This window comes from Priestia sp. AB, from assembly GCF_028369225.1.
GTDB lineage: Bacteria > Bacillota > Bacilli > Bacillales > Bacillaceae_H > Priestia > Priestia megaterium.
Genome location: NZ_JAQMYN010000006.1, coordinates 173,014 through 230,684, shown reverse-complemented (window position 1 = coordinate 230,684; position 57,671 = coordinate 173,014). Strand labels below are relative to the sequence as shown.

The following is a 57,671-nucleotide window of genomic DNA, read 5'->3' as shown; positions in this document are numbered from 1 at the left end:
TGAGGTATTTCATTTAAATGCTTTGAATAGTATCCCCATTCAAAGGATACATAATAAATTCGTGCACAAATAATAGCTATTGGCACAGCAAATAAGATAAGATCAACAAATGTATCTTTTGATAAGCCTCTTCTTACACTTTCTCTTGTCGCAATATAAAGACCTAATAGAACACCTGCACCGATAATTACGCCGTACCAGTAGACCGTTAGAGGGCCAATTTCAAGGAAAACGCGATCTAACGGCTGAATAGTTGCTTCCACAAGTTAACACCCTTTCTTATAAATCTTCACGATCTCCTTCTTCAATTACATCTGTTAGACGTGCAGAAAATTGTTCTGCTGCGTTAATACCCATACGCTTTAAGCGGAAGTTCATTGCTGCCACTTCAATGATAACAGCTAAGTTTCGTCCCGGACGTACTGGCAATGTAATTTTTGTAACGTCTGTATCAATAATTTTCATTTTATCTTCTTCTAAACCAAGGCGATCATAATGTTTCTGCTGATCCCATGTCTCTAACTGAATAACAAGTGAAATTCGCTTATAGCTTCGTACAGCTCCTGCGCCGAATAGCGTCATCACATTGATGATCCCTAGTCCTCGAATTTCAAGCAAATGCTCGATTAAACCAGGGGCATTTCCTACAAGCGTGTCTTGATCTTCTTGACGGATTTCCACACAGTCATCGGCTACTAGACGATGTCCCCTCTTAACAAGCTCTAGAGCTGTTTCACTTTTACCAACGCCGCTTTTTCCCATAATTAATACACCAATTCCGTATATATCAACTAATACGCCGTGCATGGCAGTAGTAGGTGCTAGCCGGCTTTCAAGAAAATTCGTTAAATGGCTGGAAAGTCGCGTTGTTTTAAAGCTTGAACGCAGCACAGGAACTGATTCACGCTCTGAAGCTTCGATAAGTTCTTTCGGTACATCCATTTCGCGCGAAACAATGATAGCCGGCGTGATATCTGTACACATCTTTTCCATTCGAACTTTTTTTTGTTCATCATCTAATTGTTTAAAAAATGATAGTTCTGTTTTACCTAACAGCTGGATACGTTCTGCTGGGTAATATGTAAAATAACCTGCCATTTCAATACCTGGACGTGAAATATCACTTGTTGAAATAGGGCGGTCGATTCCTTCTTCTCCGCTAATAAGCTCTAATTTAAATTTCTCAATGATGTCTTTTGTACGTACTTTAACCACCGTGCATCCTCCTTTTATGAACAGTCATATACCTGTTCATGTCTACAGTATATCCAACTCTCGCTTTTATGTCGCGTTTGGTTCTAGCCATTTTATTTTATCATTAATACGGAAAGAAAAGAAAAAAAGATGGCATAGGCTGCATCACCTTACCATCTTTTTTAGAAAATTAAATATTGCAAGAAAGTTATCTTCTATTTTGAAGCGGTTCAACAATCACTCGTTGAATAAGCGCATTTAAAAGCGACATAATTATTGAGGCTAAAAGCGCTGTACCAAACCCGTCAATATTAAAAGAATCTCCCATAACACTTTGTGTAATCATCAGCGTAATGGCATTAATGACGAATAAAAACAGCCCAAGCGTAAGAAATGTCACCGGCAGGGTAAGTAAAATTAAAATCGGCTTAACAAACACGTTCAAAATAGATAGAATCAAGCTGGCGATAATAGCTGCACTGACTGATTCCAAGTGGAAAGTGTCGATATAACCTGCAATTACGATTAATACGAGGGCATTGATTAAAATACTAATGATTCCACGCAATAACATTTTTAGAAATCTCCTTCTTCATTTGGAACTAAAAACACAAAAATCATATATAAGATGACCGGAGTACCTACTGTAAAAAATAAACTGATGATAAACAATACGCGGAGTAGTGAAGCATCTATTCCGATATACTGAGAAATACCGCCGATAACACCCGCAAGCTTGCGATTTGTTCGCGAACGATACAACTTTCGCACGTTAATCATCTCCTTTGTTTTTTTACTAAAACAAGCGTTTTCTATTTTATAACAATTGAGCCCGTTTTGGATTCAGCTAACAATTTATAGCCTTTCGGCGAAGCGACATTTGCTTTGAAACGAAGTTGTTTCATCACCGTTTCTTTTTTCTCATCTACTATTTCCATCTCAGGAAGTGTACACGTAAAATTCCCAAAGTTAGATTTCAAATCTCCATCAACGGAGAGATGAGGCGGCGTATAGAGCGTAATGCTTCCTGTAGTCGTTTTGAAAAATGCTTTTTCAATGCGCTCTCCTTTTAAATAAGTATCAATATCTCCGTTAAATGTCTGAACATCAATCTTTTTTGTATCTCCATCAAATTTAACCGTTCCATTGATTGTTTCAAGCTCACATTTCGAAGCCAGTATTCGAGAAAGTTCCATGTGCCCGTTTGATGTCTCCATTTCGAGAGAATGGCTGTTCACATCGTAAAAGCGGATGGTACCATTAGCTGTTTTGGCTTTCAGGTCTCGTACGCTTAGTCTTTCCCCATCGATTGAACCATTAAACATACGGAGCTTGACGCGTTCATATTCCATTTCTGGAATATAAATAATCGCTTTCACTTTCATTTGCTTTTGCTGAATTGAAAAGCGCAATTTGCCATTTTCAATGGAAAATGCCGTATGTTGCAAGAAAGTGCGGCGTGCTTCATCCGAATTCTCTACTTTGTAGATAGCAGCTTCACACTCTATTCGTACTTCTGTACTTCCCCAAGGTCGGAGTTGGACGCTTCCATTTGCTAAATCTACGTCAATCTCTTGAATATATGCTTCTGATTGTTGAAAGATGTGCTGAACGTCAATCGAAGGACCAAAGTTAAAATCTAAATCTCCTTCTTTTACTTTTTTTACCGTTTGATCTACAAATGTAAGTAATTTTTCCTTTAAAGAGCTTTGAGATGACTTAGAAGCGTACGTTTTTTTCTGTTTTCCTCCTACATAAGGGGATAGCTCAGCTTTATCAGGCGTAGCATAGGAAGAATCATTAGCTGAGCCTTTTTCCAGTGAGTTTAGCAAAGTTAAAGCCTCATCTACGCTAAGTTTCCCTTCTTCTACCATCTGTAAAATTTGTTTACGCTTTTCACTCATACCTTCCATCTCCTCTTTACGTTTTAGTCATTTAACTTTTATCTGCTTAATATTTGTATCCCTTTTACAATATTCCATACAAACACAACAACATTAACTAAAGAAACAACAACTAAAGCTACAATTAAAAGAATAAATACCGTTCCACTAGAGCCAGTAAGAGCAGGAAGCAAGAAAAATAAGAACAAGATCGCTGTAGCGATAGGTAATAAATGTGACAAAAATGCAGTTTTTGCATGTTTCTTTACTTCTATGTTATGAACAACAAAATAAATAATAATAGGTAATAAAAATGGTGCAAAGAAAACGCTAAAATAATTTAAGGAAGATAGTATGCGATTTCCTTCCATAATAATCAGCTCCTTATATCATGTATTACGGTTTAATGAGTTAAAAAGTTTCATTCTTTATAAAAAAGACACCAATGCTGGTGTCTTTTAACGAGTTAATGCCTCTGCTTTTTCAACTTTTTTCTCCATACGCTTGCGGTCACGTTCTAAAATTGGCTTCAAATAATGACCCGTATAGGATTCTTTTACTTTTGCCACTTCTTCTGGCGTACCCGTAGCCACAATTTGTCCGCCTTTATCTCCGCCTTCAGGCCCTAAATCAAGCAGGTAATCAGCTGCTTTGATGACATCTAAATTATGTTCGATCACTAAAACCGTATCTCCATTTTCAACTAAACGCTGGAGCACTTTTAATAATCGTGCAATATCATCGACATGAAGACCGGTAGTCGGTTCGTCTAAAATGTACAGCGTTCTTCCTGTTGAGCGGCGGTGAAGCTCTGAAGCTAACTTTACACGCTGTGCCTCTCCGCCGGATAAAGTAGTAGCCGGCTGTCCAAGGGTGATATAGCCGAGTCCTACATCGTAAATTGTCTGCAGCTTCCGCTTAATCTTTGGAATGTTTTCAAAGAAGTGAAGCGCGTCTTCAACGGTCATATCCAACACATCTGAAATGTTTTGATCTTTATATTTCACTTCTAAAGTTTCACGGTTATATCGTTTGCCGTGGCAGACTTCACAAGGGACGTATACATCTGGCAAGAAATGCATTTCAATCTTGATAATACCGTCTCCTCGACAAGCTTCACAGCGGCCGCCTTTCACGTTAAAGCTAAAACGGCCTTTTTTATATCCGCGCACTTTTGCTTCGTTTGTTTGGGCAAATACATCTCGGATGTCATCGAATACGCCTGTATAAGTTGCAGGGTTCGAACGAGGCGTACGGCCTATGGGAGACTGATCAATATCGATGACTTTATCTAAGTGTTCAATGCCTTTGATTTCTTTATGTTCTCCTGCTTTGCTTTTTGCTTTATGCAGCTTTTGCGCCAATGATTTATGAAGGATATCATTTACCAGCGTACTCTTACCTGATCCAGATACACCTGTAACAGCCGTGAACATACCTAACGGAAGCTTTGCTTTTACATTTTTTAAATTATTTTCTTTTGCTCCTATAATTTCAATCATCCGATCTTTATCTATTGACCGTCTTTCCGCTGGAAGAGGAATAAACTTCTCTCCTGATAGATATTGACCCGTTAAAGAGTTTTCATCCTTCATCACTTCCTGAGGCGTACCTTGAGAAACAACAGCACCTCCGTGTACGCCGGCTCCTGGTCCGATATCAATTAAATAATCAGCTGCCATCATCGTATCTTCGTCATGTTCTACAACAATCAACGTATTTCCAATATCGCGCATATCTTGCATCGTGCGAATTAAGCGATCATTGTCACGCTGATGAAGACCGATAGAAGGTTCATCTAAAATATAAAGAACCCCCGTCAAGCGAGAACCAATTTGAGTAGCTAAACGGATCCGCTGTGCTTCTCCTCCCGAGAGAGTTCCAGCAGAGCGGTTTAATGTTAGGTAATCAAGCCCCACGTTAATGAGAAAGCTTAGACGTTCACGAATTTCACGCAGTATCATATCCGCAATCTTCATGTCTTTTTCAGATAGGCTGAGACTTTCAAAAAAATCATATGCTTCTTTTACTGAGAAGCGGGTTGTATCTCCTATATGCTTTTCGTCAATAAGCACCGCTAAGCTTTCGCGTTTCAAACGATTTCCTTTACATTTTGGACAAGCTTGCTGAGCCATGTACTTTTCCATTTGCTCACGGATATAATCTGAACTCGTTTCATGATAACGGCGCTCTACATTCCGAAGCACGCCTTCAAATTCGATATGATTTTCTCTTACTTGGCCAAAATCATTTTCATAGCGAAAGTAAATTTTTTCTTTACCGCTGCCATATAACACTTTATCAAATAAATGTTCCGGGATATCTCGCACCGGCACGTCCATATCGATGCCGTAATGTGTACATACGGCTTCAAGCAGCTGCGGATAATATTGAGAACTTGTTGGCTCCCAAGGTGCAATTGCGTGCTGGCGAAGCGTTAAGTCATAGTTAGGAATAACTAAATCTTTGTCCACTTCCAATTTCGTTCCTAACCCGTCACACGTTGGACACGCCCCGTACGGACTATTAAATGAAAACATGCGGGGCTCAAGTTCTCCAATGGAGAAACCACATTTTGGACAAGCATGATGCTCACTAAAAAGCAGTTCTTCTTCACCTATCACATCAATAATTACTTTCCCTTCTCCGAGTCGAAGAGCTGATTCCAAAGAGTCCGACAAACGAGCGGCTACACCTTCTTTTACAACAACGCGATCAATTACTACTTCAATGGAGTGCTTTTTGTTTTTTTCCAGTTCAATTTCTTCTGTTATTTCACGCATTTCTCCGTCTACTCGAATGCGAACGTACCCTTCCTTTTTAATATCTTCTAACACTTTTACGTGGGTGCCTTTTCGGCCAGATACCACAGGTGCCAGTACTTGAAGCTTTGTGCGTTCAGGGTACTCTAAAATTCTATCTACCATTTGCTCAATCGTTTGAGATGTAATTTCAATTCCATGATTAGGACAAATCGGCTTTCCTACACGAGCAAACAAAAGGCGCAAATAGTCATAGATTTCGGTCACAGTTCCGACGGTTGAACGAGGGTTTCGGCTCGTTGTTTTTTGGTCGATTGAAATAGCAGGCGACAATCCTTCGATTGAATCTACATCTGGCTTATCCATTTGACCTAAAAACTGTCTTGCATATGCCGAAAGCGACTCGACATAACGTCTTTGTCCTTCTGCATAGATTGTATCGAAAGCCAAAGAAGATTTACCAGAACCTGATAATCCTGTTAACACCACTAATTTGTCTCGCGGGATTTCAATATCGATATTTTTCAAATTGTGGGCTCGTGCACCTTTTACCACGATTTTTTCCATCGCCATGTTTTATCACCCTTCCGCTTTTAATTCTAGAATCAAGTCACGAAGCTCAGCTGCGCGTTCAAAGTTAAGCGCTTTGGCTGCTTCTTTCATTTCTTGTTCCATTTCTTCTACGAGCTTTGCTTTTTCTTTTTTGTTGAGCTTATCGAATGCCGGTGCTTCTTCATACGTTTCTGTATCTTCTGCTACTACTGTCGCACGAATTGAGCCTCGAACTTCTTTTTGAATCGTTGTCGGTGTAATACCATGCTCTTCATTGTAAGCTTCTTGAATACTTCTACGACGCTTGGTCTCATTGATAGCAATGTCCATGGAGTTTGTGATGCGATCTGCATACATAATGACATGTCCATTAGCATTTCGTGCAGCACGTCCGATGGTTTGAATAAGCGATCGTTCTGAACGCAAGAATCCTTCTTTATCCGCGTCTAATATGGTTACTAACGAAACTTCCGGAATATCTAAACCTTCACGAAGTAAGTTAATTCCTACAAGCACATCGTACTTTCCAAGCCGCAGCTCTCGGATAATTTCAATACGCTCGAGCGTCTTCACTTCAGAGTGAAGATATTGAACTTTAATGCCGATTTCTTTTAAGTAGTTCGTTAAATCCTCGGACATTTTCTTTGTTAACGTCGTAACGAGTACTCGTTCATTTCGCTTAATCCGGTCGTGAATTTCTCCAATTAAATCATCAATCTGCCCTTCAATTGGTCGAACCTCAATATTTGGATCCAATAATCCCGTTGGACGGATAATTTGTTCAATCACATCAGGTGCCTTCTCAAGTTCATAAGGACCTGGTGTTGCGGAAACATGAACAATTTGGTTAATATGCTGTTCAAATTCATCAAATTTAAGCGGGCGGTTATCTAATGCGGAAGGCAAGCGGAAACCATGGTCCACTAACACCTGTTTACGCGCTTGGTCCCCATTGTACATTCCTCTAACTTGAGGAATCGTAACGTGTGATTCATCCACAACAAGAAGGAAATCTTCAGGGAAGAAGTCCAGCAGTGTATAAGGTGTAGAACCAGCGGGACGAAGCGTTAAATGACGAGAGTAGTTCTCGATTCCCGAACAAAAGCCCATTTCTCTCATCATTTCTAGGTCGTAGCGCGTGCGCTGCTCCAAGCGCTGCGCTTCTAAAAGCTTGCCTGCTTCTTTTAGCTTCTCTAGCTGTTCTTCTAGTTCTTTTTCAATATTTTGAATGGCAACACGCATTTTTTCTTCTCTCGTGACAAAGTGAGATGCCGGGAAGATAGCTACATGTTCACGATCACCAATGATTTCTCCTGTTAGAGCGTCAACTTCTCGGATGCGGTCAATTTCATCGCCGAAAAACTCGACGCGAATACAGTGTTCATCTCGAGACACAGGGAAAATCTCCACAACATCACCGCGAACGCGAAACGTTCCGCGCTTAAAGTCAATATCATTTCTTTCATACTGTACATCTACTAGCGTACGAAGCAGCTGATTACGCTCTTTTTCCATTCCTACTCGAAGAGATACGACCATTTCTTTGTATTCTTCCGGAGACCCTAAGCCATAAATACAGGATACGCTGGCAATAATAATGACATCTTTTCGTTCAAAAAGAGAAGAAGTTGCCGAGTGACGAAGTTTATCAATTTCATCATTAATGCTTGCATCTTTTTCAATAAATGTATCTGTTTGAGGTACATAGGCTTCAGGCTGATAGTAATCGTAGTAACTGACAAAGTATTCGACTGCATTATTAGGAAAAAACTCTTTAAACTCACTGTACAATTGACCAGCAAGCGTTTTGTTATGAGCCATAATTAGTGTCGGCTTATTTATTTCCTTAATAACATTAGACATGGTGAAGGTTTTTCCCGTTCCTGTAGCACCTAACAAAACTTGATGCTGCTTACCTTCTTTAATTCCTTTCACGATCTTTTCAATTGCCTTTGGCTGATCACCCTGCGGTTGATATGGGGATACTAATTCAAACTGATCTTTCAAATGAAGGCCTCCGTTTCTATTTTCTTTTTTTATCTATTTTTATTACGATATGTAAAAACCGAAAACACGAACTGATATTCGTATTTTATCACTTTATAATCATAAATGAAACTAATGAGTATTAATCTTATATAGTGTTTGTTTGTTTTTATTTTTTACCCTGTTACTTTATTACCCACTAAATTCTTATACTACCCTTTTCGAAGGGAATACAACTCTTTAGATGAAAGCAATAAAAGAAAGTAAGCTGCGTTATTGTTTGAAAAAGATAGGCTTTTGCGCCAATTTCTAAATTATGATACAGTATAAAAAATATGTACTGAGAGGGGTTTAGTATGGCAAGCGTTGATCAAGTTCTTATAAATAACTCCTTTATAACAGTTGAAGAATCAACTTCTTTAGCTAAAGTGACATCTGAACTTTCAAACTATGACTTCGTCGTAGTCACAGCAAGTACCTTTTATGTAATACAAAAAGATGAACGATACCTGTTAACAGGTCATGACGAGGCATCGTCCATAAAAAAAGTAATAGCGGATACAAATTGGCCTTCATCTTCTACTTCTACGTTAGCCAATTTACAAGCCAACACAAACTGGAACAGACCAGTCCTCATTCAAGCAGAAAACCAAGAAACCACAATAGGACTTGTAACACCTTCGCAGTGGATTACACATTTGCATAGCCAAAATGAGATATTAGCTTCCTATTTTGATACATTGGCAGAAACCATTAATGATGCAGTGACAGCGGTCGATAATGAAGGAAATGTAATCTTGTGGAATACTGCTGCGGAACATACGTATAAGATTCAGAGAGATGATATTATTGGCAGAAAAATCGGAGAGCATTTCAAAGATGAATCCATCATTCTACATACGATTCTAAATGAAGGGCGCCCTGTACGCGGAACGTATCATCGTCCTAATGAACAAACTCACGTGCTCATCAATGCATCTCCTATTATAAGAAACAATCGAGTCATAGGTGGAGTCGCAACTGAACATGACATTACCAATATTGTAAGATTAAATGAAGAAATTGATGTGTCTCTTCTCATTCCAAAAGATAATCCATTTTCTTCTTTCGCGGGTATCAGTCCTGAAATTAAGCAAGCCGTTGACATTGCCAAAAAAGTGGCATCTACAGATATGCCTATTTTATTAACAGGAGAACCTGGTTCTGGGAAAGAAATGCTGGCTCAGGCCATCCACTACGGTGGAGCCAAACATAAAGAACCTTTTTTATCTTTAAATTGCGCCACTATTCCATCGGGACTCCTGGAAATTGAGCTCTTTGGTCATCAAAAAGATGTCTTTTCAGAAGATCCAACAACTATTGCGGGAAAACTGGAGCAGGCTCACAACGGGACGTTATTTATTGAAGAAATTGATAAAATGCCTCTTGAAATTCAAGTTAAGTTTCTGCGTTACTTGGAAGAACGATCCTTTTATCACGTTGGAGGCACGGAAGAAATTCAAGTTCAAACCCGAATTGTAGCCTCTACCACAACGCCTTTGGAAGAGTTGCTAAAAGCCGGTGAATTCCATGAAAATCTTTACTATTTGCTGACCGTCATTAACATTATAATTCCGCCGCTTCGAGACCATAAAGAAGACATCGAAGCATTGACACAGCAATTTGTACAGGAATTCAGCAAGAAGTATAAAAAGAAGGCTCCTTTCATTAGCTCTGAAGTTCTCGAAGCCTTTATGCAATACGATTGGCCAGGCAATATTCGCGAGCTGAGAAATACGATTGAACGAATGATTTTTCTAAGTGATCAGTCGTTGATTACCCTTACGCACCTTCCTGACAATCTGAAGGATGCAAGTTCTTTCACAGAAGTTCAAAAAGAAGAAGATTCTCTTCAAGAAGCTAGGCTAATAGAAGAGACTCTTCAAAAAACCTATGGAAACAAAAGTGCAGCAGCAGATTTGCTTGGCATTTCACGCGGCACCCTTTACAACAAAATTAAAGAATACGGACTAAACTAATCAAAAAATTCGACACGAAGCTCAGGGTACTTGTGTCGAATTTTTTATGTTTCTTTGACTGAACTTATTTGGAGAAATTTTTTAATACGAACCATACATTGGCGGGGCGTTCGGCTAGGCGTCTCATGAAATAACCAAACCAATCAATTCCGTAAGGAACATACACCCTTACTTTATATCCTTCTTTTACTAGACGGTCCTGCAGCTCTACGCAAATTCCATAAAGCATTTGGAACTCAAATTGGTCATTTAAAATACCATTTTCTCTTACTAGTCGTTTTGTGTACTGAATCATTTCTTCATCATGACTTGCTACAGCAGTATAGTGACCATTTAATAAATGCATTTTAATGATTTTTTTATAGTTTTCATCTACGTCTTTCTTTTCTGGAAATGATACTTCTGGTGATTCTTTATAAGCTCCTTTTACTAGACGTAAATTAGCTTGATATTGATGTAAGTCATTCATATCTTGTTCTGTACGATGAAGATACGCTTGAATCACAATTCCAACATTATCAAATTCTTTGCGTAATTCTTTATACATATCAAGGGAGATTTGGCAGTGCAAGTAGTCTTCCATATCAATTCGAACAAAAATATTATTCATTCTGGCCGTGTGTAGAATTCTGCGCATATTTTCCATACAAAGCTCTTTGCTAATATCCAATCCTAAAGAAGTCATCTTTAATGATAAATTTGATTGAACGCCCGATTCTGCAATGGCTTCTAGTGTCTGAATGCACATGGCAGCAGACAACCTGGCTTCCTCTTCTGTAAAAACAAATTCTCCTAAATGATCAAGTGTAACAACTTTTCCACTATTGTTAAGCTCCTTAGATGTTTGAATTGCTGATTCGGTTGAGTCTCCAGCAACAAAACGAGCTGCTCCCATCCTCAATCCATACTTTTTAGCTAATTTGTTTATTGAATGATTTTTGCCAAGCGACTGAAACATCGTTCTCATTAATACTTCCATCAATCCTAAACCTCCTTTTATTTTTTAAAATTAAAAATAAACTAAATTTTCAGATTAATAATTTTATTTTTCTATACCCTCCTCACATTTCTGTACACTTATTTAAATAAATTTATACATAAATGTTTAAAAAATTTAAAAATAAACATATTTGTCTAATTAATTTGATTATACTCGCTCATTAAATGAACCGAAACAATATTGTTATAAGTTCTAACTCACTTTTTCACACACAAAAGCTCTCCACGTTGTGCAGAGAGCTTTTGTGTACAGTTTAATAATAAGCGATTAACTTATCATCAAACCAACAATCTTTATTTTCCAGCTGCTAGCATGCTTTTTGCATATATAAAACCGATGGCTGCTGAAAGTAAATCTATTAAAATAATAAGCGGATAATCTGCGTACCCTTTATATACAGAAACAGCTATCAACAAAAGCGTCAGCGCTGTGGCAACATATAAGTTATATGTTACTCTAGCAAACAGAACAAGCAATATGGCGGGTAGAAAAACTGCGGCAATCGTTTTGACTTCCACAAACATTTCTCCTTTTTATCCGTCTTTTAACCAGCTTGTGAATCACGTTTTGTATAATTGTGTACAAACAAAATACCTAGTTCATGATGTTCGTTGTCATACAATGCTCGCTGAGTAAAGCGAACTTCTCCATTTTCGTCAATAACTTCCAGCTTACAAAAAGCACGGTTATTAACTTGTAATGCTTCATAAAATTTATGGACTTCAGATACAGCGATTCCATTTACCTTAATAATCACTTCTCCTACTTTCAAACCCATTTTCTCTGCCGGAGAATGAGGGATGATTCCTAATACAACCAAACCTTGTGTACGCTTAGTAAACAGTGCGGGCGCTTTTTCATCGCTTCGACGCTGCTGCAAACGAATCCACTCTCTTCCTATGATCGCTAGAATAACAACAGCTACAGCGGCAAGAGGATAAAAAATAGCAGCAATCGTAATGATCGTTAATCCCACGCCTAATGCTAATACACGCTTACCAGTAAATTCAATAGATTTAAACGGCACCATACTTTGAATTCGCTGATAAAAACCGATAGCAAAAGGAACAAAAAACAGGCTAAATGATGTTCCGTCAATAGATAACACAGGCCACCATGGAAACACAGACGTAATGGCGCTGCCTGGAATTAAGACAAAAAGCGGGACAACCCATAATTTTTGAGAGTAATGAGCTCCAATTTCCTGCCCTCTTTTACTTTTCACAATGGCTGGAGACGTACCTTTTGCTCCAAATTTCCAAATTAAATATCCTTCTGCTAATACAAGCAGAGACATTAAAATAGTCAGAGAAGGTAAATCTGCGTTATGAGCTTGCACAGACCACGTTTGAATAAATCCTTCACCAAAACCAGATGCCGGAATAAGCAAGGTTGCAAGCACAGCCAATCCTACGGTGTAAGAAGGAGAAAGCCATTTAAATGTCCAAGGGCCGCTTATAATAAAAGTTAAAACAGCTACAAGTACAATCATTCCTATAGATACATAGACACCTAGCAACACGGTAACAACGGATAAAATCAACCCAATAATGATACCTGGAAAAAATAAATATTTTGCTTCTAAAATAAAATCAAACACGCGAACATGAAAATTCTGACGCTCTCTCTTGACGCGAGAAAGACCTACAAAAAACGAGACGAGCAGAAATAAATAAGTTAACGGATGTAAAAACAAACGCCCGATACCTTTTAAGAGCTCTAATGCAAAATCCATTTTTTCACCACCTGTATTTTTCACATTTTTATTACAACATTTACGATTGATTGTTATGTATCATAGGCTTCTTTATTTTATCAAAATGCATCACTAACCGACAATGTTGTTTTTACTAAAAAAGTTCCGTGCTTTGGAAAAGCACGGAACTTTTTCTACTTCTTATTGACTAGCTAGCTTTAAAGCCGTTTGAAGCTGACGATCTTCATCTTTTGATTTAATTTTTTCTAGAAGTTTTGTTTGTAAAAGCGCTGCTGTATCTTCATCGATTTCACCTGTAGCTTTTTGCTTATTGGCTTTTTGGAATGCAGTTACAGCTGTTTCTGTCTCTTTACTAAAATATCCGTCTGTACGTCCAGGTTCAAAGCCAAGACCTTTTAGCATCACTTGAGCATTCTTCACTTGGTCACCTGTCATATCACGTGTTAATGGCTTTTTATCAACTTGAATTGGATTTGCATAATAATAATCCGGCTGCTTGACTTCTACTGTTGGCTTTATACCTTTTTCGTTAATCCAGTTTCCATCAGGCGTTAGCCATTTATAGAACGTTAATTTTAAATTACTGCCGTCTTCCATTGGAACAGCTTGTTGAACGGTTCCTTTCCCATAGGATTTTTCACCGACTAGCTTGTATCCTCCTGCTTCTTTTAATGCCCCGGCAAGAATTTCAGAAGCGGATGCACTCCCTCCATCAATCAAGGCCACAATTGGATAATCCTTTTGCTTTTTCATTGAAGAAACCACTTTTTGACGTTCACCGTTACGATCTTCAATTTGGATATATGGCTTTTTATTCGTTACTAATTTATCAAGCATTTTTTCAACGCTCGTTAAATAGCCACCAGGATTTCCCCGAACGTCTAGAACTAAGCCATCGATATTTTTATTTTCAAGTTTTTTCAACTGTTTCGTAAATTCGTCTCCCGTTGATTCAGAGAATGACGTAATTTCCATGTAGCCAATTTTTTTATTGTTTACATTTTTAACAGAAGAATAGACGGTTTCAATTGGAATCTCATCTCTTACAACTTTTACTTTCATCGTTTCTTTCACGCCCGGTCGTTGAACATCTAATGTCACGGTAGAGCCTTTTTTACCGCGAATTTTTAATACTGCTTCATTCAATTCCAGACCCGCGATACTTTTACCATCGATCTTTAAAATCTGATCATTTGGTTTTAATCCTGCTTTTTCCGCAGGAGATTGTTTAAACGGAGCTACGATTGTTACTTTTCCATCTGCCATGCTTACTTCAGCGCCAATTCCCTCAAACGATGAATCAAGAGACTGCGTGAATTGCTGGGCCGTTTTCTTATCCATGTAAGATGAGTGAGGGTCTCCTAAGGTTTGTACCATCCCTTGGATTGCGCCATCTAATAATTTTTTGTCATCTACATCTTTGTAATATTTTGAAGATATCAGTTCATAAGCTTGCTTGATTTTGTCTAGCTCTTCCTTTTCCACTTTACTATCATTTGAAGAAGTTGTAAGGGGGGTACTGACCGTTCCAGCATTTGCATACTGAATGCCAAAATATGTACCTGCTGCTCCAACAACTAAGGAGAGTGCCATTAATAGTGCAACGATTTTCCGATTCAAGTTCTTTCATCCTCCTCAACCTTAAGCCATCTCTTCTTATTATAATAGATACAACCAAAACTATGTAATAAAAAGGATGCATGTGTTATTTGTAGCAAAAGGCACCACACAAATCAAGTGCGATGCCTTTTTGTTAAACTATATGTTGAGCTTGTACCACGTATGCTAGGAACTTAAAATTTAATATAACTTTCAGGGTTTACAGCGGAACTTTTGCCTTTCCAATCGCCTTTATGCAATTCAAAATGCAGGTGAGCACCAAACGAACGTCCTGTGTTCCCTATATAACCTAATTGTTGACCTTTATTGATAGATTGACCGCTTGAGACGCTGTAGCTCTCTAAATGAGCATAAACTGTAACCCACGTCTGACCTTCTACATTGTGACGAATAAATACGGCATTACCAAAAGAAGAAGAATGATATGCTCTAATTACCTTTCCGCTTGCTGCGGCTACAACTGGCACACTTTCTCCTCGCTTTCCAATATCAATACCGTAGTGTCCTCTTCCAAACGTTTCTCGATACCCAAAATGAGATGTTACCGGGCCCTTTGCCGGCCTCATAAACGACCCGCTTGTAACAGGGGGTGCCTCCTCTGTTGCCCCGGCTTTTTCAATTTCTTGCTGTTGAGCTTGTGCTGCATTTTTTTGATCAGCTAAAATAGAAGCTTGCTCTTCTAATCCAACGGCTTCTTCATTAAATTCTTTTTCCTGATTTTTGAGCGTTTGCATGAGCTGATTCTTTTCATCCACTTGTCTTTGCAGCTGCGCACGAAGATTTTTAAGTTCTTCAAGCGCTTGGCTTACTTCCGTTAGCTTGTTTTGAACTTTTGTTTCTTTCTCTTCTTTTGCCTTTTTATCGGCTTCATGCTGCATTAACAAATCACGGTCAGCCCCTACAATTGTCGAAACCGCACTCACTCTGCTAATAAAGTCTCCGAAGCTTTCAGAGCCTAGCAGTACATCTATGTAATCCACAGACCCGCCATTTTCTTGTAAAGCACGAGCACGTTTTTTTAATAGCTCATTTCGTTTTTCAATTCGTTTTTTTACAACGTCAATCTCGCTTTTCAGCTTCTCGATGTCTCGCTTTGCTTTTTCTACTTCAGATTCACGGCTGCGGATATCTGCATTCGTTTGTCCGACTTCTGAATCCAAGCGCGCGATCTCAGCTTCTTCGTTTTTTTGCTTTTCTTGAACCTCTTTTAATTTCTCTTTATTTTGATTAATATTTTGGTTCACATCATCACTTTTTTTCTCTAAATCACTGAGTTTAGTAGTGCTGGCACTTTGTGCATAAGCAATTTTTTCATTACCTATCCAAACCGCACTTAGTCCAACTAAAACTGCTGCTGTCATTACTAATGTCTTACGTGTCATTTGTTTCTCCTCATCTGCACATATTTCCCCGTATAAACGGGCATTAGCAAGACCCCCATTAGCACTTTTTTCTATTTTTATGTGTAATTACACAACAACCTCACATTTGATAAACATCAAATGTGAGGTTGTTGTAATCTATTATGTTAAAAATCTATTCTTATTTTCGCAAGAACTTACGGATGGATAATGTACTTCCCCACATCCCAATTAGACCGCCGATCACTAATAATAATAGCGACACTTGAAGCACGAATGGAAAGGCAGGTAAAAGTTCAAAGAATCCATCAAACTTAGGTTGAACTTCATTATATAAAACGCTGTACACACCGATAATAACTGCAATTGGCACAATAGAACCAAGCACTCCTAAAAACAGACCTTCAATAAAGAACGGCCAGCGAATAAAGGAGTTGGTGGCTCCAACTAAGCGCATAATTTCAATCTCTTCACGGCGAGCTACAATCGTAATTTTAATTGTATTTGAAATTAGGAACATTGCTGTAAATAGAAGCCCTAAAATCAGCACTACTCCGATATTACGAGCTACTTTCAGCACTTTAAATAACTTTTCAACTTGATCTTGTCCGTATTGAACTTTTGCTGCATACGGATATTTCTCAATTTGTTTAGCTACTTTTGCGACATCAGTCGGCTCTTTTGTTTTAACAACAAATACATCATTTAATGGGTTTTGCTGTTCAAACGGTTCAAAAGCTTGTCCTTCATCACCCATACTATTAATCAAATCTTTTAACTCTTTATCTTTAGAAGAAAACGTCACCGTATCAACTTGCTTAATTGCATCTAGCTTTTCCTTCATTGCTTTTCGATCATCTGCTGTAGCTGCAGCATCAACGTGAACGCGAATTTCCACATCATTTTCAATCAATTTGGCAATGTGGTTTAAATTCATCATCAACATAAAAAATACGCCTACAAGCAAGAGCGTCACGGTAACAGCACTTGCAGATGCGAATGTCATCCAGCCGTTTCTTCCTAAACTTTTAGATCCTTCACGTAAGTGGCGACCGAATGTCCTAGCCTTCATATCCGTATTCACCTCTTACTTCATCGCGCACAACATTTCCATTTTCAATCGCAATTACGCGCTTTCGAATTGTATTTACAATTTCACGGTTATGCGTTGCCATTAAAATAGTCGTACCGCGTTTATTAATCTCCTCAAAGATATCCATAATTTCCCACGAAGTCTCCGGATCAAGATTCCCTGTCGGTTCGTCGGCGATGACAACCTTAGGACTATTCACAATTGAACGCGCAATAGACACACGCTGCTGCTCTCCTCCAGATAGTTCATCAGGGAAAGAATCCATTTTACCCTTTAACTTAACAAGCTCTAGCACCTCTAGCACTCGCTTTTTAATTTCTTCGGGACTTTGCTCAATTACTTCTAGTGCAAAAGCAATGTTTTCATAGACCGTTAATTTTGGAAGCAGCTTGAAATCCTGAAAGACTACACCAATATGACGTCTAAAGATAGGAACTTTGCTATCTTTTATTTTTGCTACATTTGCACCGTTTACAATGATATTTCCTGAAGAAGGCTTTTCTTCACGATACATCATTTTAATAAAAGTGGATTTTCCTGCTCCACTTGGTCCTACGATATAAGCAAACTCACCTTGATTAATCTTGATGCTAATGCCATTGATTGCTTTTACACCGTTCGGATACGTTTTATATACATTTTGCATTTCAATCATAAGTAATCACCTAATCAAGTGTGTTATTTTAATACTATGTAAAACTTGTCAAAATACGACAAAACTCTACAATTCAAACCAAAAATTCGACTCTTCTCACGCGCTTTCTCATTATAACATCACTCTTCGTGAAAATAAGCCCCAAAAATATTACATTTTTATTTCAAATATGACATAAGTAGGATATTTTTAGCAAGGTATGAGAATTTATCCTTATTTTTAATTCTGTTGTTTTTTGCTGTGCATTTTTTACGAATATCGTTAGACAAAGCACATTCATGTCTACTTTTTTTACAAATAAGGTATGATAAATAAGAAAAACGATGAGGAGAGATAACATGATCACCATTTATGGAAGTTCACGAGAAAACGGAAATACGGAGGAATTAGCTAAAGTAGTGTTAAAAGATATCAATACGGAAGAAGTTTACTTGCGCCGGCATACCATTAACCCTATTACTGATATGCGTCACGATGAACTTGGATTTACCAATCAACAAGATGATTATTATGATATAGCGAAAAAGATGGCAGCGCACGACACTATTTTATTTGTTACGCCTCTTTACTGGTACGGTATGAGCGGATTAATGAAGAACTTTGTGGATCGTTGGTCTGAAAGTCTTAGAGATTCGACAATCAGCTTTAAAGAACAAATGAAAAATAAGCGCGTGTATGTATTAGTAGTAGGGGGCACAGGTGCATCTGTAAAAGCTCTTCCTCTTATTATGCAATTTCAATACATTGTCGATTTTATTGGCTCTTCCTTTAGCGGATACATCATTGGAGAAGCAAATGCACCTGGAGACATAGCAAAAGATGTCAAAGCTCAAAAGCAAGCCATTGTCTTAAACCAAGAATTAAAGCAGCTTTAACACAAAAATAAGACGGGTATCCGTCTTATTTTTTCTTTGCCAGCCAAGCAGCAACTTTCTTTGCATCTTCTTCATTAATTAGTCCCTTTGGCATACCGCCTTGACCATTATTGATAATGTTTTCAATTTCAGCTTCTGAGTGCTTGCTGCCTACATGCTGCAAGCTTGGCCCATTCGCTCCTCCTAAATCTACTCCGTGACAGCCTGTACAGTTTTTCTTCACAATGTCTTCTGCACTCGCTGAAGATTCACCAGCAGATTCATTTTTAGAGCTTCCTCCGCCGCACGCAGACAAAACAAGCGCTAGACCGATTGTTAACGTCAGTAATACTTTTTTCAAGCCTTCTCCCCCTTGCTGTAGAGTTTTCACTCTATTATAACCTACTCCAGAATGTTTAAAACACTCTGTTTACAAGGACTTTGTTTCAATTTCATGAATTCTCTCATCACACTTATGTATACGATTAAGCAATTGATTCGTTTCCTAAACGTTTTTTGTATACTACGCGTGAAATTGTCACACTGAGCTCATATAAAAGCAGAAGCGGGACAATGACTAAAATATCCGAAATAAAATCAGGAGGAGTAATAAGTACGGATATCACAATTAAAGCAAAATATGATAGCTTCCTTGCTCTAGCTAACCTTAATGGATTTAGAACCCCTAAGCGCGTTAAGAATAGAACAACTAAAGGCATTTCAAATAAAAACCCAAACGGTAAACAAAGATTAAGCATAAAACGAAAATAATGCTCAGCCGTAAACATCAGTGAAAACTGATCATTCGACAAGCCCGTTAAAAATGCTAAAACCATTGGAAATAAAACAAAATAACCAAACCCCAGCCCGCTTACAAACAAAAGAAAAAAGAATGGAATGAAGGTAATCAGAACCTTATATTCTTCCTTTTTTAAACCAGGTGAAACAAACCGAAATAATTGATAAGCAGCTACTGGAAGTGTAAAAGCAAGCGCAAAAACAAATGCAATCATCATATAAATCCATACGATTTCACTTGGTCCAAGTACCGCAAGCTTGCCGTCCAAATCTTTTACTAGCCACTGATAAATATCTTGCACAAATACAAAACTGACAATAAGTAAAACTACAAATGCACAAAGTGTTTTAATAATACGAACACGCAATTCTTCAAGGTGCTCCATCAGGCTCATTTCTCCCATTGTCTTTCTCTCCTTTCTCACAAGTAGAAATAGACGAGTTTCCTCGTCTATTTCCTTACTTACGATGTGGATTCATTCCCTTTTTGTTCAGAAACGGTTGCGGTCTGCTTTTCTTTAACACTTTCATCATCTGATACGAGCCCTTTTGCTGCTCCTTTAAATTCAGTTAATGTTCGTCCAAACGCTCGTCCAACTTCCGGCAGCTTAGACGGTCCAAAAATTATTAACGCAATGACTAAAATAATAACCAAACCAGGGATTCCAATATTAGAAAACATACTTGACCTCCTTTTTCTTGCTTAGTTTACTGCTGAACTTTTTCTTTCTTTTTCAACTCTTGTTTTTCATGTGCTTTCCCGTGTGCCCGCATACGATCTTCCTCTACTTCCTTAGAAATCTTTAGTCCACGCGGCACGTTATTCACTTCAACTTCCGTCATACCTTTTCCATCTTTTTTATATTGAAAGGAAGCTCGAGTTGAAATTTCTGCACCAGGCTCTGTTACAAAAGGCATAACGCGATAATCGGCTTGCCATATATCAGGAGTTACCGTACACCTTACATATCCTCTATAATCATTAAAAAATGTGAGGTGTGGATTTTGACTTAAAATTTTATCCGTGTCTGCTCGTTTATCTGCTCCGTTCCCTCCGGAAGTGATGGAGGTGCCGATGAACTCTGCACCAATAATTCTTGAATTAAGGTTAGCAAAATCCGCGTATAAGTTAGAAGCCCAGTTAGCGTGTACATCTCCAGTTAGTACAATGACGTTGTCCAACTTTTTCTTTTCAATAAAATCAATGACGCGCTGACGATTCGCCGTATACCCATCCCATGCATCCATGCTGTATGTAGGCTTAGCAGCCGTTCCAAATTTTCTTGGCGCAAAGAAAATTTGTTGAGCCAGTACGTTCCAATGACACGCTGACTTTTCAAGATTAGTAAACAGCCATTTTTCTTGTTCATTCCCCAATAGCGTACGTTTGGAATCAAGAGATTCTGGCGTTTGCGGCTTTGTTCCGTCTCCGTTTGCTTGATCGTCTCTGTATTGACGCGTATCCAACACTTGAAAAGAAGCTAGTTTCCCATATGAAAAGTCACGATGTAATCTCATATCCGCTCCGTGAGGCAAGGATGTTTGACGCAAAGGCATGTGTTCGTAATAAGCTTGATAAGCTGCCGCACGGCGTTGAATAAATGCTTCTACTGATTGGCCTTTTTCAGGAATTACGTTTGCATAATTGTTTTCTACTTCATGATCATCCCACGTCACAATCCATGGAAAAACAGCGTGAGCAGACTTCAAATTGGCATCTGACCTGTACTGAGCATGCCTGTTTCGATAGTCTTGCAGCGTTTGAATTTCTGCGCTGCTGTGAGTACGAACGTTTCCGCTTGCAGCCACGTACTCGTTTGGTCCATATTCATAGATGTAATCGCCCAAATGAACGACAAAATCTAATTGTTCTTTAACCATATGCTCATAGGCTGTAAAGTACCCATGTTCATATTGCTGACACGAAGCGAATGCAAACGTCATACTGGCTACTTCTGCATTTGCTGAAGGAAGTGTTTTTGTTTTTCCAACCGGGCTTAACTCATGGCCGCTTTTAAATCGATAATAATAAATATGACTCGGCTTCAATCCTTTTACATCAACGTGAACCGAATGAGCAAGTTCGGGTCTAGCCACTTCTGTTCCTCGTTTCACAATTCGATGAAAGTCTTCATCTTCACTAAGCTCCCATTTTACTGGAATAGGTTGATTAGGCATTCCCCCGCCATTCAACGGGTCTGGTGCTAATCTTGTCCAAAGAACAATGCTATCTGCTAAAGGGTCTCCTGATGCGACGCCTAGAGTGAACGGATAACTTGAAAATTTAGGCGCTGCAGCTGAAACTTCTACTGCATTTAAACCAACAGACTGAGCAATTGTTAAGCCAAGTGATACTCCCGCTACTTTTCCAGCTCCTTGTAAGAAACGCCGTCTATCAAACCCTTTACTCGAAGAAAAGCTATTTTTTTTCACTTGCTCTATTAATTCGTTTAACGATTTATTTTCCACTGCACATGCCCCTTCCTCATGATTTAACTCAAATTATAAATACTGTTTGTAAAAGGAATATAAAGGATTGTAAAGAAGCACTTACTGCAAAACAGGTATTTTTAACCATTTTATTTCATTGACAAAATAAGTGAACTGAAGACAGCAACCTTTAAATTTCTGCATTTTCTTAATTTTCTTTTTAACAATAGTTCTTTACGCTCGTTTTTCTTCATCCAAATTTTACAAAGTCCAACAACTAAAAAAAGGCAGCATACCTAAGTATGCTGCCTTTTGATTAAATATGAGAACGTAAATACGCATCGATAAATGGATCTAGATCTCCATCCATTACGCTTTGCGTATTTCCGACTTCCGTATTTGTACGGTGATCTTTTACTAATGAATACGGATGGAATACGTACGAACGAATTTGACTTCCCCATCCAATATCTTTTTGTTCTCCGCGAATTTCAGCTAGCTGTTCTTGCTGCTTTTCAATTTCTAATTGATACAGCTTAGATTTTAACATTTTCATTGCTTGCTCACGGTTTTTAATTTGTGAACGTTCCGTCTGACAAGATACGACTACATTAGTTGGGAGGTGAGTAATACGAACAGCTGAATCTGTTGTATTGATATGCTGACCTCCGGCACCGCTTGCACGATACGTATCAACCTTCAAATCTTCCGTACGAATATCAATTGAAATTTCATCATTAAATTCCGGCATTATGTCGCACGATACGAATGATGTATGACGACGGCCTGATGAATCAAACGGAGAAATACGAACGAGACGATGAACGCCTTTTTCAGCTTTTAAATACCCGTACGCATTATGACCTTTAATTAAAAGCGTTACACTTTTAATACCAGCTTCATCTCCAGGTAAGTAATCAAGCGTTTCTACTTTGAAACCTTTTTTCTCTGCCCAGCGCGTATACATACGTAGTAACATTGAACCCCAATCCTGTGATTCTGTTCCACCAGCACCTGGGTGCAGTTCTAAAATGGCATTATTTTTATCATACGGCTCGCTTAAAAGCAGCTGTAATTCAAAGTCATTCATGCCTGATATAAGCTCTTTTAATTCACTAACTAGTTCTTCTGCTAAATCTTCATCGTATTCTTCTTTTACAAGTTCATGAGACACTTGCAAATTTTCATATGTTTCATCCAAGTGGTTAAATTGATTTACTGCATCTTTCAAACCATTGGCTTCATTAATAACAGTCTGAGCTGCCTGCTGGTCATTCCAAAAATTTGGATCAGCCATAGTCTCATCTAATTCATCGATACGAGCTTGTTTTGTATCGAGGTCAAAGAGACCCCCTAAAGTCCGCTAATCGCTTAGCTGTTTTGTCAAGTTCTTGCTTAATTTCTACTAAATCCATGAGTTGAACACCTCTATTTTATTTTTGACGCACAGGAAGGAAATGAGAAGACTCATTTCCTTCCTGTACTAATTCATTCTATACTAATTGACTCTTACTTTATGATTCTTTACCGCAGCAGTTTTTATACTTTTTGCCACTTCCGCAGATACAAGGATCATTTCGGCCAACTTCTATTGCATTTACTTTTGGCTTCTTCTTAGCCGGCGCGTCTCCTTCTTTTGGATGAACAGCCGCCTGACCTTGCGCTACCTCTTGACGCTCAAGGTTGTTGTTAATTTCTGCTTTCATGATATACTTCGTCACTTCTTCTTCAATGCTTGCAATCATATTTTCAAACATCGCAAAACCTTCCATTTGGTATTCGCGAAGAGGATCTGTTTGGCCGTACGCACGAAGGTGGATACCTTGGCGAAGCTGATCCATCGTATCGATATGATCCATCCATTTAGAATCAACTGCTCTAAGAACAACAACTTTTTCAAATTCACGCATTTGTTCTTCAGGGAGCTGCTCTTCTTTTTCATTATAACGAGCTTTTGCATGATCTACCAGCAGTTCTACCATTTCTTCAGGCTCTTTACGGCGAAGATCTTCTTCTGTGACTTCACCTTCCTCAAGAACATTAGCATTTACGTAATCAATAATCGCTTGTAAATTCCATTCTTCTTCTAATTCTTCACGCGGTGTGTTTACTTCAACCACACGCTGTAGAGTTGATTCAATCATACGTTCTACAATCGCACGCAGGTTGTCTGAATCAAGTACTTCAAAGCGCTGTTTGTAAATAACTTCACGCTGTTGACGAAGCACGTCATCATATTGAAGCAATTGTTTACGCGCATCGAAGTTATTACCTTCAACGCGTTTTTGAGCGGATTCAACAGCTCTTGTTACAATTTTACTTTGAATTGGCTGTGAGTCATCCATACCAAGGCGATCCATCATTGCCATCATATTATCTGAACCAAATCGGCGCATTAATTCATCTTCCATGGATAGATAGAATTGAGATACCCCTGGATCCCCTTGACGTCCAGCACGTCCGCGAAGCTGATTATCAATACGGCGTGATTCATGACGCTCTGTACCAATTACAGCAAGGCCTCCAGCTTCAACGACACCTTCACCTAGTTTGATATCCGTACCACGACCGGCCATATTTGTTGCGATTGTTACCGCACCTTTGTAACCCGCATTTTCGATAATATCCGCTTCACGCTCATGCTGTTTTGCATTTAAAACGTGATGGGGAATGCCTTTTTTCTTTAATAAAGCTGATAAAATTTCAGATGTTTCAATCGCAACTGTACCAACAAGAACAGGCTGTCCTTTTGCGTGGCGCTCGGCAATATCTTCTACTACCGCATTAAACTTGCCTTCCATTGACTTATAAATTAAATCTGCTTTATCATCACGTGAAATTGGCTTGTTTGTCGGAATAACAACAACGTGCATATTGTAAATATTACGGAATTCTTCTTCTTCCGTTTTAGCTGTACCCGTCATACCTGATAATTTTTCATACATACGGAAGTAGTTTTGGAATGTGATCGTAGCTAACGTCATGCTTTCATTTTGAATCTCAACATTCTCTTTAGCTTCGATAGCTTGATGCAAGCCGTCGCTAAAACGTCTTCCTTTCATTAAACGACCAGTAAATTGGTCAACGATTACGACCTGATCTTCATCAATTACGTAATCCACATCATTTTGCATCGTTACATGTGCTTTAAGCGCTTGGTTGATGTGATGGTTTAGCGCTACGTGTGAAATATCAAATAAGTTTTCAATGCCAAATGCGCGCTCTGCTTTTGACATACCTTCTTCGGTTAGCTGAACGCTTTTTGTTTTGATATCAAAAGTAAAATCGGTTTCTTTATCAAGCGTGCGAACGAATGCATTAGCTTGAATATAAAGAGCAGTCGATTTCTGCGCGCTGCCGGATATAATAAGCGGCGTACGTGCTTCATCAATTAAGATAGAGTCAACTTCATCGATTACGGCAAAATGAAGCGGACGTTGAACCATTTGTTCTTTGTAAAGCACCATGTTATCACGTAAATAGTCAAATCCGAGTTCATTATTTGTACTATACGTAATATCCGCTGCATATGCTTCTTGCTTTTCTTCACGCGTTAAATGGTTTAAATTTAAACCTACTTTCAAGCCTAGGAATTCATATAAACGACCCATTTCACTAGCATCACGGCTCGCTAAGTATTCATTGACTGTTACTACATGTACACCTTTTCCTGTAATGGCGTTTAAGTATACAGGCATAGTAGCTGTCAACGTTTTACCTTCACCCGTTTTCATTTCCGAGATATTCCCTTCATGCAGAGAAATACCCCCCATTAGCTGAACTTTGTACGGATACATGCCTAACACACGTTTCGCTGCTTCACGTACAACCGCAAAAGCTTCATCTAATAGGTTATCGAGCGATTCGCCATTTTGGTAGCGTTGTTGAAATTCAGCCGTTTTTTCACGAAGCTGATCGTCTGTTAAAGACGCTATTTCAGGACCTAACGCATCAATTTGGTCCGCCATTTTTTCTAAACGGCCGATTTGGCGCTGATTGCCGTCAAACACTTTTTTAAATAATCCAAGCATATTAAAACGCTCCTCTATTTATAATCAGTACATTTTATACTATTTTCATTCATATCTGTATCTTTCATTATAAAACATTCTGAGTAAAATTGTAACATTGCAGCTAAACAAGTAGCAACTTGTACCCTTTTTCGTCTGTCTCTTTACTAGTACTACTCTATTAACAAGTTATTTTCTATTGTGATTTCCCCTGCCTCACTCTTACAATAAAAAAGGGGAATGTAGAATGAATGTTCAATCGATTACAAAAGAACAAGCTTGGGAAGTCCGACATACCGTCATGTGGCCTGATAAAGATTTCAGTTATATTCAGCTGAAAGATGATCCATTAGGCATTCACTATGGACTGTTTGAAGAAGGAGAGTTAAAATCAGTTGTTTCCTTATTTATAACAGGTAATGAAGCTCAATTTCGAAAATTTGCTACTCTCAAAGAAGAACAAGGAAAAGGATATGGCAGTCGTCTACTAGAGGAGGTTTTTCTCAAAGCTAAGAACCTTGGGGTACGAAAGATCTGGTGTAACGCACGAGAAAATAAAGTCTCTTTTTATCAGGCATTCAACATGAAAGAAACCACGCGTGTATTCACCAAATCTTCTACGCGCTATGTAGTGATGGAACTATTTTTTTAAGCAGCTAAAAAGCAGCGTGCGGAGGCACGCTGCTTTTACTTTACTGCTCTTGTTTAAGAGAGCCTATAATCTTAGTTTGGTTCAATCAATCCATATCGTCCATCTTTTCTTCGATATACAACGTTTGTAATGTTGGTCTCAGCGTTTGTAAACACAAAGAAACTATGTCCTAACATATTCATTTGCAAAATAGCCTCTTCACTATCCATTGGCTTTAAGTTAAATCGTTTTGTACGAACTAGCTCTAATTCATCTTCTTCAGTTGCAACTGCTACGTTCGCTTCACTTTCTAATGCTGCGAACAGATACTTCTCAGCGCCTTTTTCACGCATTTTTCGATTTACTTTTGTTTTATGTTTACGAATTTGACGCTCTAATTTATCTAGGACAAGATCGACAGCTGCGTATAAATCACTGTGTGTCTCTTCAGCTCTCAATACGAGATCATTCATTGGGATTGTGACTTCTATTTTTTGATCGTTATTGTAGACTTTTAAGTTTACATTTACGTCAGCAGTTGGTGTTTCGTCGAAATAACGCTCTAACTTACCAAGCTTTTTCTCTACGTATTCCCTAATTGCTGGAGTCACCTCAATGTTTTCACCGCGAATGTTATACATCATGTTCGAACTCCTCCTTTAATCCATTGCTATACCTCTACAATTCTACAATACCCGACACAATCCCTTCCTAAACTATTAAAATTTTTTGAAAATTTAGTGAAAATTTATGGAACCTGAGAAAAGTTTATGAAAAAACCAAAAAAATAGACCTTCTTCATAAGAAGAAGGGTTGTATTTTTTTACGCAGGATTAATTTTTTTTATCGTAAAACATTCCATCAAACGTTTTTGTCTCGTAAGGGTTTACATAGCTGTTACTATGCTTTTTTTTCGCTTTCAGCAAACGGAGATCTACCATAATTTGATGCCGAATTAAGATGAGCTTTTGATCAATTTCCTTATTCATTTCGACAATTTTCTTACCAATCGATTCATTATCCCTACTTTTTGGCGGCAGTTTCTCTATGAGGTCACGTCTTTCTAATAGAAGATACTCTAACTTTTGAATGCCTTCTTCTCGATTTTTGTCAGAAAATGTTTGAATAAGCCGATAAATCTCATCAGTTAGCTGATATAGGTCGTTAATCATATTTATGCTTGACCGCCGCTTCCATGGACTTGCTGGCGGTGAAGCTGCACAACTTGCTTCCATGTATCGCGGAATTCTGTTACGTATTGTTCCGCTTCATCCAAGCTTGCTGTGTCATTTTTTGTATTTGCTTCAATTAAACACTGGTTAATATAGTCATACATAGCCATCATAGACTTAGCAACTTGCACGTTTGTATCAAGGGTAATCATTAATTCTTGAATAATATTTTGTGCTTTTAACAGATTCGTATTTTTCAGCTCAATATTTTTTTCCTGTATGCCTGTTCGTGCAAGTTTGATAAATTTTAAACACCCGTTATACAGCATAAGCGTTAACTCTCCTGGAGAAGCAGTCTGAACAGCTCCTTGCTGATACGCTTGATATGGATTATTTGCTGCCATAAACGTTCACTCCTTCTTAACTAAAATATTGCGATAACTGCGCGCTTTGAGCATTTGCATTTTGAATGGCTTTTTCCATTGCTGTAAACTGACGATAATACCGGTCCTCCACTTGTGTGAGCCTGCTTTCAAAACTAGTGATTTGGCTATTTACGCTTTTTAAATTCCGCCCAAGCAAAAATTGTTCACTTGTCCATGTTGAACGGCCAGCGCGCTGCTCAACTTTGGATACGGTTTGAGTAATCGTATCTCGTAAACGTCGTACAATCCCTTTTTCACTTGTTGCACTTCCACTTTTCATAAATAAATCCATCACAGACTGCGGATCTTTTTCAATTGCTTCTTTTAATTTAGTTCCGTCGCCTTCTATGACTAGCTTGCCTCGATCGCTATAGTTTGCGCTAGTTGAAATGCCAATGTCGGTTAGTTGCGAAAATCCTCCGCTCACTCCTGATACAGAGGCATACCAGTTAGAACGCATTTGGTTTAGACCGCTTGATAAAATTGAGTCTCCTTTTAACAAACCGCTTTTTGCCTTAACATCCCACTGCTCAGCTTGTTTATCCGTTAGTTTTTCTCTTTCTTCATCAGTCAAAGGCTGATAGTTCCGGTCTCTTTCTTCCGTAATCTTTCCGTTAATCTTTTCAATCAGTTCATTGTATTTGGTCACGAAATCTTTAATTGTATCAAATACTTTTTGCGTATCATTGCTTACGTTAACGCGCACATCTCCTGTGAAATTGTTTTGAAGGGTATAGGTAACGCCTCCAGTAGTAAATGTATTGGACTTACGAGTTGTTTCTAGACCGTTTAGCGTAAATTTTGCGTCTGTTCCTTTGGCATCACCGGCGAGCTGTAAAAAGCCCGTCAAAAATCCTCCTGAAAAAACCATGTTTGAACCATCCCCACTATCAGCAGAAGATAAATTTCCTGTATCTTTACGAGTCATGACAACTTTATTTGTTCCTTCATCGAAAAAGGCTGAAATGCCTACTTTTGAATTGCTGATTTGTGTGAGAAGGGTGTTTAATGAGGTGGAACCGTCAAATTCAAATGGCGTACTTCCATCTGTATTATCGCCCGTTGCTTTACCGTTGCTGTCATAAGTTGTAATAGAAAACTTCAATACATTTTGCTGATACGAAAATGCTTCAATGGTACTGCCGCTTGTTAGTGTGGTACCAAATGTCATTTCACCTGTGTCTTCGTTAATGAAGACTTCATCAGAACCTAATGTTTCCGCCTTTGTTCCTATTGTCACTTTATACTCTTTACTTGTACCATCCGTGGTAACAGATATAGAGTTTAAAGTGCCTGTATTCTGATTTACAGCAGAAATAGCACCTTTAGCTAATTTCACTGTACTAGTATCCGCACTTAATGTTATGGCAGCTTGTTCCACTGTTTTCTCAGTCCACACACTTGAATCCATCGACCCGCGTTGAGACCACAAGCTTTTCGTCGGATCCATACTAGAATCAATACTAGTGCTAATACTCTGCGCAGCAGTCGCCATTGTCACGTTTGAAAGAGTATAAGAGGCATTTGCTGCTGAGGAAGTAGCTGCTGCTTTTACTTTCGTTTCATCCGATGAAGATACGGTTTTGGATGAATAAGAAGACTGCAAGGTCATATTAAAAGCGAGATTATTAAATTCTGATAACAGCAAGTTCATAGAGCGATAATCATCTCGCTGCCACTCTAACGTTTGCTTTTGTTTTTTCATTTTATCAATAGGCATACGTTCAGCCTTCATTAAATCACTGACGATTTGATCAATATCCATTCCGCTTGCTAACCCACTTACTCTTACCACTTACCATCACCACCGTTTTTTTATTCATCTATTCATCAACTGTTAGCCATGAAATATGAGTGTGTTTTTTCGAATCTTCTTATTCGTTCATAGGTTCAACACTTCTCTATTTTGTATCGGTAAAACAAACATTTTTTTCATAGGTCAAATGATGCAAAATAGAAAAAGCTCACTTATTTTTCTACAATAAGTGAGCTTTTTATTATTGGCCAAGCAAGTTCAGTTTCTGGGATAAATTTCTTTGAATATCCTTAGGAATAAGGTATGGTGCTAGATTTATAATATCTCGTAACGAATCAATGGTTACAGAGGCAGATAAATTTATATATTCATCCGTTGTATCTGCTTGCTCAAACGAAATGGAGTCTGGCAAATTATTGAGCAGAGTAATTTCATTCATTTCTTTATCGACCGTGACATCAGAATCCTTATCAATATTTAAGCGATCCCATACAAGAGACATCGGAATCGGCATTCTTCCTAAATGCACGCTATTCACCTTTAAAACAAGCTTTCCATTTTCGGCATTTGGTGTTACGTCAACTACAAACTGTGGTTCCATAAAAGATACTACATGTTTATTAATATACAATTTTATATGTTTTGGAAGCAACTCGGCTTCTGCTCCGTCAACCGTTTCATCATTTTCGTAAAGGTAGCTGCGCAAATAATCATTAACATCGCTCTCGCTTAATCGGTATCCTAAAATAGGAGCGCCTCCGTTCAGTTCTAGCGACGTCGCATGAGCGGACTTTTCTTGTGCCAGTGAAGATAATGAAGCAGTCTGATCAAGTTTTTCAATATTTCTGACTGGACTAACGAAAAAGTACAACCCAGCTAAAAGGATAATAAATAGAAAAATAACAGCTATAAATTTTCTCAAACACACGCACCCTCTCAAACATTCTTCTTGGAATATAATACCGATTTCTCTTTTATCATACAAGATAAATAAGATGTATGTCGAAAATTTGTATAAAATGTACGTATATACCAGACATCCCAAACGGCGAATAAGTCTACAATGAATAAATCGAGTCTGTTACGACTTAAAAATCGACAATTTTAGTAACTTAAAGTCGATTTTTATAGGAATTTGATAATTGGCACACTTCTTGCTTATTATAAAGGTAAGGGGAGGAATTTCTATTTATATTTTCAGAATTTACTTTATTTTCTAATAGTCTTTCGATAATTTTAAAGGAGTGAATACGATGGGAAACAAAACAGAATCACACGGAAAGTTAAAGCAACGTCACGTTTCCATGATTTCCATTGCAGGTATTATCGGAGCCGGCTTATTTGTAGGAAGCGGATCCGTTATTAATGCAACAGGCCCAGCAGCAGTAGTTTCATATGCAGCAGCCGGACTGCTAGTCGTTCTATTGATGCGTATGCTCGGTGAAATGGCTATGGTAAACCCAGATAAAGGCTCATTCGCAACATATGCTCAGCAAGGAATTGGCGCGTGGGCAGGTTATGCTGTCGGATGGCTTTACTGGTTTTTCTGGCTAATTGTAATTGCGATTGAAGCCACTGCAGGAGGAGCAATTGTTCATGAATGGCTCCCTTCCGTACCAATTTGGCTTTTAAGCTTAATCTTAACCTTTGCATTAACTTTAACAAACTTGTTCTCTGTCAAATCATTTGGAGAATTTGAATATTGGTTTGCTATGATTAAAATTGTGGCAATCGTTGCTTTTATGGGAATCGGTTTAGCTATTATTTTCGGATTAATCCCAGGTACATCTTCACCTGGTCTAGCTAATTTAACGGGCCACGGAGGCTTTATGCCAAAAGGTACGAACTCTATCTTTTTGGGAGTTATCACCGTTATTTTCTCTTATTTCGGGGCTGAAATTGCGGCTATTGCAGCTAGTGAATCAGAAAACCCAGCAAAAGCTATCACAACTGCTATTCGCAGTGTCGTATGGCGAATTTTAATTTTCTATATTGGTTCAGTTGCTATTTTAGTAACTCTTTTACCTTGGAACTCAGCTGATTTACTAAAAAGTCCATATGTAACAATGTTAGAAATGGTCAATATTCCAGCAGCTGCACAAATTATGAATTTAGTCGTATTAGTATCCGTTTTGTCTTGCTTAAACTCTGCTTTGTACACGAACTCACGAATGATTTTGTCATTAGCTCAAAAAGGACAAGCTCCTCGCGCTTTAGCAAAAGTAAGCAAATCAGGCGTGCCGGCAAGAGCTGTATGGATTAGCACAGCTGCTGCATATGTATGTGCTATCTTTAGCTTCGTTTCGCCGGATAAACTCTTTTTATTCTTAGTTAATGCATCAGGAGCCATTGCTCTTATTGTGTACTTAGCTATCGCTATTTCTCATTTACGCCTGCGTAAGAAAATGAATCGAGCAAACCAGCCAATTAAAGGGATGAAAATGTGGTTGTTCCCGTATTTAACATACGTAACAATTGCTATTATTACAGTGATCTTCTTATCAATGGCATTTATTGATTCGATGCGCTCACAGTTTTTCTTAACTCTTGGATTAACCGCTGTGGTTCTTCTTTCATACTCGTTCATCAAAAAAACAAACAACAAACGACCTGACGATCAATTTTCCGAGTCAGAAAATATTGCAAAATAAAAAAGCCGCAGATGCGGCTTTTTTATTTTGCTTTTGATTATTTCTCAACCGATATGTCACGATGAAGATTTCGAAGCGGCTGAGGAGGGCAAATACGTCGCGTCGCGTAGGAAACGATAAAAATAGTTAACAACCCGCCTACCATCGCAAATGTGCGAAACGGAAACATGACCACTCCGTCTTCAATCATCGGATACGGAAGCAGCGCTTTTAAATGAAGCATCGGTTCTCCTCCACCTATTCGAAGAACAAGAGACACAATAAACCCAGCCAAAGATCCGTACCAGTTAGCTCCTTTAAAGAATAAAGCACAAACCAACTGCGGAAAAAGTATACAATACACGAGGTCCCCTGATAAATACCATAAAGAGTAGACACTCTCAGAGTTCAAAGCAATTAGAGTTGCTCCCGTTCCAATGATAATGATAGAACGTTTAATAACTTTATCTAACTGCGCCTGTGTCGCATTTGGTTTTACAATCGGACGATACACGTTCCAGGCTGCCATCCCCGACGCTGAAAGCAACGAAGCCGCTACTGCAGCCATAACGGCAGCAGCTAGTCCTCCAAGTGCAATCGCTCCTACTAAATCGGGCGTTAGGTATTTAAATACATACGTTAAAATCATGGACGCGCTCTCAGGGCTTGACGCTCCAAATGAAGACCAGTCTGCACTATAACCTATCATCCCTATTAAAGTTGGAGGCAAGGCCGCTAACGCGCAAAAGATGCCGGCTGTAATAGATAGCCACATTGCTGCTTTTTCGTTTTTAGCAGATAACACGCGCTGAAAATAAATCTGCCATGGAATACCACCAAAAATAAGTAAAAATGTGCTATCCCACCATTGCCAATATGTATTTCCCCATTTCGGATCTTCCCAGCCTTTTATTGGAGGAAATAAATGAAGAGAACCAGTCATGCCTTCTGAATAAGTAGAAAAAACGGCTCCCACCCCTCCCGTATTCGAAAATGCAAAGGGAAGCACCAGAAATAGTCCTAAAAACATAATAGAAAGCTGTAAGATATCGGTATGTGCTACTGCCCACAAGCCGCCAATCACGGTGTATGCAATGGCAATAAGTGCGGAAAGAATGATGGAAATTGAAAAACTGAGGCCTAAAATCACACCGAATGTTGTTCCTAAAGCAGTTAAGATAGCTGCGCTCCAAAACAGCTCTCCCAGTATAGCTGGAAAATAAAGAACCGTAGCCATTTTCTTACCGAAACGAGATTCTAGAGGATCGAGCATTGTCATAAACTCAAACCTTCTCATCTTTCTAGCAAAAAAGATACCGCCTAAAATCAAGCTGATTGAATAACACCATGGCGCTTGAGTCCATGTCAGCCCTGAGGAATAAACGGTTTCGGCCGTTCCAGCAATATACCCTCCACCTACCCAAGTGGCGGTCATTGTGAACATTGAAATCCATAGCGGCATAGATCTTCCTGCAACAAGCATATCATCTGATTTTCCTTTTTTACTTGCAGCGGCTCGAGCACCAATAAAATAAATAACACCATACATAATGAACATTAAAATGAGGCCTGGCCAATAGAGATCTGGATTATAGAGAGAATAGATAAATGCGACAACCATAAAGATGGAAAATCCTATAATAGTTGTCCATAAGGGGGTTAGTAGACGGTTGTTCCTGTTTGATTTCCCTGAAAAGTCAGAAGTCTCATTCGACTTTTCAGGCCTGGCTTGTTGTGTGTCTGAACGAAATGGCTTTTTAGCATTTTGCATCGTCTCACATCCTTTAAATTGATAAAGAAATCTAAAGACATAATTGTCCTCTATTCTCTTTTCCTACCAGCATACAATTAAACCTAAAAATAGATTTTTTAGAATAAAATATAAATAGTTGGATTATAAATACCAATACGAGGGGGAGAAATTACGTTTATATAATTATATTAAAATAATTTAAATTAACTTTTTTTATTATTTTGCTAAGAACTCATAATTATTTTCATCTTCCATCTAAACTCCTTTCTTAATTTCCACATTCAAAATCCTTTGTTTCTCAAGGTTTGTATGCAAGCAGATATAGTACTATGGTTAATATATCTGAATGTTTAAGATATTGTCAAAAAAGTTTGAGTGTTTTCATATAAAAAAAGAATAATATTCTCATAGCTCGTACATAAAAAACCCTTTTGTATCAAGGGACATAGCAATCAGTGATTTTTTATTACTTTTTGTTAAATTTTTTCTTAATATCCGAATGATTAGTCTCTTCCAGAGAAGATAATCTAATAAATTCTGAACATTTGGATTTTTTAGATTTGACTAAATTAAATAACCGATGCTATAATTCGAATTATTAAGAACGTTAAATATAAATTTAACAAATTCTATTATTTGGAGGTAGATGCTATTGGAACAAACACTTACGCTTGAAAAAATGCACATAAACGGCGAATGGGTTGAAGCACGCAGCGGCGAGAAAAGGGAGATTATAAATCCTTTTAATCAAGAGGTTATCGCTGTCGTTACAGAAGGAAATCGTGCTGATACTGTAGAAGCTATTGAAGCAGCTAGAAAAGCTTTTGATGCAGGTGAATGGTCTAAATTTACAGCGGCCCAAAGAGGTTCTTTACTATTTAAAGTAGCGGAAGAAATTCGTAATGATCGTGAAGAACTCGCTAAACTTGAAACCTTGAATACTGGAAAAACCCTCATTGAAAGCCTGGCAGACATGGATGGAATTGCTGATGTCTTTCAATACTATGCTGGATTAGCAGATAAAGATGGTGGACAGATGATTGAGTCACCTAATCCCGATTCTGTTAGCCGCGTTGTCCGCGAACCTGTAGGTGTATGCAGCCAAATTACTCCTTGGAATTACCCTTTATTGCAAGCCTCTTGGAAATTGGCTCCGGCACTTGCTGCTGGGAATACAATTGTTATTAAACCAAGCGAAATCACCCCTTTAACAACTATTCATATGATGAAAATTTTTGAAAGAGTTGGCTTTCCATCAGGCGTCATTAACATTGTACTCGGCCCGGGTGCGACCGTTGGACAAGAAATGGCAGAAAGTCACTTAGTAGATTTAGTTTCCTTTACAGGCGGCGGTGTATCTGGACGTAAAGTCATGCAGGCTGCCGCAGGCAACTTTAAAAAAATCGCTCTTGAACTCGGTGGGAAAAATCCGAATATCGTCTTTGCTGACGCTGACTTTGACACTGCGGTTGACTATGCATTAAATGCGGTCTTCTTTCATGCCGGTCAAGTTTGTTCAGCTGGTGCGAGATTACTCGTTCAAGATGATATTCACGATAAATTTGTTTCAGCAGTTATTGAACAAGCCAAAAAAATTAAGCTAGGAGACGGCATGGATGAGGCCACTCAAATGGGACCCGTCATCTCAAAAGAACACCTAGCTAAAGTGGAACATTACATTGAACTCGGGAAACAAGAAGGTGCTTCCCTTATTTTAGGAGGCAAACGTCCAACTCAAGAGTCTTTACAAAAAGGTTTATTCATTGAACCAACTATTTTTATAGACTGTCATGGAGATATGAAAGTTGTCCAAGAAGAGTCATTTGGTCCAATTATGACCATTGAGCGCTTCAGTACTGAAGAAGAAGCGGTGGCACTTGCTAACGATACAATCTATGGATTAGCTGGAGCCGTTTGGACAAGTGATATGAATCGAGCTGAACGTGTAGTGAAAGCACTCCGTATGGGAACAACTTGGATTAACGATTATCATCCCTACTTCCCGCAGGCTCCTTGGGGAGGTTATAAGCAATCTGGGATCGGAAGAGAGCTTAGCCACATTGGGCTAGAAGAATATACGGAAATCAAACATATTTATACGAATACAAATCCACAGCCAATGCGCTGGTTTCAATAAAATTCAAGGGGGAATGTAAAGATGTTTATGCGATTTGAAAGAATGGAGCGTTTAAAAAGTTTTGAGATGCCAACGGTTGTAAAACATGGAATTGGTGCTGTTAAGCATACTGGAGAAGAAGTAAAAAACCTAGGTGTATCTAAGGTTTTACTAGTAACAGATCCGGGTGTAAAAAAAGTAGGTTTAGCAGATCCTGTAATCGCTAGTTTAAAAGAAGCGGACGTAGACGTTATTCTATTTGACCAAGTAGAAGCCAACCCTTCTATTCACGTGGTAGCAGACGGCACAAAAATGTACAAAGAAAATGGATGCAACGGACTAGTAGCTGTTGGGGGCGGAAGCTCAATGGATACGGCAAAAGCTATTGGTGTAGAAGTAGCTCATAATGCTCCCGTCTTAAATTATGAAGCAGCTGAAGGAAAAAAACCTTTAACAAAACGTATCCCTCCTTTAACAACCATTCCTACAACTGCGGGTACAGGAAGTGAAGTTACACAATGGGCTGTCATTACGGATCCTGTTCGTGAGTTTAAGTTTAATACAGGTGGACCTTTAATTGCTGCCCACTTAACAATTATTGATCCAGAACTTCACGTATCCATGCCTTCACATATTACGGCCGGTACAGGAATTGATGCATTAGCTCATGCAATTGAATGTTATACATGTCATTTTGCACAACCAATGACAGACTCTGTTGCTTTGTTGGCTATTGAATACGTTGGAAAATACTTACGACGTGCAGTTGCAAATGGACAGGATATCGAAGCACGCTATGGAATGGCGCATGCAGCTATGCTTGCTGGCCTTTCATATGGAAGTGAATCTGCAGGAGCAGCTCACGCGATGGCTCAAACATTAGGAGGAATTTATCCAATTGCCCATGGCCCTTGCGTAGCAGCAATGCTAGGTCCTGTAATGGAATATAACTGGATGGGCGAGCCTGAAAAATTTGCGCGCATAGCTCAAGCTTTAGGAGTTAATACACACGAATTAACGCTTGAAGAAGCAGCTCAAGCAGCTGTTCGTGAAGTATATCAACTAGTTAAAGATGTACAAATCCCTTCTTTAGAAGAACAAGGAGTTCCAAAAGAAGCGGTTTCTCGCTTAGCTCAAGAAGCATTTAATGATCCACAAACAGTTGGTAACCCTCGTGATTTAACTGTAAAAAGTTACGAATGGATTTATAATCGCTGTTTTGAAGCTACAACATTAACTGTATAAAAATGATAAAAAGGCTGTTGATTTTTCAACAGCCTTTTTATTTACTCTTTCGCTAATTCTTCATTTAAAATATCGATGATTCTTCGGTCGTCAAAAACTTTCACTACTTTTTTCAAGAAATGATAATAATGTTTGGACTCTATAATCTGCGCTAGATTACGCTTTGCTTTTACTGCGATCTCCTCAGGTACATCTTCATCATTTAAGAGAATCTGCAGCTTGTTTTCCGCTTCTTCGATTGCCTCTAAATTAACTGAAATTTCTCTTTGCCACTTCTTACAGAAAAATGAAAAAAAGGACTTAGAAAAATCTTTTTCTGCTTCATATAAGTCTTTTCGAACACCTTTTTTCCACACTTTGTGGACCATATCAATATTTTGCAGTGAACGAATGGATGTACTCATCGTTGGTTTACTCATACCCAATTCTTCACTCATTTGATCTAATGTAACAGGCTCATCCATAAAATAAAGCATGCCATACAGCCTTCCTACTGAAGGTGTGACCCCATATAAATCCATCGTATCAGCTAAAGCGCTGACAACTACATCTTCTGCTTCTTTTAATAAATCATGATACTCTTGAACATCACTCATTTACTCTTCTCCTCTTTTGTTAAATTTATTTGAATTATACTTAATAAATTTAATGATACACGATAAAAAGGAAAAAAACAGAAATTCAGTTCAATTTTTTTGATAAAAAAGAAGCCTTTCTCTTGAAGAGAAAGGCTTAAGACATAGTGGGGAATACTATATGTTTATCTTTCCCGATTTAGATATTATTTATACCGTATATTTTTGATTATTTTCAAACCGATCGTTTTATTTCTTTTTCGGTAATTGTTTCAGCATATCAATAGCATGTAATGTAATTTGAGAAGCACTTTTATTTTCGTTACGTATTTCTTCATAAATCTCTTGTCTATGAATATCTACAGACTTTGGAGCTTGAATTCCTAACTTTACTTGATCACCATTAACTGCAAGGACGGTCACTTCAATTTCATCACCTATTTTGATTGTTTCATTTAACTTTCGTGTTAAAACAAGCATGGACTCACTCCTTATCTATTCCTCTTACTCAAATAACCTGTGCTTCGTTTCGTAAGCTGTATTCATTAAAATCACTTGCTTAGCAAGCTGTTGCTTTGTATTAATAATAACAGGAGCCTGCAAATTAGCCGTTATCTTTTCCATAGAATCTGACATCGTAAGCAATACGTAAACAGCTGCATCTTCCGCTTGTTGTAATTGAAGCTTTTCGATTTCCTGAGGTTCTAAGTGAAAATCATAATCTAAAAAAAACTGAAATGGATCCGTGATAATAAAAGCTAATTCTTTGGTTTGAATAGACTGCAAAACTTGGAAAGCTTCGGCTTCTGGAAGTGGTAAAATAACGAATTCAGTTTCTTCCAAAAAACCTGGAATCCCTTGATTGAATGTCAGTGTTTGCTGATTATCTATTTCTATATCTCCATGATAGCTTGTTGAAATTTTCATCTCATCACACCTTTGCTAATTGATTTTTTCTTTTTATCTTTTTTCATTATAAAAAAGCTCCTTCTGTTTAGAAGGAACTTTTTAACGCAAGAAATCTAGTAGCGTAGGCTGAATAATTTGAGCTCCTACTCCCAAAGCAGCACGATGCACGCTTTCTTGTACGGTTAAATCCGTAATGACTTTTTCAATATCTGCATCTTCATTATTTGAAAGCATCTTAGTAGCCGTAATTTCCTGTGAATCAAGGCGGTTTTCGATCAGCTCAAGCCGATTGCTCCTTGCTCCCAATTCAGATCGCTCCGCTAATAGCGTAGACAACTGCGTGTCTACCTGTGTAGAGAGATCTTTTAGTGAGTTTACATCGTTTTGTTCAAAAGCTGTTTGAACATTCTTCATTAAGTCGAATGCTCCTTGTCCAAAAATGTTTTCAGGATGAATATTGACTCTCAGCTGGATACCTTTTGATACTTCAACTGAAAAAGGATCCAGGTTAATGTTCGATTCTATCACACCGCTTTCATTCTCACTTATAGGCGGTGCTCCTACATTTACACCGTTAAAGATATAGTTTCCTGCCACCTGCGTATTGCCCACTTGCATATAATCCAGCTTTAACTGTTCGATTTCACGTGCAATCGCTTGGCGGTCATCACTTTCATTCGTACCGTTTAACCCTTGCACGACCAGCTCCTTAGTGCGCTGAAGAATGGAATTGACTTGTTCAAGTCCTGATTCTGAACTATCGAACCAAGACTGTGCTTCTGTTAAATTACGTTTATATTGATTTACTTCAGAAAGATTCGAACGATAAGCCATTCCTTTAGTAGCCACTACGGGGTCATCAGAAGGACGAGTAATTTTCTTTCCCGTTGACAATTGGTTTTGAAGTGTTTCAAGCTTATTATAGCTATTGCTAATCTGTTTTAACGAATTAGCCGCTAACATTCCTTGTGTGACGCGCATCTTTACCTTCCTCCAGTTCCAAGACCGTTTACAATTTTATCAAGCATTTCATCAATCATAGTCACCATACGGGCACTAGCGTTATATGCATGCTGAAACTGAATCATATTGGTCATCTCTTCATCTAATGAAACTGCACTGGTAGACTGTCGTCTTTGCTCTACAGCTCCCTGAAGGGTTTCTGAATTACTTTTTAAGCGGTTGGCTTGTTGGGCATCTACTGACATTTGGCCAATAACAGATTGATAAAAGCCATCTAGGGAAACAGCTTGATTCCCGGAATTAATAAGCACCTTTTGACGAAATTGAGACAATAGCTGAGCATTTTTTCCATCTCCTTTGCGGCCAGTTCCATCATCCCCAGAGGAGGCCGAAGAAGCAGCAGCAATATTGTTTGTGTTGTGTTTAATTTTATCAGCAATAACAAATCCAGTTGCAGCCCCTTCTTTCTGAGAAATCTCATTAAAAAAGGACATACCAGTATCACCATCTAGCGTGACACCTTGTTGGTGCTTATCATTAAACCAATTTACAAATTCATATGCCATTTCATCTAAATCATCAATCATTGAAGCGTAAACACCTGTTTTATTACCACTATTATCTATATATCCAGAAGCCTCAATTAACCCTTTAAGTTTTCCTTGAGGAAATGACTCAGGGTTCCGTATCTCATCCCCTATATGAATTTCCGTCACATAGGAATCTTGATTTGTTTTCAAACTGATGGCATTTACTTGATGAGTTTTCCCATCTAAAAGAGTAATAGCCCCCTGAGACGTTTGAAGCTGAACCGTTACCACTCCTTCTGACGTTGCAGAAGCGTTCCCGCTGCTTTTTGTATACTCTAAAGAAACCGGCATAAATTTAGAAATCTCATCTAGCAGCCGATCTCTTTCATCATACAAATCATTAGGCAAATAGCCATTCGGTTCTACGTTTTGTATTTGTTGGTTCACATTACTTATTTGCTCTAACAAAGAATTCACTTGTGTTACCGCTACGTCACGCTCGTTTTGTAAATCACCTTGAACCGTTTTTAAAGAAGTAGATAAATAAGAGAAAGTATCGCCTACTGCTTCAGCTCGTTCAAACATAACAGACCTGGCTCCTGCTTCTGAAGGGTGTGAAGCTACATCTTGAATGGACTCAAAGAATTGATTAAAAACAGCTGAAAGTCCATCTTCAGTAGGTTCATTCATAATTTCCTCCATTTTTTCAAGAGCGCCAGCGCGCGCATCCCAATACCCCACTTTAATGGTTTCATCTCGATACTGGGTATCTAAAAATGTATCACGTATTCGCTCTACCGTGCTGGCTTCTACTCCCATTCCTATTTGGCCCGCAGTTCCAGTCTGATTCATCCCTGGGGCTGGATAAGCTGGGAACGTTTCTAAACTTACTCGCTGACGCGTATAGCCCGGCGTATTTGCATTAGATACGTTATGGCCAATCGTGTAAAGAGCCGCTTGTTGGGCATCCATTCCTCGTTTAGCCACCTGCAAACCATGAAATGTTGAACTCATTCTGCTTTCCTCCGTTCTTTATGCCTTCGAATTAAAAATAGAGTTGGACTGAAACGATCTATTATTTGTTTTTGTGTAATTGAACGAATCCTCTCGTTTCGATGGAACAAGAAGGTCTAGTTCGGTATGAATCAGCTGCAAAGACTGTGTGAGCAGCTGATTGTTTAAGTTATTTGCATACTTTATATCTTGAATTATATCTATTAGCTGTTTTTGAAAGGGTATCAAGATGGAGTACTCAGAGAATGAGCCTGCTATTTCTTCAATGGAGCGAGCAGCATGTCCGCTTTTTTCCATCGCTTCTATACGTTTTGTTTCCAGTGCAGAAATAGCAGCTATATGAGATTGCTCTTTTTGCAAAGAAGCCGTCAATGCCTTTACATCTTGTTTAATAATAAAGTTCGTTTTCTCTTTAACAATAACAGACAAACTTTTGTGAAGCGTTACTTGTTTTTCTAGTATCGTTTGAATTTCTTGCACGTTCAATCAATGTCAGTCCTTTTATTTTTTATAGAAATCTACAATACTTTTAGCAATTTCTTTTCCGTTAATTTCGTATGTTCCGCTGTTAATTTGCTGTTTTAGTTTCTCCAATTTTTCAAGTCTTTCTGGAGATGGTTCATTTCCCTGAAGTTTCTTCGCCTCAGATGAAATATGAATCTGATCTTGTGGATTCTTTTTAGAGACCTGTTCTGTTTTTTCTGATTGTTTTTTGTACGGATTTATTCCAAATAAGTTCGATGGGTTAATCTTCATCTCTCTCACCTCTTTTTATATTTGTATCCGTTATCTCTATTCATTATATCGGAATTTCCGCCTAAACCTTTAGCATAGGCAAGGAAGTTGAGACCATTTTCACAGTCCACTTTAAACATAGGTCTATAGATAGAGAATCTGCAAACACTCCGCACACTTTTACTCTTTTTTCCTTTCGTTAGAACGATAGGTGGGACGCGTCGGCTCTTCATTTGAACGAATCATCTCACGATTATGCTTTTCTAACCCATGTTTAATTTCTTGAGAGCATGAATGACAGAGTTTACCTTCTCGAATCTGAGCGTTGCATTGCATGCATGGATAGCTTATGTTTGGAAAGTTCGTTAGCACTAATCGACCTTGTCGAATAAATTGATGAATTAACGAATCTGAAACGCCCGTTTCTTTCATGACTTCGTAAGTCGTTGCTGTACGATTTACTCTCTTCTTCAAGAATGAAGAAACACGTTGAAACAGAGCTTCTTCTTTGTCAAAACATGATTTACATATGTTTATTGATCCATTTTTTACAAATAAATGACCGCATTCCCTGCAATTATCTAACGTTCCCATATTCGAAACTCCTCATTTGTTTTTTATTTTACTATCGGTCAAAGTTTTAAATTATACATCTTCATGCACGAATTAAAGTGAGCGAACGAACTGAACGTGCCCCAGCTTCCTGCAAACAATTTGCCGCTTGGCGCACGGTTGCTCCTGTTGTATAAATATCATCAATCAAGAGAAATTCTTGATTCATAACCATTGAGGAATTGACTACTTTAAATTCCAGTCTTTCTGCCAGCCGACTTCGCCTATTTTTCTTTGATTGCTTTGTTCCTGAACAGCGAACAAGAGGCATTTCTATGTTGTCACTGATCAGTTCAGCTAGCGCTAAAGATTGGTTAAACCCTCTCTCATATAATCTCTCGTCCGTTAAAGGTATAGGAACTAGTATCGCTTTTGGATTACATTCTTTTTTATAGAACTTATACCACTGCTCCTTGAATGCTTGGATAATTTCATAATCTCCTTGAAATTTAAAACGTTCTATTATGCTTTGCATAAAATCATTGTACGTATAAAGAGAACGGTTGAAAAAAGAAGCATCATTCCATTTCTGACAGTCCATACATGTGTCTAGCTCATAATGAGAAGAAGCGAGGTCTGCAAGAGAACGGCCGCATCCCCTGCAAATGCTACTGGTGATGATGGGACATTTTTGCAAGCAAATAGTGCAAATTCTGTCCGTTGAAGAAGGTTTTAACAATGACCTCCAATCGAAAGAAGAGACAAGAGGTTCAAAACAAATCAGACATATTGTCATCAATCAACCAGCCCTTCCTTATAAGCTAGAGCATTCATATATTCAATATGCTCTTTTGCTTTTCGCATAGACAGAGACTGCCCATAATGAAAAAAAACCACGTCTCCCGTTGGAAATTGAGCACTCCTCCCCACTCTTCCTGAAATCTGAACAAGAGCACTTTCAGTAAAAATCGTTTCTTCTGCTCCCAATACTGCAACATCTATGTTGGGAACCGTTACGCCTCGCTCTAATATTGTTGTCGTTACTAAAATAACGAGCTGCCCTTCTCTAAATTTCATTACTTTTTCTTTTCGCTGGGAATCTTCAGCATGGACACCGTCTACCTTTTCCGTCAGCTTCCTAATCATATCTGTGATCGGAGCAATCCACTTAATTTGCGGGACGAAAATAAAGCATTGTTTTCCTTCATTTATTCTTTTTTTCAGCCATTTCTCAACATTAGCAGGCAAAGTATCTGTTTTCATTTTTTTCTTCCAATTGCCACACCATTCAAACCGAGGAACAGGAATAAGCATTCGATGATAGCGGGCTGGAATTTTGACTACTTGTTTTTTCCCTTGCTCAACGTCTTTTTTTAATGATTCATTTGGAGTCGCTGTTAAATAAATCTTTGATGCAGCGTGTTTAGCTGCTTTTGCAACAGCATAGTGCAGCATAGGCTCCGTCGAATACGGAAATGCATCTACTTCGTCAATAATCAGCACATCGAATGCTTGATAATAATGCAGAAGTTGATGAGTGGTGGAAATAATAAGAGAGGATTCATGAAAACGGTCTTCGCTGCCTCCATACATAGCCAGCACAGACATATCCGGGAATGCCGATTGAATTCTTGGCTTTAACTCAATAACTACATCTGTTCTTGGAGTAGCAATACAGACTTTCTTTCCGCTGTTCAACGCTGCTTCAATACCTTTAAATAAAATTTCCGTTTTTCCTGCTCCGCAAACAGCCCAAATTAACAGCTCTTCATCCTTTTTTATAGCTTGAATGAGTTCATTTGAAGCACGTTCTTGAGCTTTAGACAGCATCCCTTTCCAATTCATCACACTGCTTTTTGGCAGAACATTACTTGTTGGTCCTTCCCAGTTTATAAAAGGTGTGCACTCACTTACTTTCCCCATCACAATACATGCTCGGCAATAGTAGCAATCCTGGTGACATCTACTGCATGGAAATGAAGCAAAATAAAAGGGGCTATCACTTCCACACCGGTTGCATTTATATCCGTTTTCTTTCTGGGTAAGTGCTTTTTGATAGGAAATATATCCGTTTAGATAATGTTCATGAATGAGAGATAAAGGATAGGGAGTCTGAGTTAGCAGAAGCTGCTTTCCGCTTAGAGAGCGCTGAAGATCTAAAGAGTAGGGGTATGAAGGATTTAAAGGTGGAGTTCTCCACGTATCGATTTTTGAGAGAGGAAAAGCAGCTGGGCTAGGTACTTGAACGGGATTTAGCAATTCTTGTTTAACAGTAAAAAGCATATCTTCATTCCTTTCCATGTTTATCGTACACATCTATATACGCAAAAAAAGGTGTTTTTTCCTGCAAAAAAACCAAATCAAATGATTTGGTTTTCGATTACTTTTTATACCAGCCTATACCGATGGCACCTTCACCTAAATGCGTGCCAATCACAGCGCCAAAATAAGAAATACTCCATTCAATATGAGGATATTCTTGTTCTAAGTCTCGTTGAATTTCTTTTGCTTCATTTTCACGATTAGAATGAATAACTACAGCTTTCATAGGTACATTTTCTTTTGCATCCTCATCAAGAAGCTCCGTGATTCGTTTTAACGCTCGCTTACGCGTACGAATTTTTTCAAATGGAACAATTTTTTTAGATTCAAAATGCAGCACTGGCTTTACTTGAAGCAGACTGCCGATAATAGCCTGAGCAGCATTTAGGCGACCTCCACGCTGCAAGTGAGATAAATCATCTACCATAAAATACGCACGCATTGATAGTTTCATCTCTTCAAAACGCGCAATGATTTCGTCAGGATGTTTATTTAATTGGACCATCTCGGCTCCTTCAATCGCATAAAAACCTTGAACCATACAGCTGATTTCTGAATCAAATACGTGCACGTCAAAGTCTTCTACCATGCTACCTGCCGTCAAAGCACCCTGATACGTTCCGCTAATTCCACTAGATAACGTAATAACGATAGCAGCATCGAATTGATCTCGTTTTAACTGTTCAAACAACTCTACAAATTCTCCGATAGCAGGCTGAGAAGTGGTTGGAAGATTTTTTGCTTCTTTAATTTTTTCAAAATATTGATCTGCAGTCATATCTACTTCTTCACGATATGTTTCTTCACCGAAAATAACGCTTAGCGGCACCATATGTATATGATAGTTTGATCGAATTTCCTCTGATATATAGGCGGTACTATCTGTAATAATTGCTGTTTTCATAAGATAGGGATCCATCCTTTGTTATATAAAATAATTTCACTCTATTCTACAACATTTAGGATTAAAATGCATGTAACGAGAGGCTTACCTATTAGTAAAAGCTCCCTCACGTATACATATTGATTAACAAACCTTGAATTTCTCCAACCCGCTTGAGTAAATTTAAACTGTCTTTTTCTTTTTGAAGGATATCATTTGTCAAGTCAACTAGTTTCGTATCCACTTCTTTCACTAACTTATATACTCTAGTCGTTCCTCTATGATTAAACCCTCTTTCTTCATGAAGTTCAAAACCATTTTTAACGACTTCGTTCATAAACTGCTTCACAAGCGTCTTGTATTTCCGCAAAGAATCAATAGTTTGGCTTTTCACTAACTGCTTTCCCTGTTCTTCAATTTTATTTATCACTTGAGTTAAATGTTCATAGGTTAGTTCTTTTTGTTTCTTGGCCATTACTCCTGTAAATGAAACCGAACCACTTACTTCTTTTTCTCTAATGAGATTCATGGAAGAAGAAAGACTGTTAATTCGCTGTACCTCCACTATGTATCTCTCCTTTCTCTGTTAGTATACACTCCATTCAATTTAGACTTTTAGATGTGCTAGCTGGATTAGCTGAAAGTTTCGAGAGGCCTCTGATGCGTGGATGTGATGATTTTTCTTTAGCTAAGAGTGATGCTTATGTGCTGTTCATAAAAAGACAGCTTGTTTTTTGGGAGCGAAGAGGTAACTTTAGGCGTCGTTTTTAACACTTCATTCCAAGCGTTAGAAAGCTTCTTCATCATTTGTTGAACTTCACATAAAATAAACGTATCTTTTTTAAAATTAGCCATAATTAATCGCTCAGACATATAGTTGTACAGGGTATCTAACTGCTCTGCAATGATACCTGCTTGATATGTTAAGCCAATTCCTAGCCGATATAAAATATCGTTGCACTGTTTAATTTTTTCATTCGCTATAAAATAATCGCTGTGTTGAATTGCTATAACAGCATCATCAATATTTTGAATAAATTTTTCATACATCATAGCTGTTAGCTCTTGCGGAGATTTATGATAGATTAATTCTTCCGTTATAAAATTCAGCTTCATCACCTTCTTGTCTTCTTTAAATCAGTTTTCTATTTATTTCACTAAAAGCTAACTTATACATTTTTAAAGGACACCAGTTGAGGTTTGAATAAATTCTTCTAAGACCTCATATGTATCTGAATGTATTAAAGACCTTTTCTTACAAGAGCATGCATCAACTTGATGGACATTATTTTGAGGTATGGATGCTTTCGTCGAAGGTTGTAGGATCCTTAAGATTTCCTTTATGCTTAAGCGAAGTTAAAGGACGAGTAAATTTGTAAAGGTATCACCCTTTGCCTTCCTAAAAGATATTTTCTCCCCTTAACTTATCGGTTGTTTTACTCTCTCATTAAACATGACTTTTTACCTACAATTTCGAAAAAATTTATAAAAATAAAAAAAAAGTCCGATATACCTAGTGGTATATCGGACTTTTGGACTTATCTTACTTCTACCCAACCGTTTTTAATTGCCACAACGACAGCTTGAGTACGATCATTTACATTCATTTTTTGCAAAATATTACTTACATGGTTTTTAACGGTTTTTTCACTAATATATAATGCTTCTCCGATTCCTCGGTTACTTTTACCATCAGCTAACAGTTGTAGCACTTCGCACTCACGACGTGTTAACAAATGTAGTGGACGGCGAATCTCAATTGGTTCGTGCGGATAAGAAGACGATTGTCCTTGAGCTGCTAGTCGGCGGTACTCTTTTACTAAACTATGCGTTACTTTCGGGTGTAAATATGAACCACCTTCTGCAACTACTTTCACCGCCTCAATTAACGCATCCGCATCCATTTCTTTTAGCAGATAGCCTCGTGCACCTGTTTGTAAGGCGTGAGTTACATATGTCTCATCATCATGGATAGATAAGATAATAACTTTAGCGTCCGGATTTACTTCTACAAGCTTTTTCGTAGCTTCTACACCATTTACAGCCGGCATGTTAATATCCATGATTACAACATCAGGTTGATGTTCTTCTACAAGGTCAATAACTTCGCTACCGTCGTCACCTTCTGCAACTACTTCAAAATCTTTTTCGAAATCTAAAATTCTTTTTACTCCTTCACGGAATAATTGGTGATCGTCGATTATGATAATTCTTGTCTGCATGTTTGATTCCTCCCCAAATCGAACAACAAATGTTTTACTCTATATTGACCCCTATTTATATACATATCTCTGCCTTTTTAAGCGGCTATAATCGGTACTTTAATCATAACAAGCGTGCCTTGGTTAATTTTCGAATGAACAGAAATAGTCCCATCTAACAAATCAACACGCTCTTTCATTCCTATTAAGCCGAACGAATTCTCTTTTTTCTCTTCTTGATTAAAACCGCAGCCGTCATCTTTGACAAGCAAAATAGCGTGTTCATTGTTGAACTCTATCTTCACTTGGATTTCCGTCGCGTCTGCATGTTTTAATGCGTTCGTTACAGCTTCTTGCACTAGACGAAACAGTGCTACTTCTAATTTTGAAGCAGTTCGCTTCTCTTGTCCAATGGAAATAAACGTAATCCGAGGCTTGCCCTCGTTATAATCTTCGATTGTATCAAGATATTTACGCAGCGTCGGAATTAGACCTAAGTCGTCAAGTGCCATCGGTCTTAAATCATATATAATTCGACGCACTTCGTATAGGGCAGAACGAACCATTTTTCGTAAATCTCGAATTTCCTCCATTGCTTCTTTTGCACTACGTTCCCGGTAAATTCGGTCAATTAATTCCGATCTCATCATAACATTTGCAAGCATTTGAGCTGGGCCGTCATGAATCTCTCTTGACAAACGTTTCCGTTCTTCTTCCTGAGCTTCAATAATCCGAAAGCCAAAATACTCTTTTTGAATGGCATCTTCTACTATTTCCCCTACTTGTTTTAAATCACTTGTTAAATAATTTAACACAACGGAAATTTGACCTACTAGGTGATCTGCACGTTTAATCGTTTCTTCTAATGTAAGCAAGCGTCTTTCTAGTTCATCTCGACGATTACGCAGCTGATATTCGCTTTGCTGATTCATCAGCAGCTTGGTTTGTAATTCGTGTGCTTTTTCATAAGCGTCTTTTACTTCAGGCTCTGAATAAATTTGAAAATGTCGGCTCACATCAGACAAACGCTTTCGAGCCAACCTTGCCTGAGTTTCCAATTTATCGCCTTGCTCTATCGTCTCAAGAACTTTCCCTTTTAACACTTCTAACTCTTCTTTTATTTGCTGATATTCTTGTCTGGCATCTTCAGAAAGACGATAGACTTCATTTTTACTATCTCCCACTGTGCCAATAATCTTCTCAAAAATTTCATCAAGTGCCTTACTTGTTAATTTATGTTTCGACATTTACTCACCCCAAACTATACTCACATTCGGAGAAATGTCTATACGTTCATGCTATATATAGTATTCGTATGACCTATCTGAATTGTGAGGATAAGATCCATATTTTCTCCCTATCTGACTTTTTATATCCAAAAAGTAACGGTTGTTTTTAGTACCCTCAAACTCGACATCAATCGACGCTTGACTCGCGTTATTTGAATAGATTACCATTTACGCTCACTCTTCAACAGTGACTAACTGCCTGTTTAAATCATTTCATTATTTAGCTATACAAGCCTGCACACTCTTTTATTATAACGTATATTCTGTATAGCTTGTTCAAGTGATGCTGAATTTGATTAATTGATGTCTTTTCATAAACATTTTATACTAATAGCAAGTAAACAGTACGTAAATACCCGTTTTTCTTCTATTTATAACGCTAAGGAGGATTTTTTGATTGTTATCACAATATTATACCGTAAAACAAGAAGGTTCACATGAAATCACTATTCAAAAATCTAGATTCATTTGTCATATGAAACGTGTAACAACTGAGGAAGAAGCTCAGCAATTTATTCAAGACATTAAAAAACAGCACTGGAATGCTACTCATAACTGTTCAGCTTACCTAATTGGAGAACGTGATCAATTTCAAAAAGCAAACGATGATGGAGAACCAAGTGGAACAGCAGGCGTACCAATGTTAGAAGTACTTAAAAAAAGAGGCCTAAAAGATACGGTGGTCGTCGTTACGCGCTATTTCGGAGGCATTAAATTGGGCGCAGGTGGCTTGGTACGCGCATATGGGAAATCTGTTTCCGAAGCGTTAAATGAACTAGGTACAGTAAAACGAACTCTCATGGCGGTTATGCACACAACCGTCGACTATACATGGCTTGGAAAATTAGAAAATGAGCTTCGCAGTTCCGTTTATCTATTAAAAGAAATCCACTACGCAGATATGGTAGAGATTGAAACATTTGTAGAGGAAGCTCAAACAGAAGCATTTACTGAATGGATGACCGAGCTAACAAACGGCCAAGCAGATATTCGAACAGGTGAGACGACCTATTTAGAAGAAGATGTAGAATGAATTATTTACTCTTATTAAAAAACATTGTACAATTGATAAATAGCGCAACTATTCTGATGGTTGCGCTACTTGTCAATGAGTAAAAACCTCGTACAGATGCATAGCTTTGACGAGTTTGATTCATACATTCCAATTTATAACACATACTAAGTGTCACAATAAGTGTTCGAATATACGAATAAAAGGAGAAACCGTATGGCTCAATATAGACGTTTTCAAAAAAGAGTAAACAAACGGAAAAGAAAACGAAGGCTTTTTACATTTTTTCTGTTACCTATCCTTATTTTAGGGCTTTCTGCAACCGCTTATGGCTCTTATTTGTTTGTTAAAGCTAAAACAGTAGCTTCTGATTCTTATGAAGGACTCGGAGATCGCGATAACTCTCCTATGCGTGATCGTAAAATCGATCCCAAAAAAGATGATATATCCATTTTATTTATGGGCGTAGATGATAGTGAAACCAGGAAATTCGGAAAATCAGCCCGTACGGATGCTTTAATTTTGGCGACCTTTAACGAAACCAATAAAACCGTAAAGCTTGTAAGCATACCTCGAGATTCGCGGGTTTATATACCTGAAGTGAACAGAAAAGATAAAATTACTCATGCGCATGCTTACGGAGGTCCAAAAGCAACTGTAGAAACGGTAGAACAGCTGTTTAATGTCCCTGTTGATTACTATGTTAAAGTGAATTTTAAAGCTTTCACAGACATTGTAGACTCACTTGGGGGAATCGATTTTGATGTACCTTATGCGATGAGTGAAAAGGACTCAAAAGATCGTCATAATGCTATTGTCTTAAAACCAGGAAATCAACATTTAAATGGCGAAGAAGCGTTAGCTGTTGCTCGAACACGAAAACAAGACAACGATATTGAGCGAGGAAAAAGACAACAGCAGTTGATTGAAGCTATGATTAAAAAAGCTGCTTCCATTGGATCACTAAATAAATATGGAAATCTTATCGAAGCTGTTGGCGATAATATGAAAACGAATTTAATGTTCGGTGAAATGCTTTCGTTTTATGATTATGCTTCGAAAAAAGTAGACATCGAAACCATTAACTTAGACGGCAGCGATGAAAAAATTAACGGCGTGTACTACTTTAAACTAGACAATGATTCAGTGGAAAAAGTAAGTGAAAAGCTTCGCAAGCATTTAGGCATTGAATCAACTTCAGATACAACAGAATAATTAAAAAGACCTCTTGGATATCCAAGAGGTCTTTTTAATTAATTTTTTAAACGAAGTCCACGAACCATGTTGAGAATTGGCCTATATGTCTTATCAACTAGTCCTATCTTTTCAACGATAATTTCAATCGCTACAAGGAGGATAGCTAGTACAAGAAAAGACCCCCACATTGTTTGTACCTTTGAGAAGATAACTGCCGCTAAACCAAATATCGCACTCATTCCATAAATAATTAAAACCGTTTGTCTATGGCTGTACCCTAAGCGCAACAAGCAATGATGCAAATGAGATTTATCAGGAGCCGATAGCGGTTGATTTTTTACGATTCGGCGAATAATAGCAAAGAACGTATCTGAAATTGGTACCCCTAAAATAATAACTGGAACAATGAAGGAAATAACCGCTACATTTTTAAATCCTAACAGAGACAATACAGAAATCATATAGCCTAAAAATAGTGCTCCTGTATCACCCATAAAAATCTTAGCGGGGTGAAAGTTGTAAAATAAAAATCCGAGCGTACTTCCCAATACGATGAAACCCATGCTTGTCACAAACACATTGCCCATCATAATAGCCATACCCGAGATGGTAATCAATACAATAGAGGAAACGCCGGCAGCTAATCCATCCAATCCATCAATTAAATTAATAGCATTGGTAATTCCTACAATCCATAATACCGTAATTGGAATACTTAACATTCCGAATTCTAATTTTCCGCCAAACGGCAAGTTAATGAAGTCAATTTGGACTCCACCGTATACAACAACAATTAATGTCGCTACTAGCTGACCGCCTAATTTGATTTTAGCGGATAGCTCAATCATATCATCTAAGACACCGGTAATGATGATAATGATGCTTCCGATTAAAATCGGCAGCGCATATTTACTGTCAGGCTGTAAAACGAGGTATCCAATAAGAAAACTAAAAAATATCGCCAAACCTCCAAGGCGAGGCATAATTTTTTGATGAACTTTTCGTTGATTTGGTTTATCTGTTGCACCTATTTTAAACGCCAGCTTCTTAACCAGCGGAGTGATCAGAATAGATGTAATAAAACAAATAAACAAGGTCAAATATAGCATGGAGACCCTCCTCAGGTTTATGTTAACCAAAACCATAAAAAATGTATCCAACTTTATATAATTGGATAGTATTTCAAATTGCGTATAACAATAATTACTTACTTATTCCCAAAATGGATTATATCACAATGATTCTACTACTTAAATAGAAATTTATTCTCAAAAATTAGCACATTTACAAACTATCAATAGAAAAGAACTGTATTTTTTGGTGTATAAACAGCTGATTTACTTTATTCTTATGTGGTTATTTTATGTAGAACATTTTCTTTACTATAACTTTATTAAAATATAAGCGAACTCCCCCCTTTTCGTCTAATTTATTCGTCATCTCTAACTCTTTTTCCTTTTTATTAAGCATATTTAAACCTTTATTTTTATTTCACATGGCCCCACTCATTATATGAACAAACTTTTGACCTATGCATATCCACTATTTCAAACCACATTCACTGAATCGTTGTCCTTATCTTATATCATTTAAAAGTTAAAATATAGTGAAATGGATAGAGATAAAATTAAACAAAAAAAGGAATTTTATCAAAAAAATGAAACTTTTTTTGATGGGGTTCGTAATACATAGTAGGAACAGCATCAATCATCTTACATAAAGGGGGTGTTGAATGAACTATGTTCGGTCTATCTGTTCAAACAGTTTATTTGTATGGATTAATTATCTGCGGAAGTCTCACCTTCTTATACATTTTATTTAGCGATTTGTTAGATGGATTATCTGAAGCGATACCTTTTTTTAACCCCACTCTTCTTTTTTCTTTTTTAACATTCTTTAGTGCCAGTGGATATTTGTTCGCTTATACGCCATTGCAAAATTATTGGATTATTTCGATTTCCGCTCTTATTGCCCTTCTACTCGTTATTTTGCTCAACGTTTTTGTATTGATTCCTTTATCATCGGCTGAAGAATCTCTTGCTTTTACTGAAGATTCGTTAAAAGGAAGACTTGGTACCATTATTACTTCCATTCCTGCAGATGGTTATGGAGAAGTATTTATCGAAGGGGTTAGCGGCACTATCTCTAAACCCGCTGCCAGCTTTAAAAACACTGCTATACCTTTAGGCAGCAAAGTGCTTGTTGTAGATATACAAAGGGGCAACGCACTCGTTGTGATTTATGAAGAAGTTATGACCAATCACTCATTATAAATAGTATTAGGGGGAGTTTTATGTTTTCAACACCTATATTAGTTGTCGTTGGAATTGTTGTTTTTTTATTAATTGCGCTGATTGCCGTATTTATTACAAAATACCGTACAGCAGGTCCAGATGAAGCGTTAATTGTAACAGGAAGCTATCTGGGAAATAAAAACGTGCACGTCGATGAATCCGGAAACCGCATTAAAATTGTTCGCGGAGGCGGTACGTTTGTGCTGCCAGTTTTTCAGCAGGCTGAGCCTCTGAGCTTGCTGTCAAGCAAACTGGAAGTATCTACACCTGAAGTATATACAGAACAAGGTGTTCCTGTTATGGCTGATGGGGTATCAATCATCAAAATTGGAGGTTCTATTTCAGAAATTGCAACGGCCGCTGAGCAGTTTTTAGGCAAAGCAAAAGAAGATCGCGAAACCGAAGCTAGAGAAGTCTTAGAAGGTCACCTTCGCTCGATTCTTGGTTCTATGACGGTAGAAGAAATTTATAAAAACCGTGAAAAATTCTCTCAAGAAGTACAGCGCGTAGCTTCACAAGATTTGGCTAAAATGGGATTAATTATTGTATCGTTTACAATTAAAGACGTTCGGGATAAGAACGGCTATCTAGAATCTCTAGGGAAACCTCGTATTGCTCAAGTTAAGCGAGATGCTGACATTGCAACAGCGGAAGCTGAAAAAGAAACAAGAATCAAGCGTGCTGAGGCTCATAAAGATGCCCAAAAAGCAGAGCTTGAGCGAAATACAGAAATCGCGGAAGCTGAAAAAATGAATCAGTTAAAAACCGCTGAATATCGTCGCGAACAAGATATTGCCAAAGCTCGTGCTGACCAAGCATATGATCTAGAAACAGCTCGCGCGAAACAAGATGTAACAGAACAAGAAATGCAAATCCGCATCATTGAACGTCAGAAACAAATTGAATTAGAAGAAAAAGAAATTCTTCGTCGTGAGCGTCAATACGATTCTGAAGTAAAAAAGAAAGCAGATGCAGATCGTTACTCTGTTGAGCAATCCGCAGAAGCTGAAAAAGCAAAACAGCTTGCTGAAGCAGACGCCAACAAATATCGAATTGAAGCAATGGCTAAAGCTGAAGCTGAACGCGTTCGAATTGATGGTTTAGCAAAGGCTGAAGCTCAGCGTGCCCAAGGTGAATCTGAAGCTGAGATTATCCGCTTAAAAGGTTTAGCTGAAGCTGAAGCTAAACAAAAAGTAGCTGAAGCATTCGAGCAGTTCGGTCAAGCGGCTATTTTAGATATGATTATCAAGATGCTTCCTGAATATGCAAAACAAGTTGCAAGTCCTTTAGCAAATATCGACAAAATTACGGTTGTGGATACAGGAAGCAACGGTGAAAACAGCGGAGCTAATAAAGTGACTGGCTATGCAACAAACTTAATGTCTTCTCTTCAAGAATCGCTGAAAGCATCCTCAGGTATAGATGTGAAGGAATTGATTGAAAACTTTTCTGGAAAAGGAAATGTGCGACAAAGCTTGAACGAACTAACGGATGAAATCAAGCAGCAAAACAAGAAAGAAGATATCTAAAAATAAAAAGCATGCGGATTATATCCGCATGCTTTTTTAACCTCTTAACACTCGAAGAAGAAACCTAGGTAATTCTAACTGACGCTTCCATCTCCATGGTTCTTTTAACAGTCGATAAAGCCACTCTAAACCAAACTTTTGAAAAACAGCAGGTGCTCGGTTCAATCGTCCTGAAATAACATCGAACGAGCCCCCTACGCCTTGATAAACAGAAGGATTAAGTTTCTCTTTATGAGCAATAATCCAATTTTCTTGGGCTGGACTGCCTAAAGCCACAAAAACAATTTCTGCTCCTGAATTATTAATCGTACGTTCAATGACTTCTTCATTTTTTTCATAGCCATTTAATGTTCCAACAATTAAAATCCCTGGAAACATCTCTTCCAACTTAACTTTGGCTTCATCTGCAATTCCAGGCTTGGCTCCGTATAAAAAAATTCTTTTACCGTTATTCGTTGCTTCTTTACACAGCTTCAGCATCATATCAATACCCGTTACACGCTCACGAATACGTCCCTTTTTGAGCTTTGAAGCTAAAATCACACCGATCCCATCTGGAATTTGATAAGTCGCTTGATTTAATAGTGACTTTAATTCCCTGTCTTCTTGTGCTTTCATAATTTTTTCAGGGTTGATTGCTACAATAAATGATTTTCGGCCTTTATCTATATCCTGAAGTAACTTTACCGCTAGCTCATCGTACGTGTCGCTACAAACGTCTATTCCTAAGATGTTTTCCTTCATTAAATCACCCGTATGTTGATTTTTTAGTTTTTTACAAACGAAAGACAGGCTGTTCAGCCCGTCTTTTTATAAAGTAGAAACTTTTGAATCACCAAGTAACACTACGTCAAAGCCTGCTGCTTTCCATTGATCACGCTGAATGCAGTTTTTCGTATCAAAAATAACTTTTGTACGCATGTGATTTTCAACAGCTGATGGAAGAAGCTCTTTGAACTCATTATGATCTGTTAAAATAAGAATCACATCCGCATGTGCAACAGCTTCATCCAAACTTTGCGTCTGACGTTCGATTTTATTCTCTTTGATATGAGGATCAAATGCTGTGTAATCAACGCCCAGCTTTTCTAAATGATGAAGTACATCTGTTGATGGACTTTCACGCATATCGTCAATATTTCCTTTAAAAGCTAAACCTAAAACAGCTACACGTCCATGTTGAATGCCCTTTTCATCTAGTAGGCTTTTCGTTTTCAATGCTGTATATTCAGGCATTGAATCATTTGTATGACGAGAAAGAGAAATAATTTTTGCCAGTTCTGGCTGAAGCTCCGTTAAGAACCAAGGGTCAACAGCAATACAGTGGCCGCCTACACCAGGACCTGGTAAATGAATGTTTACACGTGGATGATAGTTCGCTAACTTAATCGCTTCCCACGCGTTTACACCAATTTTTTCACTGATTTTTGCCAGCTCATTTGCAAACGCAATGTTCACATCACGATATGTGTTTTCGATTACTTTCACCATTTCAGCTGTTGTAGCATCCGTTACGTGAATATTTCCTTTTACAAATGTTTTATAAAGCTCAACAGTCAAACGACTAGACTCTTCGTTAATACCACCGACAATACGGTCATTATTTACTAATTCCTCAAATACTTTTCCTGGAATAACGCGTTCAGGTGAATGAGAAACAAATAACTCACTGCCTAATTCTAAACCAGTTTCTTTTAGCACAGGTAGCATAACGTCTTCTACTGTACGCGGAGGAACTGTGGATTCTAAAATTACTAAATTTCCTTTACGAACGTAAGGAACAATCGATTTTGTCGCTTCTCGAACATAGTTCAAGTTTGCCGTTTTATCTTCATTAATTGGTGATGGTACAGCAATAATAAAAATATCCGCCTCTTCAGCTGTTGTGCCTACCGTGAAGTGTCCGTTGTCAACTGCTGATTCTAAACGTTCTTGTAAGCCGTTTTCTTCTATATGAAGTTGCTTATTTTTAATTAATTCTACTGCTTTTTCATTTACGTCGACA

55 protein-coding genes (2 of these 55 only partly in view) are annotated in these 57,671 nt (G+C 38.1%); 10 read left to right on the top strand and 45 right to left on the bottom strand.

Annotated features, from left to right (window positions below):
- The 8 genes from lgt to uvrB all read right to left on the bottom strand — a co-directional run.
- Positions 1-263, bottom strand: the beginning of a protein-coding gene (lgt, locus tag POF52_RS19375; RefSeq protein WP_176585241.1) for a prolipoprotein diacylglyceryl transferase. 571 nt of this gene lie to the left of the window's left edge; only the first 263 of its 834 coding nucleotides appear in the window; it begins with the start codon at positions 261-263; its stop codon lies off the left edge, out of view.
- A gap of 16 nt (positions 264-279) precedes the next feature.
- Positions 280-1,215, bottom strand: a complete 936-nt coding sequence (hprK, locus tag POF52_RS19370) for an HPr(Ser) kinase/phosphatase (protein WP_013085404.1) — start codon at positions 1,213-1,215, stop codon at positions 280-282.
- A 187-nt stretch (positions 1,216-1,402) separates the two neighbouring features.
- Entirely contained in the window at positions 1,403-1,768 is a 366-nt protein-coding gene (locus tag POF52_RS19365) for a phage holin family protein (protein ID WP_153253955.1), read from the bottom strand.
- Between the two features lie 2 nt (positions 1,769-1,770).
- Positions 1,771-1,965, bottom strand: a complete 195-nt coding sequence (locus POF52_RS19360; protein WP_013059728.1) for a PspC domain-containing protein — start codon at positions 1,963-1,965, stop codon at positions 1,771-1,773.
- A gap of 41 nt (positions 1,966-2,006) precedes the next feature.
- Positions 2,007-3,098: a DUF4097 family beta strand repeat-containing protein gene (locus POF52_RS19355; protein ID WP_271994182.1), complete on the bottom strand. Its 1,092-nt coding sequence runs from the start codon at positions 3,096-3,098 to the stop codon at positions 2,007-2,009.
- Between the two features lie 38 nt (positions 3,099-3,136).
- Positions 3,137-3,448 (bottom strand): hypothetical protein, encoded by a 312-nt coding sequence (locus tag POF52_RS19350; RefSeq protein ID WP_013059730.1) that lies wholly within the window; start codon positions 3,446-3,448, stop codon positions 3,137-3,139.
- An 87-nt stretch (positions 3,449-3,535) separates the two neighbouring features.
- Entirely contained in the window at positions 3,536-6,412 is a 2,877-nt protein-coding gene (uvrA, locus tag POF52_RS19345) for an excinuclease ABC subunit UvrA (RefSeq protein WP_230184005.1), read from the bottom strand.
- 6 nt (positions 6,413-6,418) lie between these two features.
- Positions 6,419-8,398, bottom strand: a complete 1,980-nt coding sequence (gene uvrB / locus POF52_RS19340; protein WP_013059732.1) for an excinuclease ABC subunit UvrB — start codon at positions 8,396-8,398, stop codon at positions 6,419-6,421.
- Positions 8,399-8,733: 335 nt separating this feature from the next.
- Between uvrB and POF52_RS19335 the strand changes: the two genes are divergently transcribed.
- Complete coding sequence (locus POF52_RS19335; protein WP_043977375.1) at positions 8,734-10,395, top strand: sigma-54 interaction domain-containing protein; 1,662 nt, start codon at positions 8,734-8,736, stop codon at positions 10,393-10,395.
- Between the two features lie 64 nt (positions 10,396-10,459).
- Here the strand turns inward: POF52_RS19335 and POF52_RS19330 are convergent, their stop codons facing one another.
- The 7 genes from POF52_RS19330 to ftsE all read right to left on the bottom strand — a co-directional run bounded on the left by POF52_RS19330 (position 10,460) and on the right by ftsE (position 17,841).
- On the bottom strand, positions 10,460-11,374 hold the full coding sequence (locus POF52_RS19330; protein WP_271994350.1) for a proline dehydrogenase: 915 nt from the start codon (positions 11,372-11,374) through the stop codon (positions 10,460-10,462).
- A 314-nt stretch (positions 11,375-11,688) separates the two neighbouring features.
- Positions 11,689-11,919 carry a DUF2198 family protein gene (locus tag POF52_RS19325; protein WP_029711203.1) on the bottom strand — a complete coding sequence of 77 codons (231 nt, stop codon included), beginning with the start codon at positions 11,917-11,919 and terminating at the stop codon, positions 11,689-11,691.
- A 20-nt stretch (positions 11,920-11,939) separates the two neighbouring features.
- Positions 11,940-13,130: a PDZ domain-containing protein gene (locus POF52_RS19320; RefSeq protein WP_025752562.1), complete on the bottom strand. Its 1,191-nt coding sequence runs from the start codon at positions 13,128-13,130 to the stop codon at positions 11,940-11,942.
- A 162-nt stretch (positions 13,131-13,292) separates the two neighbouring features.
- A complete protein-coding gene (locus POF52_RS19315) occupies positions 13,293-14,732 on the bottom strand; it encodes a S41 family peptidase (RefSeq protein ID WP_176585239.1) in 1,440 nt (479 codons plus the stop codon).
- A 173-nt stretch (positions 14,733-14,905) separates the two neighbouring features.
- Positions 14,906-16,114 (bottom strand): murein hydrolase activator EnvC family protein, encoded by a 1,209-nt coding sequence (locus POF52_RS19310; RefSeq protein ID WP_271994175.1) that lies wholly within the window; start codon positions 16,112-16,114, stop codon positions 14,906-14,908.
- Between the two features lie 160 nt (positions 16,115-16,274).
- Positions 16,275-17,165, bottom strand: a complete 891-nt coding sequence (gene ftsX / locus POF52_RS19305; RefSeq protein WP_014457813.1) for a permease-like cell division protein FtsX — start codon at positions 17,163-17,165, stop codon at positions 16,275-16,277.
- Positions 17,155-17,841, bottom strand: a complete 687-nt coding sequence (ftsE, locus tag POF52_RS19300; protein WP_014457812.1) for a cell division ATP-binding protein FtsE — start codon at positions 17,839-17,841, stop codon at positions 17,155-17,157. The genes ftsX and ftsE overlap by 11 nt, the downstream gene beginning before the upstream one ends.
- Positions 17,842-18,179: 338 nt before the next feature.
- Here ftsE and POF52_RS19295 point away from each other — a divergent pair, with 338 nt between their 5' ends.
- On the top strand, positions 18,180-18,716 hold the full coding sequence (locus POF52_RS19295; RefSeq protein WP_176585237.1) for a flavodoxin family protein: 537 nt from the start codon (positions 18,180-18,182) through the stop codon (positions 18,714-18,716).
- 25 nt (positions 18,717-18,741) lie between these two features.
- Here the strand turns inward: POF52_RS19295 and cccB are convergent, their stop codons facing one another.
- The 6 genes from cccB to secA form a co-directional block, all read right to left on the bottom strand.
- A complete protein-coding gene (cccB, locus tag POF52_RS19290; RefSeq protein ID WP_013059743.1) occupies positions 18,742-19,056 on the bottom strand; it encodes a cytochrome c551 in 315 nt (104 codons plus the stop codon).
- 124 nt (positions 19,057-19,180) lie between these two features.
- Entirely contained in the window at positions 19,181-19,897 is a 717-nt protein-coding gene (gene tatC / locus POF52_RS19285; protein WP_176585236.1) for a twin-arginine translocase subunit TatC, read from the bottom strand.
- A 59-nt stretch (positions 19,898-19,956) separates the two neighbouring features.
- Positions 19,957-20,175: a twin-arginine translocase TatA/TatE family subunit gene (locus POF52_RS19280; RefSeq protein ID WP_016765885.1), complete on the bottom strand. Its 219-nt coding sequence runs from the start codon at positions 20,173-20,175 to the stop codon at positions 19,957-19,959.
- A 26-nt stretch (positions 20,176-20,201) separates the two neighbouring features.
- Complete coding sequence (locus POF52_RS19275; RefSeq protein ID WP_373685884.1) at positions 20,202-21,935, bottom strand: alkaline phosphatase D family protein; 1,734 nt, start codon at positions 21,933-21,935, stop codon at positions 20,202-20,204.
- 304 nt (positions 21,936-22,239) lie between these two features.
- A protein-coding gene (gene prfB / locus POF52_RS19270) for a peptide chain release factor 2 (protein WP_114324550.1) occupies positions 22,240-23,338 on the bottom strand; the annotation gives its coding sequence in 2 pieces (ribosomal slippage) (positions 22,240-23,274 and positions 23,276-23,338; 1,098 coding nt in all).
- 99 nt (positions 23,339-23,437) lie between these two features.
- Entirely contained in the window at positions 23,438-25,954 is a 2,517-nt protein-coding gene (gene secA, locus POF52_RS19265; RefSeq protein WP_176585234.1) for a preprotein translocase subunit SecA, read from the bottom strand.
- A gap of 226 nt (positions 25,955-26,180) precedes the next feature.
- On the opposite strand from secA, the gene POF52_RS19260 reads away from it, so the two are divergent.
- Positions 26,181-26,585: a GNAT family N-acetyltransferase gene (locus POF52_RS19260; RefSeq protein ID WP_043977398.1), complete on the top strand. Its 405-nt coding sequence runs from the start codon at positions 26,181-26,183 to the stop codon at positions 26,583-26,585.
- A 71-nt stretch (positions 26,586-26,656) separates the two neighbouring features.
- Here POF52_RS19260 and hpf read toward each other — a convergent pair whose 3' ends face one another.
- From hpf to POF52_RS19235, 5 genes are all read right to left on the bottom strand, one after another.
- On the bottom strand, positions 26,657-27,208 hold the full coding sequence (gene hpf, locus POF52_RS19255) for a ribosome hibernation-promoting factor, HPF/YfiA family (protein ID WP_013059750.1): 552 nt from the start codon (positions 27,206-27,208) through the stop codon (positions 26,657-26,659).
- A 189-nt stretch (positions 27,209-27,397) separates the two neighbouring features.
- Positions 27,398-27,736, bottom strand: a complete 339-nt coding sequence (locus tag POF52_RS19250) for a flagellar assembly protein FliT (RefSeq protein WP_176585233.1) — start codon at positions 27,734-27,736, stop codon at positions 27,398-27,400.
- Positions 27,737-27,738: 2 nt separating this feature from the next.
- Entirely contained in the window at positions 27,739-28,140 is a 402-nt protein-coding gene (gene fliS, locus POF52_RS19245; RefSeq protein WP_025752547.1) for a flagellar export chaperone FliS, read from the bottom strand.
- A gap of 16 nt (positions 28,141-28,156) precedes the next feature.
- Positions 28,157-29,956, bottom strand: a complete 1,800-nt coding sequence (locus POF52_RS19240) for a flagellar hook-associated protein 2 (RefSeq protein ID WP_176585232.1) — start codon at positions 29,954-29,956, stop codon at positions 28,157-28,159.
- Positions 29,957-30,158: 202 nt separating this feature from the next.
- Entirely contained in the window at positions 30,159-30,845 is a 687-nt protein-coding gene (locus tag POF52_RS19235) for a hypothetical protein (RefSeq protein ID WP_271994161.1), read from the bottom strand.
- A gap of 325 nt (positions 30,846-31,170) precedes the next feature.
- On the opposite strand from POF52_RS19235, the gene POF52_RS19230 reads away from it, so the two are divergent.
- Positions 31,171-32,568 carry an amino acid permease gene (locus tag POF52_RS19230; RefSeq protein WP_043977411.1) on the top strand — a complete coding sequence of 466 codons (1,398 nt, stop codon included), beginning with the start codon at positions 31,171-31,173 and terminating at the stop codon, positions 32,566-32,568.
- Between the two features lie 37 nt (positions 32,569-32,605).
- On the opposite strand, the gene POF52_RS19225 is transcribed toward POF52_RS19230, so the two are convergent.
- The gene (locus tag POF52_RS19225) at positions 32,606-34,318 is read right to left on the bottom strand and encodes a sodium:solute symporter family protein (protein WP_271994159.1); all 1,713 of its coding nucleotides are present in this window, start codon (positions 34,316-34,318) and stop codon (positions 32,606-32,608) included.
- Positions 34,319-34,946: 628 nt separating this feature from the next.
- Between POF52_RS19225 and betB the strand changes: the two genes are divergently transcribed.
- Both betB and POF52_RS19215 read left to right on the top strand, forming a co-directional pair.
- Complete coding sequence (gene betB / locus POF52_RS19220) at positions 34,947-36,437, top strand: betaine-aldehyde dehydrogenase (protein WP_271994157.1); 1,491 nt, start codon at positions 34,947-34,949, stop codon at positions 36,435-36,437.
- A gap of 21 nt (positions 36,438-36,458) precedes the next feature.
- Positions 36,459-37,661: an iron-containing alcohol dehydrogenase gene (locus tag POF52_RS19215; RefSeq protein WP_271994155.1), complete on the top strand. Its 1,203-nt coding sequence runs from the start codon at positions 36,459-36,461 to the stop codon at positions 37,659-37,661.
- Positions 37,662-37,702: 41 nt separating this feature from the next.
- Here POF52_RS19215 and cudC read toward each other — a convergent pair whose 3' ends face one another.
- The 15 genes from cudC to POF52_RS19140 form a co-directional block, all read right to left on the bottom strand.
- Positions 37,703-38,257: a choline uptake/conversion transcriptional regulator CudC gene (gene cudC, locus POF52_RS19210; protein WP_028409671.1), complete on the bottom strand. Its 555-nt coding sequence runs from the start codon at positions 38,255-38,257 to the stop codon at positions 37,703-37,705.
- A 228-nt stretch (positions 38,258-38,485) separates the two neighbouring features.
- Positions 38,486-38,716 carry a carbon storage regulator CsrA gene (csrA, locus tag POF52_RS19205; RefSeq protein WP_013085431.1) on the bottom strand — a complete coding sequence of 77 codons (231 nt, stop codon included), beginning with the start codon at positions 38,714-38,716 and terminating at the stop codon, positions 38,486-38,488.
- A 24-nt stretch (positions 38,717-38,740) separates the two neighbouring features.
- Positions 38,741-39,163 carry a flagellar assembly protein FliW gene (fliW, locus tag POF52_RS19200; RefSeq protein ID WP_043977425.1) on the bottom strand — a complete coding sequence of 141 codons (423 nt, stop codon included), beginning with the start codon at positions 39,161-39,163 and terminating at the stop codon, positions 38,741-38,743.
- An 81-nt stretch (positions 39,164-39,244) separates the two neighbouring features.
- The gene (gene flgL, locus POF52_RS19195) at positions 39,245-40,126 is read right to left on the bottom strand and encodes a flagellar hook-associated protein FlgL (protein WP_176585227.1); all 882 of its coding nucleotides are present in this window, start codon (positions 40,124-40,126) and stop codon (positions 39,245-39,247) included.
- A 2-nt stretch (positions 40,127-40,128) separates the two neighbouring features.
- On the bottom strand, positions 40,129-41,652 hold the full coding sequence (gene flgK / locus POF52_RS19190) for a flagellar hook-associated protein FlgK (RefSeq protein WP_271994151.1): 1,524 nt from the start codon (positions 41,650-41,652) through the stop codon (positions 40,129-40,131).
- Positions 41,653-41,670: 18 nt separating this feature from the next.
- A complete protein-coding gene (locus POF52_RS19185; RefSeq protein WP_271994348.1) occupies positions 41,671-42,132 on the bottom strand; it encodes a flagellar protein FlgN in 462 nt (153 codons plus the stop codon).
- Positions 42,133-42,153: 21 nt separating this feature from the next.
- The gene (flgM, locus tag POF52_RS19180) at positions 42,154-42,408 is read right to left on the bottom strand and encodes a flagellar biosynthesis anti-sigma factor FlgM (protein ID WP_014457790.1); all 255 of its coding nucleotides are present in this window, start codon (positions 42,406-42,408) and stop codon (positions 42,154-42,156) included.
- Positions 42,409-42,567: 159 nt separating this feature from the next.
- Entirely contained in the window at positions 42,568-42,981 is a 414-nt protein-coding gene (locus tag POF52_RS19175; RefSeq protein ID WP_176585224.1) for a TIGR03826 family flagellar region protein, read from the bottom strand.
- Between the two features lie 61 nt (positions 42,982-43,042).
- Entirely contained in the window at positions 43,043-43,735 is a 693-nt protein-coding gene (locus POF52_RS19170) for a ComF family protein (RefSeq protein ID WP_271994346.1), read from the bottom strand.
- Complete coding sequence (locus tag POF52_RS19165; RefSeq protein WP_271994149.1) at positions 43,735-45,240, bottom strand: DEAD/DEAH box helicase; 1,506 nt, start codon at positions 45,238-45,240, stop codon at positions 43,735-43,737. The genes POF52_RS19170 and POF52_RS19165 overlap by 1 nt, the downstream gene beginning before the upstream one ends.
- Positions 45,241-45,319: 79 nt before the next feature.
- On the bottom strand, positions 45,320-46,165 hold the full coding sequence (locus POF52_RS19160; RefSeq protein ID WP_176585222.1) for a DegV family protein: 846 nt from the start codon (positions 46,163-46,165) through the stop codon (positions 45,320-45,322).
- Positions 46,166-46,271: 106 nt separating this feature from the next.
- Entirely contained in the window at positions 46,272-46,709 is a 438-nt protein-coding gene (locus tag POF52_RS19155; protein WP_176585221.1) for a YaaR family protein, read from the bottom strand.
- Between the two features lie 119 nt (positions 46,710-46,828).
- Positions 46,829-47,260 (bottom strand): flagellar export chaperone FliS, encoded by a 432-nt coding sequence (gene fliS, locus POF52_RS19150; protein ID WP_271994344.1) that lies wholly within the window; start codon positions 47,258-47,260, stop codon positions 46,829-46,831.
- A gap of 422 nt (positions 47,261-47,682) precedes the next feature.
- Positions 47,683-48,366, bottom strand: a complete 684-nt coding sequence (locus POF52_RS19145; protein WP_013059772.1) for a response regulator — start codon at positions 48,364-48,366, stop codon at positions 47,683-47,685.
- A 77-nt stretch (positions 48,367-48,443) separates the two neighbouring features.
- Positions 48,444-49,592 (bottom strand): sensor histidine kinase, encoded by a 1,149-nt coding sequence (locus tag POF52_RS19140; RefSeq protein WP_013059773.1) that lies wholly within the window; start codon positions 49,590-49,592, stop codon positions 48,444-48,446.
- A gap of 439 nt (positions 49,593-50,031) precedes the next feature.
- Here POF52_RS19140 and POF52_RS19135 point away from each other — a divergent pair, with 439 nt between their 5' ends.
- Complete coding sequence (locus POF52_RS19135; protein ID WP_176585220.1) at positions 50,032-50,667, top strand: YigZ family protein; 636 nt, start codon at positions 50,032-50,034, stop codon at positions 50,665-50,667.
- Between the two features lie 195 nt (positions 50,668-50,862).
- On the top strand, positions 50,863-51,861 hold the full coding sequence (locus POF52_RS19130; RefSeq protein WP_013059775.1) for an LCP family protein: 999 nt from the start codon (positions 50,863-50,865) through the stop codon (positions 51,859-51,861).
- 38 nt (positions 51,862-51,899) lie between these two features.
- Here the strand turns inward: POF52_RS19130 and POF52_RS19125 are convergent, their stop codons facing one another.
- The gene (locus POF52_RS19125; RefSeq protein ID WP_013059776.1) at positions 51,900-52,952 is read right to left on the bottom strand and encodes a glycosyltransferase family 4 protein; all 1,053 of its coding nucleotides are present in this window, start codon (positions 52,950-52,952) and stop codon (positions 51,900-51,902) included.
- Positions 52,953-53,582: 630 nt separating this feature from the next.
- On the opposite strand from POF52_RS19125, the gene POF52_RS19120 reads away from it, so the two are divergent.
- Positions 53,583-54,116 carry an NfeD family protein gene (locus POF52_RS19120; protein ID WP_176585219.1) on the top strand — a complete coding sequence of 178 codons (534 nt, stop codon included), beginning with the start codon at positions 53,583-53,585 and terminating at the stop codon, positions 54,114-54,116.
- 20 nt (positions 54,117-54,136) lie between these two features.
- Positions 54,137-55,666: a flotillin family protein gene (locus tag POF52_RS19115; protein WP_271994143.1), complete on the top strand. Its 1,530-nt coding sequence runs from the start codon at positions 54,137-54,139 to the stop codon at positions 55,664-55,666.
- A gap of 36 nt (positions 55,667-55,702) precedes the next feature.
- Here POF52_RS19115 and POF52_RS19110 read toward each other — a convergent pair whose 3' ends face one another.
- Both POF52_RS19110 and POF52_RS19105 read right to left on the bottom strand, forming a co-directional pair.
- Positions 55,703-56,410 carry a WecB/TagA/CpsF family glycosyltransferase gene (locus POF52_RS19110; protein ID WP_176585217.1) on the bottom strand — a complete coding sequence of 236 codons (708 nt, stop codon included), beginning with the start codon at positions 56,408-56,410 and terminating at the stop codon, positions 55,703-55,705.
- Positions 56,411-56,476: 66 nt separating this feature from the next.
- A protein-coding gene (locus tag POF52_RS19105; protein WP_013059780.1) for a nucleotide sugar dehydrogenase crosses the window boundary here: on the bottom strand, positions 56,477-57,671 show its 3' portion. Its footprint extends 89 nt past the window's final position; 1,195 of the gene's 1,284 nt are visible here — the last part of the coding sequence; the start codon falls outside the window, past its right edge; its stop codon occupies positions 56,477-56,479.

Excerpts from the sequence above, each read along its gene's own strand:
- hpf (WP_013059750.1), bottom strand. The coding sequence starts at position 27,208 with ATGATGTATAACATTCGCGGTGAAAACATTGAGGTGACTCCAGCAATT.
- POF52_RS19225 (WP_271994159.1), bottom strand. The coding sequence starts at position 34,318 with ATGCAAAATGCTAAAAAGCCATTTCGTTCAGACACACAACAAGCCAGG.
- POF52_RS19355 (WP_271994182.1), bottom strand. The coding sequence starts at position 3,098 with ATGAGTGAAAAGCGTAAACAAATTTTACAGATGGTAGAAGAAGGGAAA.
- POF52_RS19230 (WP_043977411.1), top strand. The coding sequence starts at position 31,171 with ATGGGAAACAAAACAGAATCACACGGAAAGTTAAAGCAACGTCACGTT.
- flgK (WP_271994151.1), bottom strand. The coding sequence starts at position 41,652 with ATGAGTTCAACATTTCATGGTTTGCAGGTGGCTAAACGAGGAATGGAT.
- POF52_RS19310 (WP_271994175.1), bottom strand. The coding sequence starts at position 16,114 with ATGACACGTAAGACATTAGTAATGACAGCAGCAGTTTTAGTTGGACTA.
- cudC (WP_028409671.1), bottom strand. The coding sequence starts at position 38,257 with ATGAGTGATGTTCAAGAGTATCATGATTTATTAAAAGAAGCAGAAGAT.
- POF52_RS19175 (WP_176585224.1), bottom strand. The coding sequence starts at position 42,981 with ATGGGAACGTTAGATAATTGCAGGGAATGCGGTCATTTATTTGTAAAA.
- uvrA (WP_230184005.1), bottom strand. The coding sequence starts at position 6,412 with ATGGCGATGGAAAAAATCGTGGTAAAAGGTGCACGAGCCCACAATTTG.
- POF52_RS19260 (WP_043977398.1), top strand. The coding sequence starts at position 26,181 with ATGAATGTTCAATCGATTACAAAAGAACAAGCTTGGGAAGTCCGACAT.
- flgL (WP_176585227.1), bottom strand. The coding sequence starts at position 40,126 with ATGCGCGTCACACAAGGAATGTTAGCGGCTAATTCGTTAAAACAGATT.
- ftsE (WP_014457812.1), bottom strand. The coding sequence starts at position 17,841 with ATGATTGAAATGCAAAATGTATATAAAACGTATCCGAACGGTGTAAAA.
- POF52_RS19115 (WP_271994143.1), top strand. The coding sequence starts at position 54,137 with ATGTTTTCAACACCTATATTAGTTGTCGTTGGAATTGTTGTTTTTTTA.
- POF52_RS19160 (WP_176585222.1), bottom strand. The coding sequence starts at position 46,165 with ATGAAAACAGCAATTATTACAGATAGTACCGCCTATATATCAGAGGAA.
- POF52_RS19140 (WP_013059773.1), bottom strand. The coding sequence starts at position 49,592 with ATGTCGAAACATAAATTAACAAGTAAGGCACTTGATGAAATTTTTGAG.
- POF52_RS19125 (WP_013059776.1), bottom strand. The coding sequence starts at position 52,952 with ATGCTATATTTGACCTTGTTTATTTGTTTTATTACATCTATTCTGATC.
- POF52_RS19280 (WP_016765885.1), bottom strand. The coding sequence starts at position 20,175 with ATGTTTTCTAATATTGGAATCCCTGGTTTGGTTATTATTTTAGTCATT.
- POF52_RS19335 (WP_043977375.1), top strand. The coding sequence starts at position 8,734 with ATGGCAAGCGTTGATCAAGTTCTTATAAATAACTCCTTTATAACAGTT.
- POF52_RS19250 (WP_176585233.1), bottom strand. The coding sequence starts at position 27,736 with ATGATTAACGACCTATATCAGCTAACTGATGAGATTTATCGGCTTATT.
- POF52_RS19215 (WP_271994155.1), top strand. The coding sequence starts at position 36,459 with ATGTTTATGCGATTTGAAAGAATGGAGCGTTTAAAAAGTTTTGAGATG.
- POF52_RS19145 (WP_013059772.1), bottom strand. The coding sequence starts at position 48,366 with ATGCAGACAAGAATTATCATAATCGACGATCACCAATTATTCCGTGAA.
- secA (WP_176585234.1), bottom strand. The coding sequence starts at position 25,954 with ATGCTTGGATTATTTAAAAAAGTGTTTGACGGCAATCAGCGCCAAATC.
- tatC (WP_176585236.1), bottom strand. The coding sequence starts at position 19,897 with ATGGGAGAAATGAGCCTGATGGAGCACCTTGAAGAATTGCGTGTTCGT.
- POF52_RS19120 (WP_176585219.1), top strand. The coding sequence starts at position 53,583 with ATGTTCGGTCTATCTGTTCAAACAGTTTATTTGTATGGATTAATTATC.
- POF52_RS19320 (WP_025752562.1), bottom strand. The coding sequence starts at position 13,130 with ATGGATTTTGCATTAGAGCTCTTAAAAGGTATCGGGCGTTTGTTTTTA.
- POF52_RS19365 (WP_153253955.1), bottom strand. The coding sequence starts at position 1,768 with ATGTTATTGCGTGGAATCATTAGTATTTTAATCAATGCCCTCGTATTA.
- POF52_RS19330 (WP_271994350.1), bottom strand. The coding sequence starts at position 11,374 with ATGGAAGTATTAATGAGAACGATGTTTCAGTCGCTTGGCAAAAATCAT.
- POF52_RS19170 (WP_271994346.1), bottom strand. The coding sequence starts at position 43,735 with ATGACAATATGTCTGATTTGTTTTGAACCTCTTGTCTCTTCTTTCGAT.
- POF52_RS19350 (WP_013059730.1), bottom strand. The coding sequence starts at position 3,448 with ATGGAAGGAAATCGCATACTATCTTCCTTAAATTATTTTAGCGTTTTC.
- POF52_RS19295 (WP_176585237.1), top strand. The coding sequence starts at position 18,180 with ATGATCACCATTTATGGAAGTTCACGAGAAAACGGAAATACGGAGGAA.
- POF52_RS19325 (WP_029711203.1), bottom strand. The coding sequence starts at position 11,919 with ATGTTTGTGGAAGTCAAAACGATTGCCGCAGTTTTTCTACCCGCCATA.
- POF52_RS19110 (WP_176585217.1), bottom strand. The coding sequence starts at position 56,410 with ATGAAGGAAAACATCTTAGGAATAGACGTTTGTAGCGACACGTACGAT.
- fliW (WP_043977425.1), bottom strand. The coding sequence starts at position 39,163 with ATGAAAATTTCAACAAGCTATCATGGAGATATAGAAATAGATAATCAG.
- betB (WP_271994157.1), top strand. The coding sequence starts at position 34,947 with ATGCTATTGGAACAAACACTTACGCTTGAAAAAATGCACATAAACGGC.
- POF52_RS19165 (WP_271994149.1), bottom strand. The coding sequence starts at position 45,240 with ATGGAAAGGAATGAAGATATGCTTTTTACTGTTAAACAAGAATTGCTA.
- flgM (WP_014457790.1), bottom strand. The coding sequence starts at position 42,408 with ATGAAGATTAACCCATCGAACTTATTTGGAATAAATCCGTACAAAAAA.
- csrA (WP_013085431.1), bottom strand. The coding sequence starts at position 38,716 with ATGCTTGTTTTAACACGAAAGTTAAATGAAACAATCAAAATAGGTGAT.
- POF52_RS19130 (WP_013059775.1), top strand. The coding sequence starts at position 50,863 with ATGGCTCAATATAGACGTTTTCAAAAAAGAGTAAACAAACGGAAAAGA.
- fliS (WP_271994344.1), bottom strand. The coding sequence starts at position 47,260 with ATGAAGCTGAATTTTATAACGGAAGAATTAATCTATCATAAATCTCCG.
- fliS (WP_025752547.1), bottom strand. The coding sequence starts at position 28,140 with ATGGCAGCAAATAATCCATATCAAGCGTATCAGCAAGGAGCTGTTCAG.
- ftsX (WP_014457813.1), bottom strand. The coding sequence starts at position 17,165 with ATGAAGGCTAGGACATTCGGTCGCCACTTACGTGAAGGATCTAAAAGT.